The organism is Colwellia sp. MB02u-9, assembly GCF_014077085.1.
GTDB lineage: Bacteria > Pseudomonadota > Gammaproteobacteria > Enterobacterales > Alteromonadaceae > Cognaticolwellia.
Genome location: NZ_JACGVF010000096.1, coordinates 1 through 57,671 on the forward strand (window position 1 = coordinate 1; position 57,671 = coordinate 57,671).

Consider the following 57,671-nt stretch of genomic DNA (forward strand, 5'->3'; position numbering starts at 1 on the left):
GGCCAAAGCGTGCTTCATCTTGAAACCACACATCTACATTTTTAAGGCTGACATTCCACGGGATCGTACGGATCATTTCCATTTCGAATTTTTTTAAAAGCTTCTTGTACTTCATCTGATTGCTTAGGGTGCCTTGACCGACTCGTTATCCATGAGAAGCCTAGCTGATGTAAAAGCCGATAAATATTATCAACTGAATAGTCGACTTTAAATTCTTGAGTAATATAAGCAACAAGTGTTTGTGCTTTGAGCCTTCCGCCTTTGGGTTTAATACTATTATCATGAATGTACTGGCTTAGTTGGGAGAGCTGTTGTTCATTGAGATTACAAGGTCGTCCAGAGCGAGGTTTTTCTTTTAAACCATCAAGACCTTGTTCATAAAACCTTTTAACCCAGTCATTAACAATACGACGGCTAATATGAAGGTTTCTTGCGGTTTGTGAATTATTAGCCCCTCCTTTTATATGAGAAAGCGCCATCAAACGAACCCGCATTCGCCCATTAGTTTCTTTTGCTATAAGGGATTTAAAATCAATGGATTCAAGTGTGATCATAACTACTGATATTAATGTATGAAAAATAAAACTAATTAGATCACAAATTTAATCAAAATGGTATAAGCAGTACGAAGGTTTGGGGTGGTGAGTACCGACTTAAATGTTCAGGTTAGCAAAAGTCAGTACAAGGTTTAAATTCACGGTTTAATTCCTAATAATAATGCAAATGTAGCGGTAAATTGTCGTAATATAGACAAACTGAGTAACGTAACTATATGGAATTAATTTATGGCTGAATCTAGCAGCTCAAGCGCAACAGAGCAGATAAGTAAAACCTTAGACCCCGTCAACTTACTTAAAGATGAAATTGATCAAGTGGGTCGTATTTACAATATCATTGTTGAGTTTTTCACCAATTACAGTTTTCAATTAATTGGTGCGTTTATCATCTTCATTATTGGTTACATTTTTGCAGGTAAAATAGCGACTGTCGTGCTGAAATTATGTGAGCGACATAAGCTTGATATCACCCTGAGTCGCTTTTTAGCGAACACCAGTAAAATGTTAATTGTAGTGATGATAACCATCATTTCTTTAGGGAAATTAGGCATTAGTGTTACGCCATTTATTGCCGCTATAGGTGCTATTTCATTAGGTGCTGGTTTAGCTCTGCAAGGCTTGCTGGCTAACTATGCGGCCGGCTTTAATATTATTATTATTCGCCCTTTTGTGGTGGGTGATACGATTACGGTGCGTGGTGTTACTGGGCTAGTTAAAGAAGTTTTACTGGCATACACGATTTTGTCAGATGAAGACAATGTTGAAATTACCATTCCGAATAAACATATCGTGGGTGAAATATTACATAATTCAAGCCATGACTCTTTGTTAGAGTTAAGTGTTGGCATTGATTATAGTGAAAACCCGTTAGCGGTGGTGGCGTTGCTTGAAGAGGTGATCGGACAGTTAGAAATTGTCAGTAAAGTCCGTAAGCCTTTGATTGGTATTGATGCTTTTGCTGATAGTGCTATTAACATCGCGGTGCGCTTGTGGACCCCAACAGAAAATTTATACAGTGCTAAATATGAAGCGAATAAAGAAATTTATTTAGCGTTAGATAAAGCCAATATTAAAATTCCATTCCCGCAACGCGATGTTCATCTTATTAAGGATGTAGTGTGATTATGATGCCGTTTATACCGGCTTTATTATGGCGTTAAATAAGGCTAGGCTGGATCGATTTTTGGCACAATATTGTCAGGTTAATCGCAAAAGTGTGCGACTAATATTGGCGCAAAATAGAGTATTGATCAATGATGTAGTCGCTCATGATATTGATGAAATTATTGATACCTTTAGCCATATCACCTTGGACGGTAAAGTGATCCAAGCTAATTGTGCCTATTATATTATGCTGAATAAGCCTGAGGGTGTTGTCAGTGCAACCCGCGATACAAAGCATAAAACAGTGCTTGATTTACTTGACTATCCGTTTAAAAATGAACTGCATATTGTCGGCCGACTTGATCTTAATACTTCTGGTTTGCTGCTAATGACCAATGATAGTCGTTGGTCAGAACGCTTAACTTTGCCTGAGAAAAAAATAACTAAACGTTATATAGTAACCTTGCAAAATAAACTTACCGCCGAATATATAGCCGCTTTTGCCGAAGGTATGTATTTTGCGTTTGAGGACATTATGACTCAGCCTGCAAAATTAACTATTATATCCGACTATCGGGCACAAGTTGAGATTATTGAAGGACGTTACCATCAAATTAAGCGCATGTTTGGTCGTTTTCGTAACCCAGTGATGGCTTTGCACCGATGCTCTATTGGCAATTTGCAACTTGATCAGCACTTAGCTGTTGGGCTAAGCAGAAAGCTAACCGCGCTCGAGGTTAATAATATTAATAAATAAAACGCTCTTTAATGCCTAAATATTAAGGCGGAAAATTACTACAACAATCACAACAAACAATGCAAAAAAACCATAAAAATAAAAATAATAATAAGGAATAAGAATGTTTAAGTATATTATGCTAATTATTGTACTGGCCTTAATCGTCAGCTTCTTTGTACGCAATAATGCTAATCGTGAAGTGGCAAAAGTTAATGCTGTGCTAGCGGCAGAGTTTTTAGAAAATAATAAACAAGTCACCGGTGTGATTGAAACAGCTTCTGGCTTGCAGTATCAGGTATTAACCCCAGGCCAAGGTGACATTCATCCCATGGCAAGCACAAAAGTAAAAGTGCATTATCACGGCACTTTACTTGATGGCACAGTTTTCGACAGTTCAGTTGAAAGAAATGAACCGATTAGTTTTGGCTTAAATCAAGTGATTAAAGGCTGGACAGAAGGTTTACAGCTAATGGTAGTGGGTGAGAAAATCCGTTTATTTATACCGGCAGAGCTAGGTTATGGTAATAGTGCGGCAGGTAAAATTCCGCCCGGATCATTATTGATTTTCGATGTTGAATTACTGGCTATTGAGTAAAACACTTAATTCCCGCCTGATTCAATGACTGATATTAAATAACAAAAACAGTTTTAACAGCTTGTTAAGACTGTTGCCAACGCGATACTAAAATAATGGTTATTGGCTTGAGTTAGTCCTTGCTTAACGCTTAACTTGATAGCATATCTACCAACCACTGCTTGTCATGGCGCTTTATTTTACCTCACTCTTGGTTTTGCTTTGGCTTTTGCTTAAGGTTTTATAGCAAACGCCTACATCTAGCTATACAAACTACTTCATATCAGCGAATGCTGTATTCTCAAATGGCTTACTCTATTCTTCCCTAAAGGCCTCTGCTGAAAGATGGTGGCGATTAAGCAATTTGTAAAATTCAGTGCGATTTCTTTGTGCTATTTTTGCTGCTTGTGAAACATTCCCGGCCGTTATTTTTAATAGTTTGGCAAGGTAATCGCGCTCAAATTTATCTCTGGCTTGGACAAACGACGGTAAAATCGTGGTGTTATCGCGCAGCGCATTCTTTACCAACATTTCGCTGATTAATGGTTCAGTAGACAAGGCGAGTGTTTGCTCAACAACATTTTGTAGTTGTCTGATATTGCCTGGCCAAGTTGCGCTGATCAGCACTTCCATAGCTTCTTGCGAAAAACCAGTAATATTGATGTGTGACTGGTCTGCAGACTGACTTAAAAAATATTGTGCAAGTAATGGGATATCTTCTCGACGTTCAGACAAAGGTGGCAACTCTAACTCAACGACATTGAGTCGGTAATACAAGTCTTCACGAAATGTTTTGTCAATAATGGCTTGCTGTAAATTTTTATGGGTTGCTGAAATAATCCTAACATCAACTTTAATCGCTTGTGTGCTACCCACGGGGCGTATTTCTCGTTCTTGCAAGGTACGTAGTAGTTTTACCTGAAAACTCATGGGCATATCACCAATTTCATCCAAAAAGAGTGTACCGCCATCTGCTGCTTGAAATAAGCCAATATGATTTTTTTCCGCGCCGGTAAATGCGCCTTTGATATGACCAAATAATTCAGACTCTAGCAGCTGCTCAGGAATAGCAGCGCAGTTAATAGCGGTAAATGTTTGTTGGTGTCGAGGGCTTGCCAAATGAATCGCTTTTGCCAACAGCTCTTTGCCTGTGCCACTTTGGCTTTGAATAAGTAAACTAAAATCACTTCTTGCCACTTGCTTACTTTGCTGTAAAAGCGACTCCATAATAGTACTGCGACTAATAATTTTATCACGCCATTGGTTATCAGCCTGACTGTGGTTGAGTTCTGCCGGTTGCAGGCGAATGGCCTGTTGTACTATTTCCAGTAGTTCTTTACTTTCAAAAGGCTTGGTGAGAAAACTAAAAACCCCTTGTTTAGTGGCATTGATTGCATCAGGAATAGTGCCGTGGGCAGTCATGATAATGACCGGAATATGGGGGTGCTTAGCTCTTATTTGTTCAAATAGTGCCATGCCGTCCATGCCTTCCATTTTAAGATCGCTGATCACTAATTGTGGATGAAAACTCTCGAGTCGGCCTAGGGCTATTTTGGCATTTTTTGCTGACTCAACTTCATAGCCTGCTGCAGCCAAACGGATAGCAAGTAGTCGCAGCAAGCTAGGATCGTCATCAACGATTAAAATTTTATTGTCTGTTTTAACGGCAGCTGAATTAAGATTGGTCATGGGTTATTCTCGGTGCTTATCTATGGCTAAAATATGTGGCTAAAACATAGTGCTAAAAATAGAACTTAAATTGATCAACAATCGCTAGTGCACTTAATAGTGCCTTTAACTAGCAATTATTGATCTCTTTTATCAATAGCTTGTTCAATATTTTTTAATTGTTTAATGGTCTGCTCTAATAACTTTACTTGTTCGATTAAGGTTTCTTGCTGTTTTATTGCCTGCTGTCGTTGTGCTTGTTGAAGCTCTTGTTGCTGGGCGATCAAGCGACTTCTCATCAGTAAACATTGATTTAATTGATCGCGCAATAAGGAAATAAAAGCCTGATCGCTTGGGTTGATATTAGCGAGTGCGGCATTTTCATCCTCACTGTTCAATTCATTTAACAATACTTTAGCGTTGAAAACATTGTAAATAGGTGACGTAGGTAGGCTATAAAGTAGCAGGAGTTTTATTTGTGCGTCATAGTGCATCTGGCTGTTTTTTTTTGTTGGTTTTTCAAGTGTTTTTTGTTGCTTACTAACCTCATTGGTTAGTTGTTGTTGGTTAAGTTGTTGCAATATTAGGTAATACTCACCATAACTTGTGCTGCTATTATCGTGTTTGGTCATGAGTTGACAACCAGATAACAGCAGTAACCCTATGCTTAGTACTTTCATTGCGGATGAAAATCGCTGTAAATGAGCCATTAAACGGATTCCTCTTGGCGAAAAGCGCGTGGTAAGGTGATTTTTACTTTAGTCCCTTGTTGGTCACTTTTTGCAGCCAAAAATTCAATATCGCCATTAAGGCGCAGTATGAGTTCTTTAACTATGGTGAGGCCGAGACCACTACCTTTGATTAAATTTTGCTCAGGTGGCGGACCTTGATAAAAAGCATCAAATATTTTGTCTTTATTTCCCTCAGCAATCCCCATGCCTTGATCGCTAATAAAGAGCTGCAAGTGGCCATCTACTAGTGCCGACGAAATATCTATCACACCTTCATCCGGTGAGTATTTTATCGCGTTGGACAAAATATTGTCGATAATAACCGCTACTTGTTTACGGTTACTAAAAAGAGCGATATCACTCAGCTTATTATTAAGGATAAGTTTTTTACGTTTTATAGCTAATTTTTGCTCTGCAATCACTTGATAGACTACCTCATTAATTTGTATCAATTTGGAATCTTGTAAACTGGTTGAGTCGAGGACAATATTGAAATCGAGTAAGTCTTCAATATGCTTTTGTAAGCGAAAGACGCTGTCTTTAATAATGTGAGAAATTTCTTGTTGCTCGGCATTGAGTTCACCAACACTATTATCATATAACAGCTCTGTGCCTTCTCTAATGGCTGCTAGGGGGGTTTTTAATTCATGTGATATATGGCGAATAAAGCTCGATTTTTGTAACTCTAATGCTTGTAAACGTGTACGCATGCTTTCCAGGGCTAGTGCTATTTCTTGAATTTCTGGCGAGCCTGTTACTTTGATCTCATGATCAAAATGCCCTTGTTGTAATTGAAAAATACTCTGGGTAAGCACTTTAAGTGGGCTAGTGATTAAGAAAATAAATACAGTCGCAATAAGTAGGCTAATAGGAATAATAACTAAACTCTGGATCATAATATCGCGAACAGCTTGCGCGGCCTGTTTAATATTTGTGATATGCAAGGTGTTAAGTTCACCACTTCGCTGAGTAATTTGCTCATAAGTCATATTTAGGGCACTAAATTTGACCTGTATTGGCTTGATGATTGTGCTGTCAGTAGGCGATTTTTGTACAGCTTCTGGCATGGTCTGTTCAATCAGTGCTGTAACAGTTTGGGCATATTCAGCGACCAATAGTTGTAATTTTTGGTCTTGGCTTGCCGCAATTAATTGTTGAGCTAAGTGTAATATTTGCTTGCACTGCTCATTATAACTGTTTGCTAAAGCTGGATCTCGCAGTACTAAATATTGCGCAGCACTGCGTTCTAGTTTGATTTGACTACTTTTCAGTAATTGTTGCTGATCCAATATCTCCGTTATTCCGGTAATTGCACTGGCACTTTTTTTAGCAAGCGTATTGACTTGCGAGGCACCAAAAATTAAAGCAATGACCAGAGGTAAAGCGACTAAACCAAAGCCTAATAAGGTTAATGACTTTATTGATAAGCTTTTTATCGACAAATTTCTATTATGCGCTTTACTGGCGAGTGTGGTTGAATTGCTCACAATGTGTGCTTGGGCCTTTTTTCCTTATAAACATTTATATAGTGTTAGCTAAAAACGCAAAAAAAACAATGCTGTCTCAATACGGAGACAATAGTACTGACAGTTTTTTATTTTTTTAAACTACTGTTTTGTATGTGTATTTTATAATTTAGCCAGTGCCATTCACTATATATAAATTATGGTGCAGACAAGTTGTTGCTAATTGGAGACATTGAATAGTTAAGCAGGTTATTTAAATTGATAAAAATCAATGACCTATGTTTTGGCATGAGATGTGCTAAGTATCTATTGTAAATGGCACGGGCCATGGTCGGCATATTTCTTGATGTGCTATTAATTAAAAGGATTCAGATATGAATAATATGAGCTTAAAAAAACTGTCTATCACTGTTGTTGTCGCATCACTGGCATCAAACCTTGCTTTTGCTAACAATGATGTTACTAAAACAACGCTTAAAGTGGCAGAGCCTACAGCCACTTTTTCTCAATTAGTCACAGATTATGATGTCGATAAAAGTAATAGCTTAAGTGCAAATGAATTAGCTAAAAATGAGACATTAACAAAAGTTTTTGTTCAGCTCGATATCAATGGTGATACAGAAATTAATGAAGAAGAATTTAACCAATACCTAGCTAAGATGAAAAAGCATTTATTATAAAAAATAATTTTTGTCTGTTAATAGCTTGTTTTTTCGACTGTGAGTGTTTTATTTAACCAAACAGTCGATCATTTTTACTGACTTTAAGGATTTCCCCACATGAAAAATCAGTCTTCTGAAGATAGTTTGTCCCGTTATGTTAAAATTGATAAATGGATTTTTGAAGTGAAATCAGTACGCGCAATACGCGTTGAGGATTTTGGTAAACCTTACACTGCTGTTGCCAATATTGCCTTAAATGGTGACAGCGCATATATTGATGGTCTGCTGACTCGTGAAGATGATGACTTCACACGTGAAGACTATCAAACCTTTGGGAAAATGAGTCAGCAATTAGGACTTGAAACCGTAAGTTTTGACCGTTTTAAGCAACAACGAAAATCTTCAGATACAGTTAAAGTGCCACCAATAAATTGTGTTAAACCCGAGTTAAAATTAGTTATAGTATAGTTATTGGCACTGATTGCGTCTAGCATGGTGCGTTAACATATATTAAAGGCTGTCTAATGAATTCGGTTAAAGTTAATAATACTTATATTACACCATCTAAAATTATTTGTGTTGGTCGAAATTATGCTCTACATATCAGCGAACTAGGTAATGAAGTTCCTGATGATATGGTGTTATTTATGAAACCTAATTCGGCTATTGGTGAGCAACTTTGCTCTTACCATCAAGAAACCTTGCATTATGAAGCTGAGCTTTGTTTTTTGTATCAAAAAGGTAAATTTTCTGCCCTTGCTATAGGTTTAGATTTGACTAAAAGAGCCTTGCAAACTCAGTTAAAAACTAAAGGCTTGCCATGGGAGCGCGCTAAAGCCTTTACAGGTTCTGCACTATTTAGCGATTTTGTGACGATAGATGTTATTGATGAATGCCTATCGTTAGCACTTTTGATCAATGGTGAATGCCGCCAATCTGCTTCAATAGCGATGATGTTACATTCACCGCAAGCCATATTGGATGAAATTCGTTCTTTTATTACCTTAGAAGACGGCGATATTGTGATGACAGGCACACCTGCCGGTGTCGGTGAAGTGGTATCGGGTGATGTTTTTGAAGGGCGAATACTGCATCAAGATAAGGTCTTAGTGACTAAACAATGGCAAGCAACTTAGCTTGCAACTAATAGATAATATCTCACTGTAATGAGTATGTTATGCTCATTTTATGCGATAATTGAGTAAATTAACTGTTTAAAATTCACTTTATGCAACGTATCACGCTTTATACCATGACTAATTGCCCACATTGCCAGACGGCAAAACGCTACCTTGAAGAAAAAAACATTCCTTTTCGTTTGTGCAATGTAAAGACGCCAGCAGGCCAGAAAGAGTTTGCCAAATTAAACTTACGTGGTGTGCCGGTATTAAAAGTCGGCAATCAAGTTCTTAAAGGCTTTAACGTTAAAAGCTTCAATGAGCTCTATCAAGGTAATTAATCCCCAACAGACCCATACTGAAACCACAAAAAGTACCTTTATTATCGTATTCTTAATCGACATTCTTAATCGACATTGAAAATAATCAAAAACATATCATCACTATGGCTCGCCCATTAGTGATGATGTTATCGAGAAGTTTGGAAAATTTTTTTGAGCATTTCTTCGCCAAAGTGATATTTTTGCTAGTATTAGCGTAGCCGTGTCTCTGTGTGCTACCCAGAAAAAATATTGTTGCAAGTACGAGTTTAACGTCAAAAGTCATAGTTAAACAAAATCACAGTTAAACAAGGTCACAGTCAAACATTGTTGAGCAACTTATGGTCAACTCCTCACTCAAAAAATAGATAAATAACATTAATACCAATCTCACTAATTATCTGATCATTTTTACTGGTTAAAACAACCAACTACTGCGTTATTTATTTAATAATTAGAACAACTAGTTATTAAAATAAATGCCTTATATTTGGTCATTTTCCCTGCGTATAAAGTAGACCACCTAATTAATGAAATTGGTATAAGCTATTGTGACTGCTAGTCTCAAGATTGCGACATTTTTTTGTCTTGTCGTCCCAACCTGAAAATACTGCTCAGTTTTACCTCAATACTGGCCAAGCTTTATATCGAGCAAAATACCAGAATAACAATCAAGTTAAAGTTTTTTAATCCTAAATCATCATTACTACGTATAACTAAATTATTAGTCACTTAGCTATAATTTTTCCTATTATCCAAGTATATTCAAAATATCAACGTTCAAGTATTTATCCATTATGAATAGTTTAAATAGGCTCGCAGAAGCCATAATTTCTGGTCTGCAAGAATACATCAATAAACGCGGCTTTCGCGCATTAATACACTTTGAACTGGAAGGGTGTTATCAAAAGCCAAAAGATAAGCATATAGATTATAGGCAGGTGAATAGAAATTTATTAGCACTGGGTATTGATGGTGAAGTGGTTGCTGAGTATTGGAGTAATCAATGGGAGTATGTGTCGATTTTTAATGGTCAAAGTCCATTAAAAGAGGCACAAAACCTTAGTCGCGCTATTGAAATATTGCCGAAACTGTTCGCTGTTCAAGGCGCGACAAAAACACTTATTAAGCCTGTTATTTGGGCGGGTGACCATGGCAAGTTGGCTGCTGGTTGTGAAAGTATTTTTAGTGGCGATAACCGTGCGGTACATATCCCTAATGCGGTACAAATTAATGTTAGCGTACAAGATGTAAGTGGAAGAAACTTGCTGGTTTCTGGTGATTTTGGTGAATGTTTACAGCAACATTTTTTGCGTACAAGTTTAGCCTGCTGCTTAATTTATTTGCCAGAAGAAGAAGCTTTTGAGCGATTAGTATTAAAATCGAAATATGGCTTAGCGGAAGAGCTTTGCTCCCCTGTTGATATTTCTGGCGGGCATCAAGGCAGTATTGCTTTGTACAGAGATATTGGTAAACACAATCAAAAAATGGGTGTTGAGCCACTATTATATGATGATAAAAACAAGGTCATCGTGAGTCAGAATAATTGGCATAAAACCGCCAGGATTGAACACAGGCTAGGTGCATCGAGTGAGCAGTACAATCCCTATTTGAATGTGATTTTTGCTTTGTTAAATGTTATTGAAGCTATTGATGATATGAAAAATGGTTACCCAGTGCAGAGTGAAACGTATGGCCAATTACCAAGTTCGTTACATGATCAAGCCAACAGTGTTGGAGCTATTACCTTATTTGCCAATAATGATTGGTTTAACCAAAGCATAGACAAAGCGCTCAGCGGCACAGGCAGTTATGGCGAAAAAACAACAGAGTTAAGTATGGGGCAATTATTGCAACATGGTTATTTAAAACAATTTCAACCGCCAAGTATCATTATTTAAAGCATAAGCTTTGAAATACTACGTCGGACTACAAACATATTTAGCGAAGAATTAAATGATAAAACAATTAAATACCCCAACACTTGATGGCAACTCGACAGCAGAAAAGCGACAAGAGTTAACGGCATATTTTAAAAATACTTGGTCGACATATGAGTCATTATTCTCACTGATCAATCATGATCATGCCTATTTTTTAAGGCCAGAACGGTTACGCCACCCGTTAATTTTTTATTTTGGACATACCGCAACTTTTTATATCAATAAGCTGATACTGGGCAAATATATTAAGCAGCGAGTCAACAGTCGTTTAGAAGCTATTTGCGCGGTCGGTGTTGATGAAATGAGTTGGGACGATCTTAATAGCGAACACTATGACTGGCCAAGTGTTGATGAAGTTCGAACTTATCGCCAGCAAGTTTACGATTTAGTACTCGATTTGATTGATAATATGGAGTTGAGTTTACCTATTACGCAAGACTCGTTAGCCTGGATGATATTGATGGGCTGCGAGCACGAACGTATTCACCTTGAAACGTCATCAGTGATTATGCGTATGTTGCCATTAAAGTGGTTAACAAGCCAAGAGCAATGGCAGCCGTGTTTACATTCATCAGTGGCACCTGAAAACCAATTAATACCGGTTAAGTCTCAACACTTGTCGTTAGGAAAAAAAGCAGATGACAAAACCTTTGGCTGGGATAATGAATATGGTCATCAAGACGTCGATGTTGAAAACTTCAGTGCCGCTAAATTTTTAGTATCCAATGATGAATTCATGGCCTTTGTTGTCGCCGGTGGCTATCGCTCAGAGCAGTTTTGGTGCGAAGAAGGACAAGCATGGCTGGAATTTACTCAAGCTGAAATGCCGAGGTTTTGGCGTTATAGCAATGGCGAATATGCTCAGCGTAACTTAACAAGTGAAATGCCTTTGCCATTAGACTGGCCGGTAGAAGTTAATTACTTAGAAGCAAAAGCGTTTTGCCAGTGGCGACAAAAAACGACCACAGGTTTTATTCGTTTACCTACGGAAGCCCAGTGGTATTGTCTTCGTGAGCATGTTGCTGGTGACCAACACCAGTGGCCCGAGGTGCCAGGTAATATTGATTTAGCTTATCAAGCCTCATCATGCCCAGTTAACCGACATCAGCAGGGTGAATTTTTTGATGTTATTGGTAATACTTGGCAGTGGACTGAATCAGCCATTGACGGCTTTGCTGGCTTTAATGTTCACCCTTTATACGACGACTTTTCGACACCGACTTTCGACGGCAAGCATAACTTAATTAAAGGCGGGTCTTGGATCTCTACGGGCAATGAAACTTTAGCCTCTTCACGCTATGCCTTTCGTCGACATTTTTATCAGCATGCAGGCTTTCGCTATGTGGTTAGTGAGCATGCAGAAAAACCACCAGCAGCGGTGAATAAATATGAAACAAGTAAAGATATTTGCCAGCAGCTTGAATGTTATTTCGGCGCTAATGTGCTTGGCCATGAAAATTATGGCCAACAAATAGCACAACAGGTAGAGCGTTTTATCGCCGCTGAAAATATTGCGACTGAGCGTTTACTTAACTTAGGCTGTAGTGTTGGGCGGGTAGCCTTTGAACTGAGTCAATCTTTTCAACATATTGATGCGGTAGACTTCTCTGCGCGCACCATTCAATATGGTGTGCAATTACAAACCGGTGCTAGTGTCCGTTATACCCATACGATTGAAGGAGATATCTGCGAGTATAATGAAATTACCCTAGCGGAAAAGGTCAAACAGGCTAATAGTGAACGGATATTGTTCAGTCAGGCAGACGGTTGTAATCTCAAAGATAGCTTTAAGCACTATGATGTTATTTTGATTCAAAATGCTTTGGAGCAGAGTTACGATCCTAAGCGTTTATTGGCTAATGCCGTAAGCCGTTTAAACCCTTCAGGGTTACTGATTATTATTTCGGATTACCATTATCAGTTACAGACAACAGATAAAGCTAAATGGCTAAGTGGCGTGAAAGTTAATGGCGAAAACTTATCAGGTATTGATGCCTTAACCAGCGAACTCAATGATGAGTTTGACCTTGTAGCGACCAAAGAATTGCCGCGCGTTGTCGCAGACTCTGCGCGTAATTTCAATGTCTCTCACTGTCAGCTCAGTGTTTGGCGAGCAAAATAGCTTGCTTATTTATAGCCGTATTTACATAAGCATTTACATAAAGAAGAATAGCTAACCTATGCCAACTTACTCATTGCCTAAACATATTGCTTATAGTCAAAGTCTTGCGGGTTATATAGAGCATAATTTAAGTGATTCAACCGCACAGGCTTTGACGTTAGCTCAGTTGTGTCAGCTTGGCACTGCAGGTTTAGGCGCTAGCAGTTTAGGCACTGATAATCTAAGTATACGCGATATTGAAACAGACCCCATTGGCGCAACACTTTTAAGCTACTCGCCTGTTCAAGGTGACCTGGCTTTGCGGCAAGAAATCGTTAATTTTCACCAAGGTTTAAACTGCCATCGCCGATTAATAACGCCCGATAGCGCGGTGACATTTTGCGGCGCGCAGGAAGCCCTTTCAGCTATTTATCAAGCGGTGTTAAGTGCCGGTGATGAAATAGTTGTCATGACACCCAGTTATCCATCTTTGGTCACTATGGCGAAGTCGATGGGCGTTATCGTTAGAGAAATAGAACATTGCGCTGACAACCATTGGCAAGCCAATATTGACGACTTTAAGCAAGTGGTGAATGACAAAACCCAGCTTATTGTGCTGAATTCACCACATAACCCAACGGGTAGTGTTATTGACAGCGAACTCGCCAAGCAAATACTGCAACTGGCGCAGCATTATCAGTGTTACTTGTTAAGTGATGATGTTTCACAAGCCAGCAATTACCATGATTTAGCGTTAGCTCATGGTTATTTAGACTACCGAAAAAGTATTGTTGTGGGTGTGATGTCTAAAAGCTTAGGATTGGCTGGCGTTCGTATTGGTTGGGCGGTAACACCTAATAAGACATTACTGCAAAGTTTAATGGCAATTAAAGCCGTTCATTCTATTTGTTGCTCGAAAATTGATGAAAAATTAGCGCTGCTGGCATTGCAAAATAGCCAAGAAATTTTAACCCGCAATAATCAGCTTATTGCTGACAATATAGCGTTATTTTCGGCACTTGTTGCCCGACACCCAGAAAAATTACATTGGCATCAGCCTCAGGCAGGTATGCTCGCACTCGTTGAGGTTAAAAATATCGACTCAATAATATCTTGGTCACATAAACTTGCCAAGCAAAGCGGTATATTAGCGCTGCCAAGTGAGCTTTTCGGACTTTCAGGTAATTATTTTCGCTTAGGTCTAGGCCAAAAGAGCTTAGCTAACACACTAGAAATATTTGAAGATTATTTGCTAACAACAAGTATCGATAGCGCTTAACAGTTGACAGCTTATAACTGTCAGCCATTACTTTTTAGTTAGTTAAAGTACGTAAAAAAACATCATAAAAAAGTGACACAAAGCGGCTAAAAATACAAAAAAATGCCAAATAGCATGACTATATTGCTTGTCTTTTCTGACGTAAAAAATAGTACCCAAGCCATAAATAACACCCCCCAAAGCCAGTAAAATGATACCTTCATAGGCAAGTTTAGCATTGAGTTTATGTATAAAAGTTAGGGAAATTAAACCTAAACCTAAATAGGTTGATAGTGATAACTTTTTATATTTGTTACCAAACTTAACTTTAAACGCGATACCCAAAATGGCTAGCCCCCAAATAATAGCCAACATTAGCGGGCCAATGTCATCAGCTAATGTAACTAGCATCAGCGGGGTATATGTGCCGGCAATCAATAAATAAATCGCACAATGATCGAGTAACTTAAAGACTCTTTTTGCCTTTTCATGCAATAGCGCATGATAAAGTGTTGAGGCACTAAACAGTAAAACCAGACTAGCACCATAAATACTAAAACTGATGATTTTAACCATGTCAGTTTGTATCCAGGCTAAAGTGACTAAAAGTGTTAAGCCGGCCACACTAAGCAATGCCGCTAGCCCATGACTAACTGCATTGACAATTTCTTCTGCTAAGCCGTAATCTTGAGTTTGCACGTTATATATTCCCATTTCAGTGTACGCGTGTACGCCGAGCATGATAGCAAGCCACAGATTAGAATACTAGAGGTCTGACCTTTAAGCTTGTGAAGCATGATTCAAAAGTTCACATCGTTTGATCATTGTTGAGAAATAAGGGCGAAGAAAAGTGACTTGAAAAAGGTGGCTAAAAAAAGCGTGTTTGCATAATATTTTTTAGAAAAAAATTGTGGCAATAACATCACAAGCACTATCCATAAACTGGTAGTAGAGGGTGAAAAATTCAGTGTTATATTCTAATAATAAGTTGGAGGTTAAATATATATGATTAAAATTAATAGCTTAAAGGTTAACCGTCAAGGCGCATAAAAATGCGCTTATATAACGAGCGATATACAAGCGCAAATAAGCACTAGAGTGCTAGAGTGCTAGATCGATAACCATTTCACGTAACTCATCTTTGGAAATTGAGTTGTCATGATTTTTATCAAAGCGATTGAATATGGTTTCACACATACGAATGCCTTTATCTTGTAGCAAGCAGTCAATTAATTCGACAAACTCACTTCGATTGATAACGCCGTCTTTATCTTCATCAAACAATTCAAATAATTCATCTACCCACTGATTTAATTCCATCAGTCATCCTCTTATCTGTCGAATAATACTTATAACAGACTTTATCGTTATTTTAGGACTATGTGAATGATTAATTCTGTTATTTCGTGCAATCGTGTGTTTTTGCCACATAAGGCTATTTTTATAGAGCAAAGGGCATTGCTGATATCGCATAGCATGATGCTCGCTCTTTAGCATGATAAGTATCACCGCAACTCATAATATTTTTCAACTCACTATTTTTTACTTTATTTAGCGCTTAGCAACTTGGTTATGTGTTAACTTCTTAGCGGCTCTATCTCGCGGCAGTCGGTCGTGTTAGTCATTTAAAATAGCTTGAATTAAATTTTTAAAAAAAGCGGTAATAAAATAGCCAATGATAAGACTATGCAGTCAAGGTTTTAAAAGGAAGATAAAATGAAAATAAATTGGAAAGGTTTATTGAGTGCAAGTTTACTCATTGCAATAACCCACAGCAGTTGGGCTGAGAATATTGTAACACAGCCATTAACCTTAAAAAGCTGTCATATAGATGGCATTAGACAACAAGTACAGTGCGGCACTTTAGTTACGCCAGAGAACTATGCAAAACCAGATGGCGTAAAAATTGATATAAATTTTGTGGTCTTACCGGCAATAGATAATAGTAAAGAAAAACACCCGCTAATGTTTCTGGCCGGTGGCCCGGGTCAAGCCGCAACTGAGCTAGCTAGCTATATTTTTCGTGGCTTTAACGAGATTAGAAAAACCCGCGACTTAATTCTTATTGATCAACGCGGCACAGGCCAGTCACACCCTCTGCAATGTACAGACTCATTAGAGCTTGATCCCTACACCAGTATACCTGAAGATTTTGCCCTTACTGATATTGAGCAATGTTTAGCGCAGCTTAAGGGAGACTTGAGCCAATATAACTCAGAAAATGCGATTCGAGATTTTGAGGCGGTGCGAGCGGCGTTAGGACATCAACAAGTACATATTTACGGTGGCTCTTATGGCACCCGTGCCGGTTTGGTTTATATGCGTATGTTCCCAAATTCGTTAAAAAGTGTGGTACTTGACAGTGTTGGCCCCATTGAAGTACCTATTGGCTTATTTGGTAAAAGCGCAGAGCAGTCCTTTATCAAGCTCATTGAACACTGTCAGAACGAGATAAGTTGTGCGGCACAATACCCAGAATTGGCAAATGAGTTTGCCGCTATCACCAATAAATTATCGCAAGCACAGGTAACGGTAGAAATTGACCATCCAAGATTAGGCACTAATACCGCCTTTATTATTAGTAAGGATAAATTCATTTCAACCATACAAATGCAACTGTACTCGATGGAAACACGTAGCCTAGTGCCGCTGTTAATTCATCAAGCCTATTTAGGTAACTATAAGCCATTGGCGGGTGTTATTGCTCAAAGTGAAGGTGGCATGGGTATTTATATAGCTTTGCATTTTAATATTGTTTGCAATGAAGACTATCCCAGAATATCTGCCGGTATGAAAGCTGACGATGCCGACAATAGTTTCGCTAAAGGCATGAGTTTAACTATGGTTGGAAAAGTGTGTGCTGTTTGGCCAACGTATCAACCGAGCGACGATTTTTATCAAACCGTTAGTGCTGATATTCCAACCCTGATCATGTCGGGTGCATTAGACCCGGTCACGCCGGCCAGTAATGGCGAAAAATCTGACGCGCATTTACCCAATAGTCATCATATTATTGCTAAAAACAACGCGCATATCGTAGCCTCAACAGCTTGCGGTATTAAAATCGTAAATCAATTTTTAGAGCAACAAATGCCAAAGGAACTTGATGAGTCATGTCTTGAAGAAATTCCTGACGAGTCATTTATGGTGGGTTTAAATGGTGGTGCAGCCCAAGTATCGCCTAGCGCTATGCCAACAAAAGCAAAGGAATAAATCATGATTGAAGTTAATAATTTACATAAAAGTTTTGTCAGCAAGAAAAATACCGTTAAAGCGCTAGATGGTTTGTCGTTTACTGCAAAAGATGGCGAAATTACGGGTATTTTAGGCCCTAACGGAGCGGGTAAAACTACCTGTTTACGTACACTTTATGGTCTGCTTCGTGCTGATGAGGGTTATGCGACTATTGATGGTATTAAAGTAACAGAAGAGCCAATTAAAGCCAGAAAACTATTAGGCATATTTCCTGATAAATTTGGCTTGTATGAGCGCTTAACCGCTTATGAACAAATTGATTATTTTGCCAGTATTCATGGCATGCAAGGCGCAAAAAAACATGCCGCCATTGAGCAAATTCTATCTGATTTAGAAATGAGTGAATTAGCGCATCGTAAAACGGTGGGGTTTTCACAAGGTCAGCGCATGAAAGTGACCTTGGCTCAGGCATTAGTTCATCAACCGAAAAATTTTGTACTTGATGAACCCACCCGTGGTTTAGATGTGATGAGTACGCGCGTGTTGCGTAACCACTTAGCTAAATTCAAAGCCAAAGGTCACTGCATTTTATTCTCCTCACATGTTATGCAAGAAGTTGCTGCCTTATGCGATCGCGTGATCATTGTTTCAAACGGTAAGTTAGCGGCCCAAGGTACACCACAAGAGTTGTGTGATTTAGCCGGAGAAAGCTTATTGGAAGAAGCCTTCGTGAAACTCATAGGCTCTGATGAAGGAGTCGCCGCATGATGCAATTAAAAGCCTTAATGGTAAAAGAATTTAAAGAAGCTTTTCGCGACCGGCGCGCATTAATGGTCGCGATGAGCATGGCTTTATTGATGCCGGTCATGATCATGGTGATGTTAAAAGTCGCGATTAAAGAAGCGGTAGACAACCCGCCAGTTTATGTAAAATATAGTGGCGAGCAGCATGCACCAAAACTGATTAACGCCCTCAAAGACGAGAATATTTTATCTTTTGCTGATGTACCTGCAGATGAAGAGCGTAATTGGAATGAGCGTAATATTGAACTCAGCATTCCTGAGACATTTATTGCGGATATGGCAGCAGGTAAGCCGATTGAATTAACTTTGCGCGCTGATTATAACGAGAAATCGTTAACGTCACCTATTCGCCGAATTAAAGCCGTTATTAACGAACACTCGTTAACTATTGGTTACAAACGGCTATTAGTGCGCGGTATAGACACTAAGTTATTGCAGCCCATTAAATTGCTTGAGCAAGACACCTCACTGCCTAGTGGCAATGCGGTGATGATCTCACTCATTTTAGGGGTTTATTTAATGATGGCGGCGTTCATGTCGGGTTTACCCGTGGCGATTGATTCGAGCGCAGGTGAACGAGAGCGTAATGTTTTAGAAATGCTGCTGTGTCAGCCGGTAAGTACCTTAAAAATAGTGCTGGCGAAGTTGAGTTGTGCCAGCGCTATTTCAATTATCTCCATTATATTAATGCTGGTGTTGACCTCAGTGGCGATGAACTTTGTTGACCTAACTAAAATAGGGGCAACCTTTAGTATTGACGCCAGTACCTTTGCTATATTGTTGTTGTTATTGGTACCTATTTGCTTTCTCGCCGCCGCACTACAGCTATTATTTGCTTTTCAGGCCAAGAGTTTTAAAGAAGCACAATCAACCGTGACCATGTTAATTATGGTGCCTAGTTTTATTCCTTTTGCCTTAATGATGATGGACGATAAGCCTGCTTGGATCGATTGGATGCCAATCTCTGGTCAGTCATTGTTGATGGAAGATGTGTTTAAAGGCTTAGCTATTGATTGGAGTGCCTTGCTATTTACCAGTGCAGCCACTATTGCCTTAACTGTGGTCTTGGTGTTAATTTTGGCGAAACGATTGACCTCTGAAAAAGTGGTGATGTCGTTAAGTTAGTCACAGTAAGTTGGTCAACAATAGAGCCGTTCCATAACAAAATATAGTTCGAAGTGGAACGGCTATGGCTAAGCGGGTATAAAAAGCATCAGGTAAGTGGCATTAGTTAGTAAAAAAAACAGTGTAAAGTGGCTAAAGATCCATTGAGTTATTTATTGAGTTCTTTATTTAGTAAGTAAGCAAAGCATATTGATTCATTGTCTTGGTCGGTTAACCAGCATTTAAGACAGCTACATCCTATAAGCAATAACTTTGAAACCAACTCTGCGATTCAAAACAAGCTGCTTCAATAAATCGTGTTAACTATACGCGCGCATTACTCAGCTTTCGCGCCATCTCAACGGGTAACGCTTTATTGGCCTTAAATGTTTGAGTCATACTTGCGTTTATTACTCGAGTTTGGGCTTAGGTGGATAATAGCGCCTTGCCACCAGGGTAAGCGCAGGTGCGAGTTAACACAACCAAGTGTCATATGTATCGAATAATTCACGGCTTAATTTAATTTATTTGTATTTAATTTGTTTTTAAGCGTTACTTTGTGAATTAAATTTATTGTTTTTGCACTTTTAAAGCAGTATATTAGTTTCAACTATTTGTTGATGTTAGTACTAAAAACTTTTACAGCTAACTGCAAAGTATATTCGATTGCAAAATGAACTAAGAGAGCACGGTTTTATCGTGTACAAGCTCAGCAAGTTCAGGCAAAATATGCCGCAATTAATTTAGAACTAAAGCCAACCCCCAGTATTGCCAATGGCAGACTATTTGAGGATATAACATGTTTACACGTGATATGAATATTGCTGATTTTGATCCAGAACTTTATCAAGCAATGAGTAACGAAGTTGTTCGTCAAGAAGAACACATTGAACTCATCGCTTCGGAAAACTACTGTAGTCCACGTGTACTCGAAGCTCAAGGTTCACAACTGACGAATAAATACGCCGAAGGTTACCCAGGTAAGCGTTATTACGGTGGTTGTGAGTATGTTGATATTGCCGAGCAACTGGCTATTGATCGCGCAAAAGAATTATTTGGCGCAACTTATGCTAACGTGCAGCCACATGCCGGTTCACAAGCAAACGCTGCTGTTTTCCAAGCCTTAGTTTCTCCAGGTGGCAAAGTATTAGGCATGAGTTTAGCGCATGGCGGTCACTTAACGCATGGTTCACACGTAAACTTTTCGGGTAAGTCATATGAAGCTTTTCAATACGGTTTGCACCCTGAAACCGGTGATATTGATTATGTTGAATTAGAACGTTTAGCATTAGAGCATAAACCAGAGATGATCATTGGTGGTTTCTCAGCCTTTTCTGGTGTGGTTGATTGGGCTCGTATGCGTGAAATCGCCGATAAAGTCGGTGCTTACTTTTTCGTTGATATGGCTCACGTTGCCGGTTTAGTTGCTGCGGGTTTATACCCTAACCCAGTGCCACATGCCCATGTTGTAACGACAACAACTCACAAAACATTAGCAGGCCCACGTGGCGGCTTAATTGTTTCGGGTTGTGATGACGAAGCAGTTTATAAAAAATTGAACAGCGCGGTATTTCCTGGTGGTCAAGGTGGACCATTAATGCATGTTATTGCCGCAAAAGCCGTAGCATTTAAAGAAGCATTAGCGCCAGAGTTTAAAGTCTATCAGCAAAACGTGCTAGATAATGCTAAAGCTATGGTGGCGGTATTACAAGAACGTGGTTATAAAGTTGTCTCTAATGGCACAGATAACCATTTATTATTGCTTGATTTAATTGATAAAGATATTACGGGTAAAGATGCTGATGCCGCATTAGGTCGTGCTCATATCACAGTGAATAAAAACTCTGTACCTAATGATCCACGTTCACCTTTTGTGACTTCTGGCCTACGTTTAGGTACACCAGCTATTACTCGTCGTGGTTTTGGCGTTGAAGAAACCAAAACAACTACAGGTTGGATTTGTGATATTTTAGATGATATCAACAACGAAGCCGTGATCGCTAAAGTTCAAGCCGGCGTTAGTGAGCTTTGTGCTCGCTTCCCGGTTTATAAGTAATTATATTTAGCTTTTAACTAATCGTGTTATTTCCTGATTACACTTAAAATGGCCACCTTAGTGGCCATTTTTTTTAACTATTTTTTATTGGGCTAGTACTCGTTTGCCATTAATCGCAAACTATTTGGCTTAATGCAGTGTTTTCAATTAACATACCAAGATTAAATTGCTCATGACTTGCTAACTACGGAACTCATCCATGTATTGCCCCTTTTGTTCAGCCAACGAGACTAAAGTTATCGATTCACGTTTAGTGTCAGATGGTCACCAAGTCCGTCGTCGTCGTGAATGTTTAGCGTGCCATGAAAGATATACCACCTTCGAAAGTGCTGAGTTAGTGATGCCACGCATTATTAAGCGTGATGGTTCTCGCGAACCTTTTAACGAAGATAAAATGCGTAACGGTTTATTACGTGCATTAGAAAAAAGGCCGGTCAGCACCGAACAAATAGAGTTGTCGATTAATAAACTCAAATCACAACTTAGAGCAACAGGCGAGCGCGAAGTGTCAAGTGAAATGCTGGGTACCATTATTATGGAACAGCTAAAAGTTTTAGATAAAGTTGCTTATATTCGCTTTGCTTCAGTGTATCGCTCGTTTGAAGATATTAAAGAGTTTGGTGAAGAAATCGCTCGTTTAGGCGATGAAAAATAATGAATGAATTCGACGGGTAGAAGCTCCATCACAGTTTAATTTTGAGTCCAGTAATGAGCCATTTTTCGTTAAAAGATCATCAATTTATGCAGCGCGCCATTAGCTTGGCAAAGCGTGGCCATTTTACCACCTCGCCTAATCCTCGTGTGGGTTGTGTCATTGTGTTGAAGGGCGAAGTGGTTGGTGAAGGTTTTCATCAAAAAGCAGGGCAAGGGCATGCTGAAGTTTATGCACTAAAACAGGCTGGAAGCAAAGCCAAAGGTGCCACTGCTTATGTCACGCTAGAGCCTTGTAGTCATTTTGGTTTAACACCGCCTTGTGCACAAGCGCTGATTAAAGCACAAGTGAGCCATGTTATTGCCGCTATGGTGGACCCGGATCCAAGAGTTTCGGGTCGTGGCCTTGAGTTGTTAACTGAGGCAGGAATAACCACAGAGTTTGGCTTGCTTGAACAAGATGCTCGGGCATTAAACCCTGGTTTTATTCACTTAATGACCACCAAATCACCTTATGTTCGTTGTAAATTAGCGGCAAGCTTGGACGGAAAAACGGCTATGGCCAGTGGTGAAAGCCAGTGGATAACCTCAAATGAAGCCCGCACTGATGTCCAGCGACTCAGAGCACAAAGTTGTGGCATTATTTGTGGCGCCGACTCTGTTATTTTTGACAATGCTAAAATGAATGTCCGTTGGCATGCATTAGGTGAGCTAAAGCAGCGTTATGCACAAGCAGATATTAGGCAGCCAGTTCGTATTATTATTGATGGTAAAAACCGCTTAACACCTGATCTTGCTGTCTTTAAAACCAGCAGTAAAATAATATTAATTCGACCAACTATTGAAAATAGACATACTTGGCCACATTTTGTAGAACAAGTGATTATTTCTAAAGCGGTCGATAGTGAATATATCGATCTCAGTTTATTGTTAGCTTACTTGGCTCAACAAGGCTTGAATGACATTTTAATTGAGTCGGGCGCTAAGCTAGCAGGCGCTTTTATTAGCGCAAACTTAGTTGATGAACTGGTACTTTACCAAGCACCAAAACTTATCGGTAGTGAGGGTAAAAGCTTACTTAATATGCCAGCAATATTGCAGCTATCAGCGGCTAAAAACCTCGATATAAATGATATTCGCATGGTGGGTAAAGATATTAGGATAACGGCAAAGTTTAGTCGTTAACGTGAAGGCTTTGATTGGCCAAACTAGGCTCTGGCCAAACTAGGCTCTGGCCAAATAGGGTCAGTGGTAATAATAAATAATAAGCTATACAGGCGACGAGACATAATATGTTTACAGGCATTATAGAAGCCGTAGGGCATTTAAAAGCAATTAATAGCTCAGGCGATGGCGCACGCGTCACCATTAATACGGCAAAATTAGACTTATCAGATGTTAAATTAGGCGACTCAATTGCAACCAATGGTATTTGTTTAACCGTTGTTGCCTTAGATAGCACCAGCTTTAGCGCTGATGTATCTAGCGAAACCTTAACACGTACTGGTTTCGCACATTATAAAATGGGTGCTAGCGTTAATCTTGAAAAAGCTATGTTACCTACCACACGATTCGGTGGCCACATGGTGTCGGGTCACGTTGATGCGGTGAGTGAAATTAGCGCCATTGAACATAAGGGCAATAGCATAGATTATTGGTTAACTATGCCGGCAGAACTATCAGCCTATATTGCAGAAAAAGGCTCAGTGACTATTGATGGTACTAGCTTGACGGTCAATAGTTTAAGCGCCGATCAATTTCGCTTAACGATTGTTCCACATACCACAGGTCAAACAATTATCAGTACATACCAAGTGGGCACTAAAGTTAATCTAGAAGTTGATTTAATTGCCCGCTACCTAGAAAGATTACTTACCAAGCAAACAACTGGCAAGCAAGAGCCGTCAGGTGTTACGCATGCGTTATTAGCGCGTAATGGTTTTATTAAATAAAGAGGTTGTCATGAATTTACATACGCCACAAGAGATTATCGACGATATAGCTCAAGGTAAAATGGTCATCTTAATGGATGATGAAGATCGCGAAAATGAAGGTGACTTCATTATGGCGGCAGAAAAAGTAACGCCTGAAGCGATAAACTTTATGGCAACACATGGTCGTGGTCTTATTTGTATGCCAATGTCGGCAGCGCGTTGCGAGTTGTTAAAATTACCGTTAATGGTCGATAAAAACGACGCCCAGTTCACCACTAATTTCACTGTCTCTATTGAAGCGGCTGAAGGCGTAACTACCGGTATTTCTGCCGCTGATCGTGCCACAACCGTTTTAGCGGCGGTTGGTAAAGACGCTGATCATAACTCGATTGTGCAGCCCGGCCATATTTTCCCACTGATTGCCAAAGATGGTGGCGTGTTAAACCGTGCGGGTCATACCGAAGCCGGTGTTGATTTAGCGCGTTTAGCTGGCTTTGAAGCTGCAGCGGTTATTGTTGAGATATTAAATGAAGATGGCACCATGGCGCGTCGTCCAGACCTAGAAATTATTGCTGAAAAACATGGCATAAAAATGGGGACTATTGCCGATTTAATTGAATATCGTAATGCCAATGAAACTACGATTGAACGGATCTCAAAGTGTAAATTACCGACCGAATTTGGTGATTTTGATTTAACCGTATTTAAAGACACTATTGACGGTCAAGCACACTTTGCCTTAACCAAAGGTGAAATTAAGCCTGAAGAGCCAACATTAGTGCGTGTGCACTTAGAAAATACCTTTAAAGACTTATTATTGAGTCAACGTGAAAGTGTCGCTAAATGGCCGATGTCGAGTGCGCTGGAAAAAATTGGCAAAGAAGGTGGTGTATTAGTCTTATTAGGCAAGCACGAGTCACCTATGGAGCTTATTGCCCAAGTACAGAAATACGCTAAGCTTGACGCGGGTGAAACTGTGAAAGAAGTGCAACGTCATGTCGGTTCACGTAACGTTGGTGTTGGATCGCAAATTTTAGCTAATCTAGGTGTCAGTAAAATGCGCTTATTAAGTTCACAAACGAAATATCACTCGCTTTCAGGCTTTGGCTTAGAAGTCGTGGAATATATTGCTGAGTAAACAATTTTGTAGTGAATCGTGTTACTACTTCACTGCCAAGTGAGTGCGATGTCGCTAATGTGCGACAAGTAAAAAAGCGATTTGAAGTCATTCAAATCGCTTTTTTGATGCCATATGAAACTCAGGTCAACAATATTTAAAGCTCTGGCGATCTTCTATGTAACGTTGATTGCTCATAATCATAGGCAACTTCAATCAATTTACCTTCTTGTAATTTACCTGAAAACATTGATAAACCAACAGGTAAGCCATGAACATAGCCCATAGGCACTGTAATATGGGGATAACCAGAAATGGCAGCAGCAGAAGACGCTGCGCCTAAATAATGGTCACCGTTTATCCAATCAGTTTTCCAAGCCGGCCCTGTTGTTGGTGCAATTATCAGATCAAGCTGGTGTTCAGCCAAGAGGGCATCAATACCTTCATCTTGCGTTGATTTTTTTGCGAGCCGTAAGGCTGCACGGTAACGCTCATCAGTTAATGGTCCTTTAGCTTGTGCCATCTCAAATATTTCTTGTTTAAAATAAAGCATTTCTTTATCTTCGTGTGCAAGATTAAAGGCAATTAAGGCTGCAAGTGACTTAGGGATATTATCACCTGTGTCTGCAAGATAAGCATTTAAACCATGCTTAAACTCGTACAGCAGCACTTCAAACTCTGCGTCACCCCAAGCATCAGTATTGGTGAAATTAGTTGCATCAACAATAATTCCGCCTTGAGCTTGTAAGTCGGCAATAGCTTGTTCAAAGACCGCATCAAGTTGGCCATGATAACCCATAAGGTTTCGGGCTACACCGATGCGTTTGCCTTTAATGCCACCTATTTTTAAATGACTAATATAATCAGTGGTAGTCGATAGTGCACCATGGTCACTGTTGTCGACCGCAGTTAATGCGGCCAGCAGCAGCACAGCGTCAGTTACTGTGCGCGCCATTGGGCCAGCAGTATCTTGGCTATGGGCGATAGGGATAATGCCATCTCGACTTATGGTACCTAAAGTAGGCTTGATACCGACAATACCGTTTATTGCCGATGGACAGGTTACAGAGCCGTCTGTTTCTGTGCCTACAGCCAATAATGCAAGATCTGCTGCAATGGCTACACCAGAGCCTGCACTCGACCCACATGGGCTTGTAGTTAAGTCGTATGGGTTTTTACTTTGCCCCCATAGGCCACTCCAACCACTTGACGACGAGGTTGAACGAAAGTTTGCCCACTCACTTAAATTTGTTTTTCCTAAAATAATCGCACCAGCATTTTTAAGTTGCTGAACCAAAAAAGCATCATTTTTAGGGTAGTGGTTTTTTAACGCCCAAGAGCCTGCAGTATTGGCCATACCGTCAATAGTATCGATATTATCTTTTAATAAAACAGGAATGCCGTGTAATGGTCCTACTTTGCCTGATTTTTTATAAATCGCATCAAGCTCTTGCGCTCTTGTAAGCGCGTTTTTATTGAGCTGAACTACAGCGTTTAGTTGTGGCCCTTGGTCATCAATTTTTGTTATTCGGTCTAAGTAGTAGTTGACCAATTCTTCACTTGTTAGCTGTTTATTTTCCATCATGCGGTGAACTTTAGTCACAGTTAATTCGTGATGATTTATGTTTGTTTTTGAACAAGCTGATAAAGTGCAGAGCATGAGCGCGGCTATAATGCTAATAAAACTTCGCATAGTACTTCCTTTTATTATTTGTACGCTTATATAACGTTAAAAAAAGCCACTTGTCTAGCCTTTAAGGTAAGGGTGATTAAACGTGATAGTGAAGTTTAGCATGAGAGGTAAAGATGTTTTGACGAAGTGTGTTTGTACTGTATTTGTACTGTGTTTAGTGTCGAATAAGGAAGTACGCCATTTGCTTTGTCAAATGGCGTGTTTGTTACTAGCGGTGAATTAAGACTTTTATAGTTGCATAAATTGTCTGATCTTCTCGATTATCCCTTGGCTATCTAAGCCTAATTCTTGATGAATTTCAGCTTGTGTACCGTGCTTAATAAAACTATCGGGTAAGCCTATATTGAGAATTTTTTTCGCAATACCTTGGCTTAAAATAAATTCGTTAACACCAGAGCCGGCGCCACCAGCAATGGCATTGTCTTCGACGGTGACAATACAGTCGTGACTGGCACATAGTGTTTTGATTAGCGCTTGATCTAAGGGTTTAACAAAACGCATATCAACTAAAGTGGCGTTAAGGGTTTCTGCCGCTATTTTCGCTTGCGTTAATAGAGTACCGAAGTTAAGCACAGCCACTTTACTTGGCACTTGGATGTTATCGTCTATCGCACGAATAATATCGGCTTTGCCGATCTCAAGTGTTTCTGATATTGCCGGTAGTGTTGCACCATTGCCACTGCCACGAGGGTAGCGCACGGCGGCAGGGGTATTTAACTGATAACCGGTATTGAGCATTAGCTGACATTCGCGTTCATCAGAGGGTGTCATGATAGTGAGGTTTGGAATGCAACGCATAAAACTTAAATCAAATGCACCTTGATGCGTCGCACCATCAGCGCCGACAATACCGGCTCTGTCAATGGCAAATAATACTGGTAAATTTTGAATCGCTACATCATGAATAAATTGATCATAACCACGTTGTAAAAAGCTCGAATAAATAGCCACCACAGGCTTTTGTCCGCCAATAGCTAGGCCGGCAGCAAAAGTGACCGCATGTTGTTCAGCAATAGCCACATCATAATACTGCTTGGGAAAACGTTGGCTAAACTCCACCATACCTGAGCCTTCACGCATGGCTGGCGTAATGGCGGCAAGCTGACTATCTTGCTCAGCCACTTTACATAACCAATCACCAAATATGGCTGAATAAGTGGGCAAGCTTGGTGCGCTTTTAGGTAGGCTTGTTTCTGTGTGATCAAATTTAGGTACGGCATGATACTTGATTGGATCTTGTTCAGCCTGTTGATACCCCTTACCTTTTTTAGTGGCAATATGCAGTAATTGTGGGCCTTTGAGGTTACGCATATTAGAAATAGTCGCCACTAAGCCATTAACGTCATGACCATCAATCGGACCAATGTAGTTAAAACCCAGCTCTTCAAATAAGGAGCTTGGTACAACCATACCTTTTAAATGCTCTTCAGCACGACTGGCTAATTCTTTAATCGGCGGAATGTTTTCAAGTATGCGTTTACTCCCTTCACGGATACCGGTATATATGCTGCCAGAAAGTAATTTTGCTAGATGATTATTTAACGCACCGACATTTTCCGATATCGACATTTCGTTATCGTTTAAGATAACTAACATGTTTTTATTGATATCACCGGCATGATTTAAAGCTTCAAAAGCCATACCTGCTGTCATGGCGCCGTCACCTATAACCGAAACCACCTTACGATTTTTTGCTTCTTGCTCAGCCGCAACGGCTAAGCCTAATGCCGCAGAGATTGAGGTGCTTGAGTGACCGACACTAAGTACGTCATATTCACTTTCTTCACGCCATGGAAAGGGGTGCAAGCCGTCTTTTTGTCGAATAGTGTGGAGTTGATCACGTCGGCCAGTGAGTATTTTGTGTGGGTATGCTTGGTGTCCAACATCCCAAAGTAAATGGTCAAATGGCGTGTTATAAACATAATGTAAGGCAACGGTTAATTCAATGGTACCTAAGCCCGAGGCAAAGTGACCGCTACTTTTACTGACAGAATTTAAAAGATAACGTCTTAGCTCTTCACTGACTTTTGTTAATTGCTTTTGCTCTAATTTTCGCAAATCAGCCGGGAAATTGATCTTGGCCAATAAAGGATATTCAGTTAAGTTTATAGTCATATGATTCTATTAAATTTAAAAATTAATGTTTGCGGCTGACAATGAAAGTCGCAAAGTCGGACAAGCTCTGGGTATTGTAGGGCAAAGTGGCTAAAGCTTGAAGCGCTTGTTGATATAAGTTTTCGGCCTTTTCTTGTGCGCCCTGTAAACCTAACAATGCGGGATAGGTACTTTTATTGGCGGCAAGGTCAGAACCCATGGGTTTGCCCAGCTCTTCTTCTGTTGATGTTATATCGATAATGTCATCACGTACTTGGTAAGCCAAGCCAACAAGCTTAGCATAAAGGGCTAATTGTTCTTTGTCATACAGGGTGGCTTTATTGCTGCATTCTGCGGCCATTTTTACCGAAGCTTCAAGTAAAGCGCCGGTTTTTAACGAGTGTAAATTTTCTAATGCGGCCAGTGAAATGGCTTTATCAGTGGCCGCTAAATCTAATGCTTGGCCACCACACATGCCTTGATAACCCGCGGCATTAACAAGGTGGCGTAATAAATTAATGCGCTTAGTGTCTACAGCCTCAGAAAATTCATGGTTGGCAATAATATCAAACGCTAGCGTTTGCAAGCTATCACCAGCGAGAATAGCGGTCGCTTCATCAAAAGCTTTATGACAAGTGGGTTGGCCGCGACGCAAATCATCGTCGTCCATTGCCGGTAAGTCATCATGCAACAGTGAATAAGCATGAATGCACTCTATGGCAGCGGCTACACCGTCAATATCACTTTGCGTGGCGTCTAATGTTGCCCCGGTAATATAAGCTAAATATGGCCGCATACGCTTACCCCCAATGAGTAAGCCGTAGCGCATAGCTGCTAATAACTTTTCATCGTTAAGGGTTAAGCTTGCAAGCTTTTTACTGAGATAATCATTAATGCGCGTTTGCACATCATCAATATGGGCGAGTTTAGTCACGGATGTTAGTCTCGTCGGTATTAAATTTTTCTAATGGCGCTTGGCCGTTTTTTTCCAGCAAAATATTAATTTGCTGTTCGGCACCTTTAAGTTTTTCTTGATTATGTTGGCTCAGGTGTAGGCCACGTTCAAATAAGGCCATTGAGTCTTCAAGGTTAAGATCACCTTGCTCTAAATTTTTCACAATGGTTTCTAATTCAACTAATGATTCTTCAAAGCTTAAGTTTTCAATTTTTTTTCTGGCCATGGATTTTTTTTTGCGTGATATGAACTCTAGGCGCAAACTTACCTTAGCTAGGGCGCGGGGTCAATTAATGATGAATTGATGTTGATAGCAATAATATTGACATTAGCTTGTTAAGTTATTGACAATATGGACGATAACAAAGGTATAACGAAAAATATAAGTATTCGCGTCAGACCTATTCATCAGGTATTATCAGCCTAATGAGTATATATAAGAAAATTTATCGGAGGCATTTGTGGATTTAGCAACATTAATAGGCATAGTCGGTGCAATAGGCTTACTGATTATGGCGATGCTACTCGCTGGCGACATTAGCATGTTTTTAGATACTCAGTCGGTGATTATTGTCTTTGGTGGTTCGATTTTTGTTGTGTTAGCCAATTATAATTTAGGCCAGTTTTTTGGTATCGGAAAAATTATTGGTAAATCCTTCATGTTTAAATTGGAGACACCTGAAGAGTTAATTGAAAAATCAGTAGAAATGGCTGATGCAGCTCGTAAAGGCGGTTTTTTAGCCCTAGAGGAAGCTGAGATTTCTAATGCTTTTATGCAAAAAGGTGTCGATATGTTGGTTGATGGTCATGATGCTGACGTTGTACGAACTACGATGCAAAAAGATATTGACCTCACGACCGAACGTCATGAAACTGGCTCAAACATGATGATGGCCCTAGCCGATATTGCACCCGCTATGGGCATGATAGGCACCTTGATTGGTTTGGTTGCTATGTTATCTAATATGGACGACCCAAAGGCGATTGGTCCGGCCATGGCGGTAGCATTGCTAACAACCTTATACGGTGCATTTTTGGCGAATGTTATTGCCATACCTATCGCGTCTAAATTAAAATTACGTTTAGCAGAAGAGAAAATGAATCAAGAACTCGTGCTTGATGCCGTTTTAGGTATTCAAGATGGTCAAAATCCACGTGTTATTGAAGGCCTGCTAAAGAGCTACCTTGCTGAAAGTAAGCGAGCTGTTGATACAACTGAAGAGTAGGGGAGTTAATTATGGCAGATAAATGTAAATGCCCACCCCCAGGATTACCACCATGGATGGGCACATTTGCCGACTTAATGGCGCTATTGATGTGTTTTTTCGTCTTACTTTTATCATTTTCTGAAATGGACGTATTAAAGTTTAAGCAAATTGCGGGCTCAATGAAGTTTGCCTTTGGCGTACAAAATAAAATAGAAGTCAAAGACATCCCTAAAGGCACCAGTATTATTGCTCAGGAATTTCGCCCCGGTAAACCTGAGCCAACCCCGATTGAAGTTATTCAACAACAAACCATGGAAATGACCCAACAAATGTTGGAATTTCAAGCCGGAGATGAAACCTCCGCGGGTGGTCGACAAGAGCAACGTGGCACCCAACGCGGTGGTCAATCACAAAGCACTGCAGATACCGTCTCAACAGCGGCACCACAAAAAGCTAGAGATGAGCTAGAACAAGCGTCACAAGATCAAGTTAATGACCTAGTGAAAAAAATAGCCCAGCAATTAGAACAACAAATTCAAGACGGCGCTATTGAGTTAGAGTCATTGGGGCAGCAAGTTATTATTCGTATTCGTGAAAACGGCTCATTTCCATCAGGCTCAGCATTCTTACAACCTCAATTTAAACCTATAATGCGAGAAATTGGTTTGTTATTAAATACTGTGCCCGGTGAGATCATGATCTCTGGCAACACAGATAACCAAGGCATAAGTTCTGAATTGTTTACCTCTAATTGGGACTTATCAAGTAAACGCGCTGTGGCTATTGCGCATGAAATTATTAAAGTGCCTGATTTTGACCAATCTCGTTTACTGGTTGTTGGCCATGCCGACACACGGCCATTAGTGCCGAATACTAATCGCTTAAATCGTCGTCGAAATCGTCGGGTTGAAATTGCTATTAACCAAGGTAAAGCGAAAGAAACAGCGCCAATCTCCATTCAGTGATGATAAAAATTTATCTCACTTAAAGGCAAGTTATATGAGGAGTACAAATCAGGTACTCCTTTTTTTATGGCTGAGCTTAAAGCTAGTCTATCGCCTCTGCTTTTAAATAGGCAGATTTTTGCACGTTAAGCACATGCCATTACCTTGATTATTTTGTTGTGCACACAGATATACGCCAACTATTGTGCAATAACAGGTTTTGAAGATAAATAACTTTCCTAATTTAACCGCGCTTTATACCTAAAACGCTTTGGTATTATTTCACTGTTAATGTTTATAACCTAGCAGATAAGCCGTTATCAGTTTACCTTAGGGTACTTAGCGCTGAAATTGCATATTAGAGTAGAACAGGTATATAATGCGCGCCATTCTAAATAAGGGCATTATTGTTGATGAGATTTATTGTTAAGTTACAGGCTGAAATAACCATTAAAAGCCGTCCAGTGCGTAAGCGTTTTACTAAGATTTTAGAATCAAGTATAAAAAATGTGCTGCGTCGTGTTGATGAACAAGTGACAACACAAATGCACTGGGACAACATTGAAGTTAATACGTCCAATAATAGCCCCGAAAACCGTTTAAAATTAATAGAGACCTTAAAATCCACGCCAGGCATTCCGACGTTTCTCGAAGTGCAACAAGCCAGCTTTACTGACCTTAATGATATTTGTGAAAAAACCTTAGCGGTTCATGCTAAGAATATCGAAAACAAAACATTTTCTGTCAGAGTAAAGCGTTCAGGTAAGCACGACTTTAATTCCATGGACGTCGAAAAATATGTTGGCAGTGGACTAAACTTGCACGTTGAATCTGCTAGCGTTAAATTGACAAAACCTGATGTTACTGTGTATTTAGAAATTAAAAATACACATTTATATATTGTTACCCAGCGCCACAAAGGTATGGGAGGTTTTCCCATTGCCACACAAGAAGATGTGCTATCGCTAATGTCGGGTGGTTTTGATTCAGGTGTTGCTAGTTATCAAATGATTAAAAAAGGGGCACGAACGCATTATTGTTTTTTTAATTTAGGCGGTGCGGCGCACGAAGTCGGTGTTAAGCAAGTCAGTTACTATTTATGGAATAAATACGGCGCGTCACATCGAGTGAAGTTTTTCGCAGTAGATTTTGAACCTGTAGTTGCAGAAATACTAGAAAACATTGAAAACGGTCTAATGGGTGTCGTGCTTAAGCGTATGATGATGCGAGCGGCAACCACAATAGCCGACAAAATGGGTATTCAAGCTTTAGTTACCGGTGAAGCAATAGGCCAGGTATCTAGTCAAACCTTAACTAACTTAAACGTTATTAATCGGGTGACAGACACCTTGATTTTACGACCATTAGCCACCTACGATAAACAAGATATTATTGATATTGCGCGTAAAATTGGTACAGAAGATTTTGCTAAAACCATTCCTGAATATTGTGGTGTTATTTCTAAAAAGCCAACAGTAAAAGCGGTATTGTCTAAAGTTGAGGCAGAAGAAGCAAACTTTGATTTTTCAATTCTTGATAAGGTCGTTGATGAAACGCGCATATTTGATATTCGTGATATTGGCAAAGAAAGTGAAGCAGAAATTCATGCGGTTGATACCTTAGATAACATTCCTGCCAATGCAGTCGTGCTCGACATTCGTAGTCCAGACGAAGAAGATGACAATCCATTAGCGTTAGAAGGTGTAGAGGTTATACATTTACCTTTCTACAAGCTAACCAGTCAATTTGGCGACTTAGATAAGTCTAAAGATTACTTACTTTATTGTGACCAAGGTGTGATGAGTAAATTGCAGGCGCTGTATTTATTAGGCGCAGGTTTTACCAATGTGAAAGTGTATCGACCATAAGTAACCACTCTGTTTCAGCACAATGTTGCTCGCTGATGGAGTCTAGCCTAAATGGAGCCTAGGGGATAATAGCGTGTTGGGCCATTTTTTCTAGGTCGAATTTAAGTCCGGCAAGCGTTAAATAGGCAATTAACCTGATGGGCCAAATATGCATAGCCTATTTATGCATAGGCTATTTATACATAGCCTAGTTACGCATAGCCCAGTTGATTTTATGTCAGACGACAAAAATCAACGACAACTACAGCTAAATAACGCTATAGGTTCAACGGCTATAGTTAACATTAAAAAACCCTCAAATAAGTCATTGTTTGAGGGTTTTTTAATGTTAGGCATGACAGAGTACTAAACTTCTAACGCTCTAACTTGCTGTATTATTTTTTCATTTTGGGGGACACCAAGACCTGCCTTTCTAGCCAGATTAACAATGTAGCCATTGATATAATCAATCTCAGTTTTTCGTTGCTGTAGAATATCGCTGCGCATTGAAGAGCAATTTTTAGCGGTGTTTGTTGCGACCTGCAGTATGCTTGCTTTCAGCTCGTTAAAGTCAAAGTTAATGTTTTCATAAGCCGCTACAGCGATGATTTCATCAATTAATTTAGTGATGAGTGACTTGAATTTATCATCAAGTAGCTGACCATTATCGATGTTTTCTATCGCGGTTATCGGGTTAATAACACAATTTATCGCTAATTTAAGCCACTGCTTGTCCTTAATAGCCTCTGTAAAGCTCAATGTTGGCAAAGCTTGGGCTAATGTGGCGGTGAGTTCATCACGTATTGTTGGGCTAATATCGCCAGCGATCAGGCCTAAGTCATGGTGACCTAAACCCGTGTGCTGAGCATGAAAAGGGCGGGTTATTTTACAGCCATGGGTGGTTAATAACGCTAAACAAGGTTGCGGAAGCTTGGCTAAGTCCTGGTATGCGCCCATGCCGTTATGACAAAAAACAATGATGGCTTGAGTTGATATTTTATTGGTTAAAGCTGCTATGGCGGCTTTAACCTGATAAGACTTTACGCAGAGCAATATCAAGTCTGCATTGGCCAAGGTCGTGTTATTGGCGAGCGTTAATAAGCCCTGTTCGCTGTGGTTGTTAAGGTCAGTAAAGTGGTAATGTTTAGGCACAGAGCTTGCGCTTGCTGAGCAGGATAAACTGACTGAGTTTTTCTGCGCTTTAGTTAAATGATGATACCAGAGCAGTCCGATAGCGCCTTGGCCAATAACCACAATATTCATGATATTGACTTATTACTCGAGCGATTACGGTAGATCAAAATTGCCCATCTAATAAGGCCAAATAATGCTATGCCGATTAAATCAGAAATAAAATCGCTTACTTGCGCACTGCGAAAGCCTAAATAATACTGTCCTAACTCGGTGAGTATGCCGTAAAAAGCGACGGTTAACATGGTATTCAATAACGGCAATTTTAATATGCTGTGTAGTACCCAAGCTAAGCAAAAAAAACTGATAATATGGCCAATAGAGTCGATTTCTGTGCTACGAAAAACCATGCGCCTCAAGTCTTCAGAACTAAAATAAAAGCAAAAAAATAGCATAACAATAATGGCGAGAATAGATAAGTGATAGCGACTTTTCATTGCGGTGTAGGTCATTGTGCTTAATAAAATCAGATGTTATTAATCATATCAGTGCTAAGCAACGAAAACTATCATTGTTGTTTTGAACTAAAGGCTTTATTGCCATTAACATAAATAATCGATCGCTTCGTTAATTCAACGGGTATTATTCCTAGTCAAAGGCATAATTTGTTATCTTGTGCATTGGTATTAATTTCATATATTGATAATATATGCCTAATTATTGTTAGATAGAGAATCATCATGCCTTCAATGGATATTGTTTCCGAAATTAATTTGGAAGAAGTTAGAAACGCAACTGAAAATGCTAACCGTGAGTTATCGACTCGATTCGACTTTCGAGGTGCAGACGCAAGCTTTACTTGGAAAACGCCAACAGTAACGATGAAAGGTGATGCTGACTTTCAACTTAAGCAAATGGCGGATGTACTAAGAAGCCAATTAGTCAAACGCAATATTGACGCCAAAGCGCTGACACTGAGTAACACTGAGCACACAGGGAAAAACTTTAGCCAAGAGGCGACTTTTAAAGAAGGCATCGAACAATTGGTGGCCAAGAAAGTGGTTAAATTGATCAAAGACAGCAAGTTAAAAGTGCAGGCTTCAATTCAAGGTGAACAAGTGCGCGTTACCGGTAAAAAGCGTGACGATTTACAAGCGGTAATGCAATTACTCAGAGAAAATGAGTTTGAACAATCATTTCAATATAATAACTTTAGAGATTAATGCGCTAATCATAGCGTTATTTTCTAATCGTTAATGTCGAATTTTTAAAAGAGGCTTTGGCCTCTTTTTTTGCTTTAATCTTTTTCAAAGCTATAGGTAGCAATAAAAATACTATTGACTGTAATTTAGCCAGTAATGAAATGTTTACGCGAAAAACAGCGATGAAAAGCACTTTCATGACCTTTTTTACCAATAAACGCTGTTTTTTTCTTAATATTTTAAGTAAATTAACTTATTCAAATAATAATAATGATGGTTTTAAATGGCTGCTTCTAGAGGTGCGTTCAGTTCTCGTTTTGGTTTTATCATGGCGGCGGCGGGTTCTGCGGTAGGGTTAGGTAATATATGGGGTTTTCCAACCCAAACGGCAAGTAATGGCGGCGCTGCATTTGTGCTAGTTTATTTAGTGCTTGCCTTTTGTTTAGCGTATCCCGCTTTTATGGCGGAGTTACTGATAGGGCGATATGGCCAAGCCAATGCGGTGACGTCATTACAAAAAATATCACGCAATATTTTTCACAAACGTTTTGCTTTTGTCGTTGGCTTTGGCGGTATTGTTTGTGCGGCATTAATTTTAAGCTTTTATGGCATTTTAGCGGGTTGGATGATGTCATTCGCGATTGAGCCGATGACGACTTTGTTGGGCTTTAATGAAGCGTCAAACTGGCTAACCTCACAATCTTTAGCGCGTAATTTAATTTTTTCTGCGTTATTTATGATGCTGACTATCGCGATTATTCGCCGAGGTGTTGAGCAGGGTATTGAAAAATGGTCTAAGCGCTTAATGCCTATGCTAATAGGTTTGTTGATTTTATTGATCTTCTATGTCTTTACGTTAGAAGGGGCAAAAGAAGGCTTCGCGGCGTATTTAAATCCTGATATTTCTCGTCTATTTGAGCCCGACTTACTGATCAGCGCATTGGGGCAAGCTTTCTTTTCTTTGTCACTAGGGACTAGTGTGATGGTGATTTACGGTTCATATATATCTAAAAGTGAAAACTTAGTATCGCTTGGTGCGCAAGTGACCTTAATTGATGTCTCGATTGCCTTCTTGGCCGGTTTGCTTATTATTCCATCCATGTATGTTGCTCAGGCACAAGGTGTCGCCATCTTTAGTGCAGATGGTAGTTTAATTTCTGGTCCTAATTTGGTTTTTGATGTCTTACCGACGTTATTCGACGGTATGGGGGCTATTGGTTTATTTGTTGGCTTTGGTTTTTTTGTTTTAATGTCAATTGCCGCGTTAACATCGAGTATTTCAATGTTAGAAGGGCCGGTTTCTTTTGTGGTAGAACGCCATAATATTGAACGGAAAAAAGCTACTACCTTTATCGGTCTAGGTATCTTTATGTTAAGTACCTTAATCGTCTTTAATTTTGATGTGCTTTTTGGTTTAGTTATTTCGATGTCTACCGTTTATGGTCAGCCACTGATTGCGATGTTGTGCTGTGTGTTTGTCGGTTGGATTTGGTTTCGTAACGATATTTTAAATGAACTTAAGCAAGGTAATGATATGGTTGAACATTCGTTATTTTGGAAGATTTGGCCTTGGTACACTAAGTTTGTTTGTCCCACCGCAATTGGTATTGTTTTCTGGCATTCATTGTAATAAAACCGCTTTAAAATTTAGTGATTAAAAAGGGAGCTATTTTAGCTCCCTTTTCTTATGCTATTTTGTGCCAGAATGGTTGTTAGGTATAGATTATAATGCCGGCCATGATTGTTGCCATGGTGGTGTCAGTTGCTTTATAACCGCAAGCGTTGAAGTGTTGTTGAAAACAGCCCCCGTGCTTGGCGGCAGGCAGTACTGATATTGTTTATTGTGCAAACTAAAGCTTAAGGCAAAGGCGTGTAGATAACCTCGGTCAGTATTGAGTTCACTGTTGTAGAGCGGATCACCGAGTATGGGTACGCCTATGCTATTTAGCGCCACTCTAATTTGATGCGTTTTACCCGAATGAGGCTTGATTAAATAGAGCCGTTGTTTGGCGGCGATAGTGAAAGACAAGAATTGGCTGATGGCGGGATTATCCATAGTGCGGAGCAATTTCCACATACCTCTGCGGCTTTTTTCCATATCACCTTTAATTAAGCCTTGTTTTTTTTTCGGTTTACCCTCCGCTATTGCCAAGTAATATTTTTGCACTTGGTGTTGCTCAAATTGTTGTTGAAACGCTCTTGCGGTGGCACTATTTTTAGCCACTATAATCAGCCCCGAGGTCATCTTATCTAATCGATGAACCGGATAAAGCTCAGTGAGGGCAAACTGGGTTTTTAGCTGCGCTTTTATTTGGGAAAATAAACCGCTGCCCAGGGTATCTTCATCATGAAAACTCAGCCCTTGGGGTTTATCAATGACGACAAAGTCAGCTTGGTGATCAATCACAGTGAATGTGTGCTCAGTCATTAAAAGCTCAGCCCTATGATGATATAAATAATCAGTGTGAGTACCGCGCCCACTAAGGCATAAGGTAATTGGGTTTTAACGTGCTCAAAGTGATCACAGCCACTGGCAATTGAGGCGACAATAGTGGTGTCGGAAATAGGTGATGCATGATCGCCAAATATACCGCCACCGAGCACAGCAGCCACCAAAAATTCAATAGGCAAGCCGCTTTGTTGCGCGATAGGTACAGCAATGGGGATCAGTATTGCAAAGGTGCCCCATGATGTGCCGGTTGCAAAGGCCATTATAGCGGCGGCAATAAATAAAATGGGAGCCATTAAAAATAACGGCACTTCAACATTAATTAATTGGCTGACATAAACCCCGGTACCAAGCGCTTTAATAGCGTCGCCAAAAGCAAACGACAAGACTAAAATGGCGACAACAGGTGACATATATTTAATACCGGTAACAATGGTTTTAACGATAGTCGACCATGACATGAGCTTGTGGCTGATAATTAAGAGCACTAAGAATACTAGCGCAGCAACCACAGACCAAAACACAGAGAAAGCACCAGAGCCTCGACGTATATCACCGTCACCGGTAAACCAAAGCAGTATAAAAGTGCCCATTAATAGCGTTAGCATCGGGAACCACATAATATAGGCGGGGGCAACATCATCAACCGTGGTTTTTTGTTGTGCTTGAACTACTGATTCAGCACGTTTTAATGGTCCAAAAACTCGGCCACTAAATGCTGTGTAATAAGCTAAAGCAACCGCAATAATGGCGTAAAAATTATAGCCAATGGTAGCAATTAAAATACCGACCGGATCCTTAAATGAATAACCATCAAGTAAGCCTAAAACATAAGCTCCCCAGCCATTAATCAAAAATAAAATACTGATGGGCGCACAGGTTGAATCAACCAAGTAAGCAAGCCTAGCTCGGCTAAGCTTGTGCTGATCGAATAGCTTTTGACTCGCCATGCCGGCAGTAAACATGCTGAGATTAGTATCAGTAAAAATGGTGGTACCGATCACTGTGGGTAACATGCTAGCTTGTCGGCTGTTTTTCACTAAGTTTAATGAGGCGAGGTGGTTAATAAAGCCGTTTACCGCGCCCGATTGATTCATCAAGGTGACTAACGCGCCAATTAATAAGCTGAAACTGACAATATATACGTTACCTAAAGAATAAAATACTTGCGCAATACCAAGTGTAGTGCCAGTTAAACCGTCAATAGGATTGCCATTTGCTATCATGACATAACAAAGCATTACACCACATAAAAGTGCAAAAAGTGCTTTTTTTCGCCATATGGCAATGATGATAGCAACAAGCGGGGGAAGTAAGCTAAAAACACTGTCTTGCATAGTAAACCTTTATTATTATTTTATGTTGGGGGGAACTTGTCGCTATAACTTAAAAATTTACAGCAGCTAACTTTACCGTAAGCTCATGCAATAAGAAACTGTATGCTTGCAGACCTGAGGATAAAAATTTTTAAAAAAAGAAACATACTTTCACTGAATTGCTGCAATATCTGAGTTAGATAAAGATAAGTGCAGCAATATAGCGTATATTTTACCAGAGTAAGGTGGTGAGTTTAAAGTTAGAGAGCAATTTTTTACCGTTTTGTTGGTACTTTATTTACTTGACCTACTCATATTTAAAGAATAATAAATCATTGTAGCCATTGAAAAATTCACATTTCACCCTTAAATAACAGTCACTCACTGGCGTAACGCATCAGGAACTATTTTGACACTATCATTAAACGAATATATCACGGCTTTTACTCAAGAAAAGCATCAAACTTCTTTGAGCCAATTTGGTCGAGGTATAGAACGTGAAGCACTTCGGGTGCTACCACAAGGCGGGTTGTCTGAACGCCCGCACAGTGAACGATTAGGCTCGGCGTTAACCCATCCTAATATTACCACCGACTACTCAGAAACCTTGATGGAATTTATCACCCCGGTGAGTTATAAACCTGAAACGGTTATTGCCCAACTTGAAGATGTGCAAAAGTTTACCTTAAGCCAACTTGATGGTGAGCTATTATGGCCAATGAGTATGCCGTGCTTTGTTGATGATGACGATAAAATACCCTTAGCTCAGTTTGGTAAATCTAATATAGGTAGAATGAAAACTGTTTATCGCCAAGGCTTAAAAAATCGCTATGGCAGCATGATGCAGGTTATCTCTGGCATACACTTTAACTTTTCCTTTCCAAAAAGTTTTTTTCAATCGCTGCAAACCATCGAAAAAAATACTGATGACATTGATGATTATACTTCTGATAAATATTTTGCACTGTTAAGAAACTACAAACGTTTTTGCTGGCTGATCCCATATTTATATGGCAGTTCACCGGCTATTTGTGGCTCCTTTTTAAAAAATAAACCGACTGATTTACCGTTTAAAAAAACCGAAAAAGGTTATTTGTATCTTGAGTATGCTACGTCGTTACGTATGAGCGATTTAGGTTATACCAACAGTGAACAGTCATCACTGCAAATTTGCTATAACAACTTGTCAGGCTACTTAGACGGGGTGAAAAACGCGATTAACTTACCGTCGAAAAAATTTGAGAAAATTGGTATTAAAGTGGATGGTAAGTACCAACAGCTCAATAGCAATGTTTTGCAAATAGAAAATGAATTATACGCGCCAGTGCGACCAAAGTGTGTTGCTAAAGCCGGCGAAAAGCCATCAGAAGCTTTAAACAATAGAGGCGTTGAATATATTGAAGTTAGAGCACTTGATGTTAACCCCTTTTCTGCCACGGGCATTACGGTTGAACAAGTGCGATTTTTAGACATTTTCCTGACTTTTTGTATGCTGGAAACGAGTCCAATACTTGACTGCAAAGCACAGGCAACCAGTGAAGAAAATATGGATGCTGTGGTAGTAAGAGGTCGTGATCCAAGCTTATTATTACGAGATATTACAACAGGTAGTGCAGAAGAAAACAGCGCAGAAGAAAAGTCTGTACAGCAATGGGGTGGCGAAATTTTCGCTCAAATGGCCGGTGTCGCCACGTTATTAGATCAAGCTAATGACAGTAAGCTATACAGCCAAGTACTGGCGGCGGAAGCGGCTAAAATTAACGACGCGAGTTTAACGCCGTCAGCACAAATTTTAGCGGCAGTGGTGGATGAAAATCAATCATTAACGAAAATGGCACTTACTAAGGCTGTTGATTATCGCCAACAGCTTTTAGCTAATGATTATCAAGAGTTTAACGAAGAATATTTTATTGAAAGCGTCACCGATTCATTGCGAAAAAATGCCGCTATTGAAGCAAGTGATAAAGTAGATTTTGATTCGTTTTTACAGGATTACTTTTCCTGAGTAACCCTAAGCTAAATTGTTAGCAAAGCTTTCAGCAAAAAAAAGCGCGTTAAGGTAACGCGCTGTAAATAATAAGAAAGCAGTCCAGGAAGGTTTTACTTTCATGTATTATGACTGGCTATTGTTTTGGTGGTTCATTTTTTATACGATTTATTTGTCCTTTCCTTCCTTAATGAGCACTCAGCAGAAGCTTGCTTGCATGACATTGACTTTTTTCCCTATTTTATAATCAGCATGATTCACCAATAAGGCTATCAAAGTCAGATTAATAGTTAAAATAAAATAAGTTTAAGGTAAAAAAGCCCCCTAATAATTTAGCTTCAAACAATGAATGTGCTGCGAAATATATAAAGTTACTGACTAATACGCGCTTATTTGCGCAGCATAACAAACATTCCTAAAAAGATAATAAGTGCCTAAACCTAGGTAAATTTTATCTAGTATCTAGCGCCTATTTGAATATGAGGTTATTACGGTGTTTTTATTTTATGCGTCAGAATAGAGCTTTCCAAGCGAGCACTAGAAAAAAGTGTCATATATGGCGACTTTAATCTGAAAATTCGACAATATTCTGGCATGATATTATCACTCAAAACTAAGTAACTGCATTCATGGCCTTTTTTAAAACACTTATTATTTCTGCGTTAGCTTGCTTAACGTTATCAAGTTGCGCGACTAGCCCACCCAAAAATCCTGAAAATTTATGCGAAATATTCCGTGAACATAGAGATTGGTACTTTATTGCAAAAGAAGTGCGCGAACGTTGGGGCGTACCTATTCATGTGCCGATGAGTATGATGTATCAAGAAAGCTCATTTAAAGCCGGTGCATTGCCTCCTAGGGACTACCTGCTAGGGTTCATTCCTTGGGGTAGAGTTAGCAGCGCTTATGGCTATTCACAAGCAAAAACTATGACTTGGGCAGACTACGTGAGAGAAACTGACAATTCGGGTGCTGATCGTGATGACTTTGAAGATGCTATCGATTTTATGGGGTGGTTTATTTTTAAAACTCAAAAAATTAATAGGGTCTCTAAATGGGATGGCTACAACCAGTATTTAAATTATCATGAAGGTTGGGGCGGCTTTAAACATAAAAGTTATAAGAAAAAACCTTGGTTAAGTAAGGTGGCCCGAAAAGTCGATCGTCGTGGTAAGCGTTATTCAAGTCAGCTTAAAAGCTGTGAAGAAGAACTTAATCATGGTTGGTTATGGCGTTTATTTTTTGGTGATTAATTCATTTATTATGACAGAGGTTAACAAGGTTTTAGCCTCTCGTTATTTTTGTCGCTTTATTACTAGCAACATTACTAGCAATATTACTGGCAATAGTACTAGCCATTATTAAACCAAGGGCAAGCTTTTACCCCTCTTAAAATTACCCGTGTCTTACACTGTTTTACTGCACCGTTTTATTCGTTAGTTCCATAGCATAGTTCTTGCCAAAGTTGATAAAAATAGTATTATTTTTTAACAACTCAGTGTGAATCAGGGCTAGAAAATAAACGCAGTGATTTTTAAAAAAAACTTCATTTTATTTCGAAAAATCGATTGCAAAATTCAAAGGCTATTTGTTAGAGGGCTCGCATTTGTTATCCACAGAAATTGTGGAAAAATCGTCTTCAGATCTAGAGCTGTGCATAACCTTGTTAGTAAGTCTCGGTGGCGAACGTTCTATCCACAAAAATATCTAAAAATGAGCCAGGAATATTTTGGGGTCAATGTCATTCACTGATCGGCATCATAAGATGAAATGAATAACTGAGGACGGTAGTTGGCTACTAAAGCTAACTTATTAAAGCTTAGCTGTCGAAGAGGTCATAAGAAAAAGGCACCGTTGACTTAGGTTCAACGGTGCCTTTGCGCGAAAAGCTAGTTTAGCCTTTACAGCGCTAAGATTTAATACCATCATAAAAATCAGGTAAAATTCTAACTGTTTTGATCATATTGTCTTTTACTTCGATAATTTCCAGCGGGTAGCCTGATATTCTAACGCTTAAGTTTGCTTCTGGAATATCTTCAAGGTATTCCAAAATTAAGCCATTGATCGTTTTTGGGCCATCAGTAGGGAAATTCCAGGCCATTTCTTTATTCACGTCACGTACAGTGGCACTGCCATCGACTAAATAGCTACCGTCGGGTTGAATATTAACTTCATCGCTAGTGGTTGGCGTCATCGTTGTAGTGAAATCACCGACAATTTCTTCAAGAATATCTTCTAAGGTGACTAAACCTTGAATATCACCATATTCATCGACCACTAAGCCTATGCGCTCTTTTGCATGTTGAAACTTTAACAGTTGCACATTGAGGGGAGTACCTTCAGGAATAAAGTAAATTTCTCGCACAGCACGTAACAAGGTTGCTTTGGTGAATTGTTCTTTTGAGACTAATCGCAAGGCATCACGCATGTGAACATAACCTACTACATCGTCAATATTGTCACGATATAATAATACCCGGGTATGGTTTGACTGGGTAAGTTGTTTTTGGATGCGTTTCCACTCGTTATTGATATCGATGCCAACCAGTTCATTACGCGGGATCATAATATCTTCAACGGTGACATTTTCTAAATCGAGAATACCCACCAGCATGTCTTGATCTTGAGATTTCAATAAGGCACCTGATTCATTTACCACGGTGCGTAATTCTTCAGAGCTTAGGCTGTGTTGTTCACGTTGTTCTGAACTAATGCCTAATATGGCTAATATACCATTGGTGATCCAATTGACCGCAATAACGAAAGGGTAGAGTAGCTTTAAAAGTAAAACTAGGATTAATGAACTCGGAAACGCGACTTTTTCTGGGTACAATGCGGCTAAGGTTTTTGGCGTTATTTCAGCAAAAATCAAAATAACTAAGGTCAGCAATAAACCGGAATAAAACACGCCTGCATCGCCGTACAGTCTTTGCGCTATGATGCCGGTAATTAGGGTGGCAAAAATATTAACTAAGTTATTGCCAATCAGGATCAGGCCAATTAATTTATCTGGTTTTGCCAGTAATTTACTCACCCTTTTTGCGCCACTATGATTTTGTTTTTCTAGGTGTTTTAACCGATATCGGTTAATCGACATCATGCCCGTTTCAGAACCAGAGAAATAGGCTGATATAAATATGAGAATGCCAAGTACGACAAACAGCATATCGGTAGAGATGTTATCCAAAAGGGATCCTATTGATGCGTTATTTATAAGCAGTATTACCAGACCAAAGTGGAAAAGTAATACAAAGTTAACTTATACCCTAAAAATTATAATAAGAGAAATTCTTTCACAAATCGGCTACCAAAATAAGCTAAAGTCAGTATGAAGGTGGCAATTACGGTTAATATGAGTACCCGTTGGCCACGCCAACCTTGTTTAAAATGTCCCCATAGCGTTAAGAAATAAATGCTGCAGGCGATCAACGATAAAATAGTTTTATGCGCATTTACTTTTGAGATCATGCCGTCAAGAAACAAAAAGCCTAATGCTTGGCTGAGTAATAGGCAGATGCTACCTAACAGTAAAATAATATATAACTGACGTTCAACTTGCATTAAAGGCGGTAAGTGATGCACGGCTTGTATATTTTTACTTTTTAATTTTTTATTGATATAGGCAACTTGGAAGGCATACAAAGTGGCGATAACTAAAATACAATAGGCAATAAGGGCTAAAGTAATGTGGCTTAACATGGCAAGCTTATCGCTAACAATTTCCATATTACCTATCGGTGAAATAAAAATCATACTGAGTTGCCAAAGGCCAGCAAAACCATAAATCACGGGTAATAATAAATTCACCTTGAAGCGTAAAGCGACCGTAGAAATAACTAAGGTAATAATTAAACTGACCAGCGAAACCACATTAGGTAGCGAGAAATTAAGGTGGTTATGGGTAAATAAAAATTGTGAGCTACTTAATACATGAAAAACAATCGCCAAACAGGCAAAAATCAAGGTAATGATTAAGTTTGGTCCTTTCGGATGAAATAAACGCGATAAAATTGATACCGTCGCCACGCTGTAGCATACAAACGCAGTAAATGAACTGATACTTGAAAATTCCACAAAGAGCTCCAAAAAAATTAAAAATTGTCCACAAGGTAAATAATACTGCTAGTTAATATTTACTATAGCGATTCTAGCAGAACCGCTAGCAGACTCCATACTATTGTTTATTTTATATCAAGAGTTTACGCAAAGGTTTAATGGCTAAGAATGTTAATACGCCAAGACAAGTTAAGCCAAACCAAAAAGGTATTAACTGATGACTGTGTTGCATTTGCTGACTAATATCAATGTTAAAATAAACTAGTCCCCAGTCCAATAATAAACCAAAACTAATGGCAGAAATGCTAATGCCTAAAAGGTACTTTATTAATACGCTACTACCCATTTCATTTTTGATCACGCCCAAGGTTGAAATGTTAGTGGCTGGCCCTGCCATCATAAAGACTAATGCAGTACCGGGAGAAATGCCTGCCATAATAAAGCCAGCGGCAATAGGTGTTGAGGCAGTCGCGCATATATACATAGGAATCGACAGTGCAATCATTACCAACATAGCGCCTAAGCCACTGCCATAGCTTAATAAAAATGATGTAGGTACAAATGTTCTTACCGCAGAGGCAAACAATAAGCCTAACAATAGCCAGCGCACTAAGTCATCAATTAATTGTGTTGCGCTATAGCGAATGCCGGCCAATGTTTTCGCTATTACTGAATGGCTAAGTACCGAATGGCTAGGCTTTGTTGGCTTGCTTGCACAGCACGAATTGGATGGCTTGCTTGCACAGCACGAATTGGATGGCTCGGCTGCTTCAGCTTTAACAGCGGTTGTTATTTTTGCACAACAAGTTGTTAATTCACTATGCGTGTTGTGGCTTTTTACTCGGGTAAAGCTCTCTTTGGATGTCGCAACTATCATACCGGTAAAAATTGCCGATAATATTGCCGTTACGGGGCGATAAATGGCGAGAACAGGCCCTAACAAAGCATAGGAAACCGACACCGAATCTACGCCGGTTTCAGGTGTTGCGACTAAAAACGCTGCAGTGGCAGGAGCTGAAGCGCCTGAGCGTCGTAGTTCAGTCGCCACAGGGATCACGCCACATGAACATAACGGTAATGGTGCACCAATAAATGCCGCTTTAATAATGGCTTTATTACCATGACCTAAATGCTGGCTTAAAATTTTGGTGGGTACCCAAGCTTTCATTAGGCCGGCAATAAGTAAACCGAGCAATAGCCATGGGCTAGCTTCTAGGCTGAGCTGTAATAAATTGTCAAAAAATAAAATAAAGGTATTCACACTTGGTCCAAAAGTGAGGTAATTAATGAGAGTTTATCATAAATTTTTTCACTGTTATTGATCTATAACTAGGCTTTTTTGTCTACATATCGTGAGATTAAATCTCATCATTAGCTTAAAAACATAACTTCTACTTTCGCTAATTAATTGTACGGGTATAATAGAGGTAATTTTTTGCGCAAAGTTAATATTTGAGTCATTTATGTTTGAAAATCTTTCCGATCGTTTAACGAAAACACTAAAAAATATCAGTGGCCGTGGTCGCTTAACAGAAGACAATATAAAAGAAACTTTACGTGAAGTACGGATGGCCTTATTAGAAGCTGATGTCGCTTTACCGGTTATTCGCGATTTTATTGCCAAAGTAAAAGAAAGTGCTGTTGGGCAAGATGTTTCTAAAAGCTTAACGCCAGGTCAGGTTTTTGTAAAAATTGTTCGCACTGAACTTGAAATGGCCATGGGTGAAGTTAATGAAGCCCTTAACCTAAAAACAGCGCCGCCAGCTGTTGTGTTAATGGCCGGCTTACAAGGTGCAGGTAAAACGACCTCTGTTGCTAAGTTAGCTAAATTTTTAACTGAACGTGAAAAGAAAAAAGTGCTTGTGGTGAGTGCTGATGTTTATCGCCCCGCAGCGATTAAGCAACTGGAAATGTTAGCCACTGAAATTAATGTTGGCTTTTTCCCAAGTGACATTAACCAAAAGCCTATTGATATTGCCAACGGTGCGATTGACCACGCGAAGAAAAACTTTTTTGATGTCGTTATTGTGGATACCGCCGGGCGTTTGCATATCGACGGCGAAATGATGGCTGAGATCCAACAGTTACACGCCGCCATTAACCCCATTGAAACCTTGTTCACGGTTGACGCCATGACAGGTCAAGATGCGGCTAATACCGCTAAAGCCTTTAATGATGCTTTACCATTAACCGGTATTATCTTAACCAAAACTGACGGTGATGCCCGTGGTGGTGCGGCGTTATCTATTCGCCATATTACCGGTAAACCCATCAAGTTTATGGGGGTTGGCGAAAAAATTGAAGCCTTAGAGCCTTTTCATCCAGACAGAATTGCTTCTCGTATACTGGGTATGGGCGATGTACTTTCTTTAATTGAAGAGGTCGAGCAAAAGGTTGATCGCAAACAAGCCGAAAAATTAGCGAAAAAAGTAAAAAGTGGTAAAGGTTTTGATTTAGAAGACTTTCGTGACCAACTTGTGCAAATGAAAAGCATGGGCGGCATGATGGGCATGATGGATAAATTACCCGGTATGGGCAATATGTCGGAACAAGTTAAAGGCCAAATGGATGATAAAGTGACCATTCGCATGGAGGCTATGATTAACTCGATGACCAAAGCCGAACGACAACGCCCTGACGTGATTAAAGGTTCACGCAAGCGTCGTATTGCTGCCGGTTCGGGTACGCAAATACAAGACGTTAATAAATTGCTCAAACAATTTACTCAAATGCAAAAAATGATGAAAAAAATGTCGGGTAAAGGCGGCATGCAAAAAATGATGCGCTCAATGAAAGGCATGATGCCTCCAGGTGGTGGCATGGGCGGCGGTATGCCGGGTCGCTAACCTGTTAAGCTAAATCATATTTTGAAACCAAAAAAGGTAGCATATTGCTACCTTTTTTGGTTTCTACACTTTTCTATTCTATTCTAGAATTGCATGACAGGAATTTGTTATAAACCACTGCTCTAATCTATGATTTTTCTTTACTCAATGTGGGTCATAGCGGCTAAATCAAGCGCTTTTATTTTTAAATCTTAAGTACGCTTTAACCGCATTGATATTTTTTCTATTAAGTATTCTATTACCGAGGGCCGTTAGCATTGAGCCTAACACCACAATGCTGGCTCCGATATAAGCGAGTGCATTCAACTGTTGTGCTTGGAATGCTGTTGGCCAAATTTGCTCAGCGATAGTGGCAAACAACACGGTAAGTAAGGGTGTTATCGCCAAGGTTGCACTCACTTTGGCGGTTGACAAATATTCTAATGACTTGGCAAAAGTGCCATAGGCAATGAGGGTGTTAGCGCAGCAAAAAAGTAACAAAAGTAATGCGCTATCATCTAAAGACTTTATTTTTTCCGGGCTTGCCAAGGGTAAGAAAAACAGGGCACTTAATAAGTAAATACACCACATTATTTGGTTTGAGCTGTAATAACGTAACATTTGTTTTTGCATGATCGCATAGGCCGCCCAAGTTATTGCCGCCCCAAACATAATGATAAAGCCAAGTAAAAAATCATGGCTATCAATGCCACTGCTATTAATAAATTGTTGATTAAAAAACAATAACAAACCTGAGATAAGTACCAAAGAGCCGACCATTTGACCACGACTAAAGTGTTCCTTCATTACAACAACACTGCCAACTAACATGAAAAAGGGCGCCATTTGAATAAGCATTTGTGCAGTTTCTACTGGTATATAGTGCAATGAAACCAGATACAGTATGTAGTTAAAACTCAACAGAATAGCAGCAAGCAATAGTCGTTTCATGACGCTAGTTTGCTGCAGTGCTGAGTTAGGTATTTTTCTGGTTGCTGATAAAAATAGGGTCACAAAAAATGCAGCGAACACGAAGCGATACCAAGTAATAGTATAAGCGTCCATTAATACTAAAACTGATTTTAGCGCTAATGGCAGTAATCCCCACATAATAGCCGTGGTCATCGCTAGCATTAATCCTTTTATACTGGTGTTTGCGAGCTGAGTCATAGTTTTCGCCGGCTAGAAAGAGTGAATTAAAGCGCGGGTATATGGCGCTTGGTTTTGCAGACGTGGATTATATCGTTATATTGCTAACACAGGTAACTAATTTACGAAATAATTCATCCAAGGCTAGCTTTAGGTTGCTTTGTCAACAGAAAAGCGTAATATACGCGAGCTTTTCTGTTGCTTAGTCGACGGAAATGTCTGGGAAATTCGTTTTAACACTTAAATTATATAGAGGACGATATGGTTACCATTCGTTTAGCTCGTGCCGGCGCAAAGAAGCGTCCATTCTATCAGGTTGTTGTTGCAGATAGCCGTAACTCTCGCGATGGTCGTTTCATCGAGAAAGTTGGTTTTTTCAACCCTACAGCGCAAGGTCAAGCGGAAAAATTACGTTTAGACTTAGACCGTGTCAACCATTGGGTTGGTCAAGGTGCAACTGTATCTGATCGTGTGGCCAAATTAATTAAAGATGCTAACAAAGCAGCTTAATTTAATTGGTAGGTTTTAGGAGTTTGTTGTGGAAGTTATTGGTAAAGATGTCACTTTAGGTAAAGTAGGCGCAGTCTACGGTATCAAGGGTTGGTTGAAAATTCATTCATTCACAGATGACCAAGAAGCCATTCTAGACTATTTCCCTTGGTCTTTAAAATTAGGGGATAAGATTCAATCAGTAGATATTACCGATTGGCGCAAACATAACAATGGTCTTGTGGTTAAAGTTGCAGGTATTGATGATCGCGATGTAGCACAAAAGCTCGTGGGTTCAGAGATATTTGTCAGCGAAGAGGCGTTATCAGACTTACCTGAAGGTGAGTTTTATTGGCGTGATCTAATCGGCATGGCGGTAGTTACTGACAAAGGTTACGACCTAGGTCGGGTTTCCGACATAATGGAAACGGGCGCTAACGACGTACTGGTTGTTAAAGCTAATCTGAAAGATGGCTATGGTAAAAAAGAAAGGTTAATACCTTACTTAATGGACCAAGTTATACTTTCGATAAGCGCTGAAGATAAACAAATTTGTGTTGACTGGGACCCAGGTTTCTAACTTGAGTAAGAGTGTATTAACAAACATGCTTAGTGATAAGAAAATGTGGATTGGGGTGATAAGCCTTTTTCCCGAAATGTTTGACGCAATTACTGAGTATGGGGTGACAGGCCGAGCGATACGTAATGGTCTAATTGAGTTTCATAAGTGGAACCCAAGAGATTTTACTCATGATAAACATCGCACTGTGGACGACCGACCTTACGGTGGCGGCCCAGGGATGCTTATGATGGTTCAACCATTACGTGATGCTATACAAGCTGCAAGAAAAGCTGCAGATGAAGATAGCAGCCCTGATCTTATTAAAGAAAAGGGTAGAGCGAAGGTTATTTATTTGTCGCCGCAAGGACGGAAATTGGACCAAGCTGGTGTACGTGAATTAGCACAACATGACCGACTGATATTTATAGCAGGACGTTATGAAGGTATAGACGAGCGACTAATAGAGTCTGAAATTGACGAAGAATGGTCGGTCGGCGATTATGTATTAAGTGGTGGGGAATTACCTGCTATGAACATAATCGATGCCGTAGCACGCTTTGTGCCTGGAGTATTAGGACATCAACAATCAGCTGAGCAGGATTCATTTTCTGACGGTTTATTGGATTGTCCACATTACACTCGGCCAGAGGTTATGGACGTTTCGGTAAACGAAGCAAAGTCTGTTCCTAAAGTGCTATTAAGTGGTAATCACGAGCATATAAGGCAATGGCGCCAATATCAGTCGTTAGAAAGAACTTGGACTAGAAGACCGGAACTTTTAACTAACCTAGCTCTGACAGCAGAGCAGCAAAAAATGTTAATTGCCATTAAGGCTGATAATAAAAATGCTGCTGATGACTGTGAAACCTAGGAAGAAGGTATTATGAGTAATATTATTAAGCAGCTCGAAGCCGAGCAAATGAGAACAGATGCACCAGACTACCGCCCAGGCGATACAGTTGTGGTACAAGTAAAAGTTACAGAAGGTGAAAAATCACGTCTTCAAGCATTTGAAGGTGTTGTAATTGCTATTAAAAACCGCGGCATCAATTCTGCATTTACTGTTCGTAAAACTTCGAACGGTGTTGGTGTAGAGCGTGTATTCCAGACACATAGCCCAATCGTTGACTCAATTGCAGTCAAACGTCGCGGCGATGTACGTCAAGCTAAGCTATACTACTTACGCGAGCTATCTGGTCGTAAAGCACGTATTAAAGAGAAATTGGGAAAAAGATAATTCCCCTTTAATACGCGTATTGTTAGTTAGTTTGAGAAAAGCCTGTTTGGGAAACCAAATAGGCTTTTTTGTGTGTTTTTTTTACTTATCGAGCAGCTGTAACGTTAGCAAAAGCTACAATAAAAGCAGGGAATACCTACCCATAGCCGTGCATGAGCCAGCGACTCTAGGTTTATTTTCGTTGTTATTGTGTTTTATGTGCTTAGGCAAGTACAGAAAACAGTCAACACTTGTTTTATTTTAACGCCTCAACACTTTCTAGGCTTTATTCTATCTTCTTGATTTAAATGTCTTGTTTATTTTTAAAACGTTATTATGCCGTATTTTAAACCTTCCTATTAGACTTATTCCATCTCAAACTTATATAAATAATTCATGAATATTCGACTTAAGTGGTGTGTCCCATCGCGAAAAGTTAGGCTATTATGTTGGTAAGTTAAAAAGTTGATCGATAGTTGAATGAGGTTTTGCTTCGACGTCTCAACAAGCCATTAAATAACAAGATTTCAAGGATTAAGCATGCAAAAACTAAAAAGCCATTTTCCCGTATTAGCGCAAGCAAAAGCCCACACCTATATTGATGCAGCGAAATACGACGCAATGTACAAGCAGTCGATTGAACAACCTGATGTTTTCTGGGCTGAGCAAGCTGAACAGTTCCTTGATTGGTATAAGCCTTGGGACAGTGTTTCAGATGTTGACCTTAAATCTGCTGATATCAAATGGTTTTCTGGTGGTAAATTAAATGTTAGTTACAACTGTATTGATCGTCATCTAGTCAGCAAAGCTGATGATATCGCTATTATTTGGGAAGGTGATGACCCTAGCGAAGATAAAAAAATAACCTATCAAGAGCTGCATGATCATGTCTGTCGTTTTGCTAACTTACTAAAAGCACGTGGCGTGAAAAAAGGCGATCGTGTCTGTATTTATATGCCAATGATTCCAGAAATTGGCTATGCCATGTTAGCTTGTGCCCGCATAGGTGCCGTGCATTCAGTGGTATTCGGTGGTTTCTCTACTGAAGCTATTCGTTCACGTATCGCTGATGCTGACTGTAAAGTCGTTGTGACCTCGGATGAAAGTCTTCGAGGTGGTCGCGTCATTCCATTGAAAGTCAATGTTGATGCAGCCGTTGCTGAATGTCCAAATGTTCACTCAGTTATTGTTGTGCAACGCACAGGTGGTGATGTGGCGTGGAATGATAAAATTGATGTGAATTACCAAGAAGAAGTCGCTAAACTTCCTGCAGTTTGTGATCCGGAAGTGATGGACGCCGAAGATCCACTCTTTATTTTATATACCTCTGGTTCAACAGGCACACCTAAAGGTGTGTTACATACTTGTGGTGGCTATTTACTTTACGCCGCTATGACCCATAAATATGTTTTTGATTACAAAGACGGTGAAATTTATTGGTGTACGGCAGACGCAGGCTGGATCACTGGCCATTCGTATATCTTTTACGGACCGTTAGCCAATGGCGCAACCACACTGGTTTTTGAAGGTGTGCCGACTTATCCTGATGCGAGTCGTTTTTGGCAGGTGTGCGATAAGCACCAAGTCAATATTTTTTATACCGCACCAACCGCTATTCGCGCCTTGATGAGTGTTGGTGATAGCTTTGTTGAAAAAGCGGATTTATCATCGTTACGCCTTTTAGGTACGGTAGGTGAACCGATTAACCCAGAAGCATGGCATTGGTATTATGAGGTTGTGGGTAAAAGTAATTGTCCTATTGTTGATACATGGTGGCAAACAGAAACGGGTGGCATTTTAATTACCTCTTTGCCAGGAGCGGTTGATATGAAACCAGGGGCAGCAGGTAAACCGTTTTTTGGTGTTAAACCCGCACTTTTTGACAAAGACGGAAATACCCTTGAAGGCGCAAACCAAGGCTTATTAATGATGACAGGCAGTTGGCCTGGTCAATTACGCAGTGTTTATGGCGATCATGATCGCTTCTATCAAACCTACTTTAGCCAATATCCAGGTAATTACTTTACCGGTGATGGCGCTAAGCGTGATGAAGACGGTTTTTATTGGATCACCGGTCGTGTTGATGATGTGTTGAATGTTTCTGGTCATCGACTAGGTACGGCTGAAATTGAGAGTGCTTTGGTATTGCACCCCGCCGTTGCTGAAGCAGCTGTTGTTGGTTATCCGCATGAAATTAAAGGCCAAGGTGTTTATGCTTATGTCACCTTAATGAGTAATGCGACAGAGTCAGATGAGTTATTACGTGAGTTAACTGAGTTTGTGGCGAAAGAATTAGGCCGTTTTGCGAAACCTGACTACATTCAATACGCGCCAGGACTGCCTAAAACCCGTTCAGGTAAAATTATGCGTCGTATTTTACGCAAAATTGCTGAGAATGATGTAGATACCTTAGGTGATACCTCTACCTTGGCTGATCCCGCGGTTGTCGAGAACCTAGTTAAAAATCGTATTGTGCATAAATAAAATTGTTTATATAAAAAATTAAGAAAAAAGCGCCATTTGGCGCTTTTTTTATGTCATATATTTGATAATAGGGCTGTACGTGAGTAAATTATAGTGTAATATAAATGATACAAAACAAGTAAACTTTATTTTACAGCAAGAGGGGCGTAAAGAATGTACAATCTGCAGTATCGATATTATTACCTCCCATACTTTAACTAGTTGCTCTTCTCGTCGCATTACTATTGGTAGAAATAGTGGTTAGCCAAAATACTTTACTTAACACTCACAATTATTGTTCCATATTTAGGAAAGAATCATGTCAAAAAATACCTTAACGGCCTCAGACGCCAACCAAATACCTAAAAGCAGGTTGAACGATATTCACGTCAATGCGGAAGATGTCTTAATTACCCCTAATGCTTTACGAGAAGAGTTACCGCTGCCAGAAGCAGGCCGTGTTTTTGTTAAAAATGCTCGCCAAATTATTGCTAATATTATTCACAAAAAAGATCATCGCTTATTAGTCATTGCCGGCCCTTGTTCTGTACATGATCTTGAAGGTGCTAAAGCTTATGCAAGACAACTGAAAGAATTACACGATAAATATCAAGACAGTTTATACATTGTTATGCGAGTTTACTTTGAAAAGCCGCGCACTACGGTTGGTTGGAAAGGTCTGATTAATGATCCGCATATGGATGGCTCATTTGATGTGGAAACTGGCCTTCGCAAGGCCCGTGCATTATTGATTTACTTAACCGAGTTAGGTTTGCCGTTGGCGACTGAAGCACTAGATCCAATCAGCCCACAATATTTAGCTGAGCTATTTAGTTGGTCGGCTATTGGTGCACGCACTACAGAGTCACAAACGCATCGTGAAATGGCCAGTGGCTTGTCGATGCCGATTGGCTTTAAAAATGGTACCAGTGGTGGTCTTGGTGTTGCTATTAATGCTTTGCAGTCAGCAGCCTCTTCACATCGTTTCATGGGTATCAATCGCTTAGGGCAAGTGGCACTGATTAAAACTTCTGGCAATCCTGACGGTCATGTCATTTTGCGTGGCGGCAAAAAGCCTAACTACGATGCGGTTAATGTCGCTTTATGTGAAGAAGAACTGGCCAAACAAAATTTAGAGCCGGGTATCGTGATCGATTGTTCGCACGGTAATTCTAATAAAGACTACCGTCGTCAACCTTTAGTGGCTGATAATGTTTTTGATCAAATCTGTGCCGGCAATAAGACTATTATTGGTATTATGTTAGAGAGTAATATAAATGCGGGTAATCAAAGTTCAGAGTTACCCATTGACCAGCTGAAATATGGCGTTTCTGTGACAGATGCTTGTATCGATTTTGAAACTACAGAGCAGCTTATTTCAGCGGCGAGTGCTAAACTTGAAGTGGTTTTAAAACAGCGGATTAATTCAACCGTTAGTGAATAGGAATAAGCAGCTACAATGAACAACGAACTTACATTTGAGCAAAGTTTAGGTGTGTTACGCGATGAAATTGACGATATTGACGGTCAATTAGTGGCATTATTGGCAAAGCGTCGCCTTGTTACCACCAAAGTGGGTTTATTAAAAAGCGCCGCGGGTATGCCAATTTTTGCCCCTGAGCGTGAAGCAAGCTTATTAAAGGTGCGTCGACAGCAAGCAATAGATGCCGGTTTGTCGCCAGAATTAATTGAAGATATTCTGCGGCGCTTGATGCAAGACTCATATGTCAGCCAAGATGCTAGTGGCTATCGTTGTGTTAATCCTGATTGCAAAAAAGTCATTGTCATTGGTGGTAAGGGGCAATTGGGTCGCATATTTGTTGACTTATTTACTCGTTCTGGCTATCAAGTACAGGCTTTAGAGCAAGCTGACTGGCCAAATAGTGCTGATATTTTAGCCGAGGCGAGTTTGGTCATTGTTGCTGTGCCGATTCGATTAACCACTTTGGTTATCCAAAAATTAGGCTCCTTGCCTGAAAACTGTATTTTGGCAGACGTTACCAGTATTAAAGAAGCGCCAATATATGAAATGATGAAAGTACATGCTGGCCCCGTGGTTGGATTACATCCGATGTTTGGTCCTGATGTTACCGGTTTAGTTAAGCAAACTATTATTGCTTGCGAAGGTCGCTTTCCACAACAGTATCATTGGCTACTAGAGCAATTTAATGTTTGGGGGGCAAAAATCCATCCGGTTGAAGCACACACACATGATCAAGCCATGTCTATGGTGCAAGTTATGCGACATTTCTCAACCATAGCTTATGGTTACCACTTAATGACTGAAGGCGCTGATATAGCGCAATTGGTGGAGATGAGTTCACCTATTTATCGTTTGGAGTTGATCATGGTCGGGCGTTTGTTTGCTCAAAACCCTGAACTTTATACTGATATTATTTTCGCTAATCAAGACAATATTGCTATGATGAAGCGCTTTGCCTATCGATTTTTAGCATTACTTGAAGATGTGCAATCAAATGATAAAGCCGCTTTTACTGAGACGTTTTCACAGGTCGCTGATTACTTTGGTGATTATGCTGATATTTTTATGCAGGAAAGTAAAGTGATGTTGGCAAAAGCAGACCAACTAAAAAAATACTAATCAAGGAATGAGATGAGAAAATTTGCGGTAACGCTATCCAGTATTATGCTTGTTGTTGTTTCTGGCTGCGCCAATAGTCAGGCAGAAAAAGCGCCGATGACCCTTGGTGAAATTAGCCAACAGCAACTGATGGCGAATCATAAATTTTTCCAGCAAGGTTATCAGGCATCGCAACTGTCTGCGCTTGAAATTACTGAAATTAACCGTTGGCCAAAAAATTTACACGTAGACGTTTACTTTGGCTCTTGGTGCCATGACAGCGTGCGTGAAGTGCCTAGGTTTTTAAAAATAGTGGCTCAAAGCCCAACGCTTTCAAATCGCTTAATTGCCCTCGATTATGCAAAGTCAGAGCCAAGCGGCTCAGCTAAAAACCAGGATATAA

52 protein-coding genes (1 of these 52 running past the window's edge) are annotated in these 57,671 nt (G+C 39.8%); 34 read left to right on the forward strand and 18 right to left on the reverse strand.

The window, feature by feature from the left end:
- Window positions 1-41 precede the first annotated feature (41 nt).
- On the reverse strand, window positions 42-554 hold the full coding sequence (locus tag H4J65_RS12400; RefSeq protein ID WP_182198394.1) for an IS630 family transposase: 513 nt from the start codon (window positions 552-554) through the stop codon (window positions 42-44).
- 231 nt (window positions 555-785) lie between these two features.
- On the opposite strand from H4J65_RS12400, the gene H4J65_RS12405 reads away from it, so the two are divergent.
- The 3 genes from H4J65_RS12405 (at window position 786) to H4J65_RS12415 (ending at window position 2,995) form a co-directional block, all read left to right on the forward strand.
- A complete protein-coding gene (locus H4J65_RS12405; RefSeq protein WP_182198395.1) occupies window positions 786-1,679 on the forward strand; it encodes a mechanosensitive ion channel family protein in 894 nt (297 codons plus the stop codon).
- A 28-nt stretch (window positions 1,680-1,707) separates the two neighbouring features.
- The gene (locus tag H4J65_RS12410) at window positions 1,708-2,418 is read left to right on the forward strand and encodes a pseudouridine synthase (RefSeq protein WP_182198396.1); all 711 of its coding nucleotides are present in this window, start codon (window positions 1,708-1,710) and stop codon (window positions 2,416-2,418) included.
- Window positions 2,419-2,521: 103 nt separating this feature from the next.
- On the forward strand, window positions 2,522-2,995 hold the full coding sequence (locus H4J65_RS12415) for an FKBP-type peptidyl-prolyl cis-trans isomerase (protein WP_182198397.1): 474 nt from the start codon (window positions 2,522-2,524) through the stop codon (window positions 2,993-2,995).
- A 294-nt stretch (window positions 2,996-3,289) separates the two neighbouring features.
- Here the strand turns inward: H4J65_RS12415 and H4J65_RS12420 are convergent, their stop codons facing one another.
- The 3 genes from H4J65_RS12420 to H4J65_RS18200 all read right to left on the reverse strand — a co-directional run bounded on the left by H4J65_RS12420 (window position 3,290) and on the right by H4J65_RS18200 (window position 6,860).
- Window positions 3,290-4,663, reverse strand: coding sequence for a sigma 54-interacting transcriptional regulator (locus H4J65_RS12420; protein ID WP_182198398.1), 1,374 nt, complete (start codon window positions 4,661-4,663; stop codon window positions 3,290-3,292).
- 116 nt (window positions 4,664-4,779) lie between these two features.
- On the reverse strand, window positions 4,780-5,352 hold the full coding sequence (locus tag H4J65_RS12425; RefSeq protein ID WP_182198399.1) for a hypothetical protein: 573 nt from the start codon (window positions 5,350-5,352) through the stop codon (window positions 4,780-4,782).
- Window positions 5,352-6,860, reverse strand: a complete 1,509-nt coding sequence (locus tag H4J65_RS18200; RefSeq protein WP_182198400.1) for a HAMP domain-containing sensor histidine kinase — start codon at window positions 6,858-6,860, stop codon at window positions 5,352-5,354. The genes H4J65_RS12425 and H4J65_RS18200 overlap by 1 nt, the downstream gene beginning before the upstream one ends.
- Window positions 6,861-7,213: 353 nt before the next feature.
- Between H4J65_RS18200 and H4J65_RS12435 the strand changes: the two genes are divergently transcribed.
- The 7 genes from H4J65_RS12435 to H4J65_RS12465 all read left to right on the forward strand — a co-directional run bounded on the left by H4J65_RS12435 (window position 7,214) and on the right by H4J65_RS12465 (window position 14,262).
- Complete coding sequence (locus tag H4J65_RS12435; RefSeq protein WP_182185324.1) at window positions 7,214-7,519, forward strand: hypothetical protein; 306 nt, start codon at window positions 7,214-7,216, stop codon at window positions 7,517-7,519.
- A gap of 99 nt (window positions 7,520-7,618) precedes the next feature.
- On the forward strand, window positions 7,619-7,969 hold the full coding sequence (locus H4J65_RS12440; RefSeq protein WP_182136066.1) for a hypothetical protein: 351 nt from the start codon (window positions 7,619-7,621) through the stop codon (window positions 7,967-7,969).
- 56 nt (window positions 7,970-8,025) lie between these two features.
- Window positions 8,026-8,637, forward strand: coding sequence for a fumarylacetoacetate hydrolase family protein (locus tag H4J65_RS12445; RefSeq protein WP_182198401.1), 612 nt, complete (start codon window positions 8,026-8,028; stop codon window positions 8,635-8,637).
- A gap of 92 nt (window positions 8,638-8,729) precedes the next feature.
- Window positions 8,730-8,960, forward strand: coding sequence for a glutaredoxin family protein (locus H4J65_RS12450; RefSeq protein WP_182198402.1), 231 nt, complete (start codon window positions 8,730-8,732; stop codon window positions 8,958-8,960).
- Window positions 8,961-9,736: 776 nt separating this feature from the next.
- A complete protein-coding gene (locus H4J65_RS12455; RefSeq protein ID WP_182198403.1) occupies window positions 9,737-10,840 on the forward strand; it encodes a hypothetical protein in 1,104 nt (367 codons plus the stop codon).
- A 55-nt stretch (window positions 10,841-10,895) separates the two neighbouring features.
- A complete protein-coding gene (gene ovoA, locus H4J65_RS12460; protein WP_182198404.1) occupies window positions 10,896-13,004 on the forward strand; it encodes a 5-histidylcysteine sulfoxide synthase in 2,109 nt (702 codons plus the stop codon).
- A gap of 58 nt (window positions 13,005-13,062) precedes the next feature.
- Window positions 13,063-14,262: a pyridoxal phosphate-dependent aminotransferase gene (locus H4J65_RS12465; protein ID WP_182198405.1), complete on the forward strand. Its 1,200-nt coding sequence runs from the start codon at window positions 13,063-13,065 to the stop codon at window positions 14,260-14,262.
- A gap of 42 nt (window positions 14,263-14,304) precedes the next feature.
- Here H4J65_RS12465 and H4J65_RS12470 read toward each other — a convergent pair whose 3' ends face one another.
- Both H4J65_RS12470 and H4J65_RS12475 read right to left on the reverse strand, forming a co-directional pair.
- On the reverse strand, window positions 14,305-14,940 hold the full coding sequence (locus H4J65_RS12470) for a hemolysin III family protein (protein WP_310649937.1): 636 nt from the start codon (window positions 14,938-14,940) through the stop codon (window positions 14,305-14,307).
- Between the two features lie 402 nt (window positions 14,941-15,342).
- Complete coding sequence (locus H4J65_RS12475; protein WP_182136059.1) at window positions 15,343-15,561, reverse strand: EF-hand domain-containing protein; 219 nt, start codon at window positions 15,559-15,561, stop codon at window positions 15,343-15,345.
- Between the two features lie 396 nt (window positions 15,562-15,957).
- On the opposite strand from H4J65_RS12475, the gene H4J65_RS12480 reads away from it, so the two are divergent.
- The 8 genes from H4J65_RS12480 to ribBA all read left to right on the forward strand — a co-directional run bounded on the left by H4J65_RS12480 (window position 15,958) and on the right by ribBA (window position 25,122).
- Window positions 15,958-17,454 carry an alpha/beta fold hydrolase gene (locus H4J65_RS12480; protein ID WP_182198406.1) on the forward strand — a complete coding sequence of 499 codons (1,497 nt, stop codon included), beginning with the start codon at window positions 15,958-15,960 and terminating at the stop codon, window positions 17,452-17,454.
- 3 nt (window positions 17,455-17,457) lie between these two features.
- Entirely contained in the window at window positions 17,458-18,204 is a 747-nt protein-coding gene (locus tag H4J65_RS12485) for an ATP-binding cassette domain-containing protein (protein ID WP_182185333.1), read from the forward strand.
- On the forward strand, window positions 18,201-19,364 hold the full coding sequence (locus H4J65_RS12490; protein ID WP_182185334.1) for an ABC transporter permease: 1,164 nt from the start codon (window positions 18,201-18,203) through the stop codon (window positions 19,362-19,364). Before H4J65_RS12485 ends, H4J65_RS12490 begins: the two co-directional genes overlap by 4 nt.
- Before the next feature lie 778 nt (window positions 19,365-20,142).
- The gene (gene glyA, locus H4J65_RS12495) at window positions 20,143-21,399 is read left to right on the forward strand and encodes a serine hydroxymethyltransferase (RefSeq protein WP_182136052.1); all 1,257 of its coding nucleotides are present in this window, start codon (window positions 20,143-20,145) and stop codon (window positions 21,397-21,399) included.
- 199 nt (window positions 21,400-21,598) lie between these two features.
- Window positions 21,599-22,054 carry a transcriptional regulator NrdR gene (gene nrdR / locus H4J65_RS12500; protein WP_182198407.1) on the forward strand — a complete coding sequence of 152 codons (456 nt, stop codon included), beginning with the start codon at window positions 21,599-21,601 and terminating at the stop codon, window positions 22,052-22,054.
- Between the two features lie 53 nt (window positions 22,055-22,107).
- The gene (gene ribD / locus H4J65_RS12505; RefSeq protein WP_259367611.1) at window positions 22,108-23,235 is read left to right on the forward strand and encodes a bifunctional diaminohydroxyphosphoribosylaminopyrimidine deaminase/5-amino-6-(5-phosphoribosylamino)uracil reductase RibD; all 1,128 of its coding nucleotides are present in this window, start codon (window positions 22,108-22,110) and stop codon (window positions 23,233-23,235) included.
- A gap of 107 nt (window positions 23,236-23,342) precedes the next feature.
- The gene (locus H4J65_RS12510; protein WP_182198408.1) at window positions 23,343-24,002 is read left to right on the forward strand and encodes a riboflavin synthase; all 660 of its coding nucleotides are present in this window, start codon (window positions 23,343-23,345) and stop codon (window positions 24,000-24,002) included.
- Window positions 24,003-24,012: 10 nt separating this feature from the next.
- A complete protein-coding gene (ribBA, locus tag H4J65_RS12515; protein WP_182136049.1) occupies window positions 24,013-25,122 on the forward strand; it encodes a bifunctional 3,4-dihydroxy-2-butanone-4-phosphate synthase/GTP cyclohydrolase II in 1,110 nt (369 codons plus the stop codon).
- Between the two features lie 136 nt (window positions 25,123-25,258).
- Here ribBA and H4J65_RS12520 read toward each other — a convergent pair whose 3' ends face one another.
- The 4 genes from H4J65_RS12520 to xseB form a co-directional block, all read right to left on the reverse strand.
- A complete protein-coding gene (locus H4J65_RS12520; protein ID WP_220465143.1) occupies window positions 25,259-26,794 on the reverse strand; it encodes an amidase in 1,536 nt (511 codons plus the stop codon).
- Between the two features lie 228 nt (window positions 26,795-27,022).
- Window positions 27,023-28,909, reverse strand: coding sequence for a 1-deoxy-D-xylulose-5-phosphate synthase (gene dxs / locus H4J65_RS12525; protein ID WP_182198409.1), 1,887 nt, complete (start codon window positions 28,907-28,909; stop codon window positions 27,023-27,025).
- Between the two features lie 22 nt (window positions 28,910-28,931).
- Window positions 28,932-29,822, reverse strand: a complete 891-nt coding sequence (ispA, locus tag H4J65_RS12530; protein WP_182198410.1) for a (2E,6E)-farnesyl diphosphate synthase — start codon at window positions 29,820-29,822, stop codon at window positions 28,932-28,934.
- Window positions 29,815-30,069 (reverse strand): exodeoxyribonuclease VII small subunit, encoded by a 255-nt coding sequence (gene xseB / locus H4J65_RS12535; protein ID WP_182198411.1) that lies wholly within the window; start codon window positions 30,067-30,069, stop codon window positions 29,815-29,817. The genes ispA and xseB overlap by 8 nt, the downstream gene beginning before the upstream one ends.
- Before the next feature lie 235 nt (window positions 30,070-30,304).
- On the opposite strand from xseB, the gene pomA reads away from it, so the two are divergent.
- The 3 genes from pomA (at window position 30,305) to thiI (ending at window position 33,863) form a co-directional block, all read left to right on the forward strand.
- Window positions 30,305-31,069: a flagellar motor protein PomA gene (pomA, locus tag H4J65_RS12540; protein WP_182136045.1), complete on the forward strand. Its 765-nt coding sequence runs from the start codon at window positions 30,305-30,307 to the stop codon at window positions 31,067-31,069.
- Window positions 31,070-31,080: 11 nt separating this feature from the next.
- Window positions 31,081-32,016, forward strand: coding sequence for a flagellar motor protein MotB (locus tag H4J65_RS12545; RefSeq protein ID WP_182136044.1), 936 nt, complete (start codon window positions 31,081-31,083; stop codon window positions 32,014-32,016).
- 392 nt (window positions 32,017-32,408) lie between these two features.
- The gene (thiI, locus tag H4J65_RS12550; RefSeq protein ID WP_182185340.1) at window positions 32,409-33,863 is read left to right on the forward strand and encodes a tRNA uracil 4-sulfurtransferase ThiI; all 1,455 of its coding nucleotides are present in this window, start codon (window positions 32,409-32,411) and stop codon (window positions 33,861-33,863) included.
- Between the two features lie 345 nt (window positions 33,864-34,208).
- Here the strand turns inward: thiI and H4J65_RS12555 are convergent, their stop codons facing one another.
- On the reverse strand, window positions 34,209-35,105 hold the full coding sequence (locus H4J65_RS12555) for a ketopantoate reductase family protein (protein WP_182198412.1): 897 nt from the start codon (window positions 35,103-35,105) through the stop codon (window positions 34,209-34,211).
- Complete coding sequence (locus tag H4J65_RS12560; protein ID WP_182198413.1) at window positions 35,102-35,470, reverse strand: VanZ family protein; 369 nt, start codon at window positions 35,468-35,470, stop codon at window positions 35,102-35,104. The genes H4J65_RS12555 and H4J65_RS12560 overlap by 4 nt, the downstream gene beginning before the upstream one ends.
- A 243-nt stretch (window positions 35,471-35,713) precedes the next feature.
- Between H4J65_RS12560 and H4J65_RS12565 the strand changes: the two genes are divergently transcribed.
- Both H4J65_RS12565 and H4J65_RS12570 read left to right on the forward strand, forming a co-directional pair.
- Window positions 35,714-36,196 (forward strand): YajQ family cyclic di-GMP-binding protein, encoded by a 483-nt coding sequence (locus H4J65_RS12565; protein WP_182136040.1) that lies wholly within the window; start codon window positions 35,714-35,716, stop codon window positions 36,194-36,196.
- A 262-nt stretch (window positions 36,197-36,458) separates the two neighbouring features.
- Entirely contained in the window at window positions 36,459-37,805 is a 1,347-nt protein-coding gene (locus H4J65_RS12570; protein ID WP_182198414.1) for a sodium-dependent transporter, read from the forward strand.
- A 93-nt stretch (window positions 37,806-37,898) separates the two neighbouring features.
- Here the strand turns inward: H4J65_RS12570 and H4J65_RS12575 are convergent, their stop codons facing one another.
- Together H4J65_RS12575 and H4J65_RS12580 are read right to left on the reverse strand one after the other, a co-directional pair.
- A complete protein-coding gene (locus H4J65_RS12575) occupies window positions 37,899-38,603 on the reverse strand; it encodes a TIGR01621 family pseudouridine synthase (RefSeq protein WP_182198415.1) in 705 nt (234 codons plus the stop codon).
- Window positions 38,603-39,961, reverse strand: coding sequence for a Na+/H+ antiporter NhaC family protein (locus H4J65_RS12580; protein ID WP_182185345.1), 1,359 nt, complete (start codon window positions 39,959-39,961; stop codon window positions 38,603-38,605). The genes H4J65_RS12575 and H4J65_RS12580 overlap by 1 nt, the downstream gene beginning before the upstream one ends.
- 388 nt (window positions 39,962-40,349) lie before the next feature.
- On the opposite strand from H4J65_RS12580, the gene gshA reads away from it, so the two are divergent.
- Both gshA and H4J65_RS12590 read left to right on the forward strand, forming a co-directional pair.
- Window positions 40,350-41,945 (forward strand): glutamate--cysteine ligase, encoded by a 1,596-nt coding sequence (gene gshA, locus H4J65_RS12585; protein ID WP_182198416.1) that lies wholly within the window; start codon window positions 40,350-40,352, stop codon window positions 41,943-41,945.
- A gap of 611 nt (window positions 41,946-42,556) precedes the next feature.
- Entirely contained in the window at window positions 42,557-43,180 is a 624-nt protein-coding gene (locus H4J65_RS12590) for a hypothetical protein (RefSeq protein ID WP_182136035.1), read from the forward strand.
- A gap of 656 nt (window positions 43,181-43,836) precedes the next feature.
- On the opposite strand, the gene H4J65_RS12595 is transcribed toward H4J65_RS12590, so the two are convergent.
- From H4J65_RS12595 to H4J65_RS12605, 3 genes are all read right to left on the reverse strand, one after another.
- Window positions 43,837-45,114, reverse strand: a complete 1,278-nt coding sequence (locus tag H4J65_RS12595) for an HlyC/CorC family transporter (RefSeq protein WP_182136034.1) — start codon at window positions 45,112-45,114, stop codon at window positions 43,837-43,839.
- 86 nt (window positions 45,115-45,200) lie between these two features.
- Complete coding sequence (locus tag H4J65_RS12600) at window positions 45,201-46,001, reverse strand: cytochrome c biogenesis protein CcsA (RefSeq protein ID WP_182136033.1); 801 nt, start codon at window positions 45,999-46,001, stop codon at window positions 45,201-45,203.
- Between the two features lie 112 nt (window positions 46,002-46,113).
- Complete coding sequence (locus tag H4J65_RS12605; RefSeq protein WP_310649938.1) at window positions 46,114-47,244, reverse strand: SO_0444 family Cu/Zn efflux transporter; 1,131 nt, start codon at window positions 47,242-47,244, stop codon at window positions 46,114-46,116.
- 202 nt (window positions 47,245-47,446) lie between these two features.
- Here H4J65_RS12605 and ffh point away from each other — a divergent pair, with 202 nt between their 5' ends.
- Window positions 47,447-48,829: a signal recognition particle protein gene (gene ffh / locus H4J65_RS12610; RefSeq protein WP_182185347.1), complete on the forward strand. Its 1,383-nt coding sequence runs from the start codon at window positions 47,447-47,449 to the stop codon at window positions 48,827-48,829.
- 168 nt (window positions 48,830-48,997) lie between these two features.
- Here the strand turns inward: ffh and H4J65_RS12615 are convergent, their stop codons facing one another.
- Window positions 48,998-49,978 (reverse strand): DMT family transporter, encoded by a 981-nt coding sequence (locus tag H4J65_RS12615; protein ID WP_182198417.1) that lies wholly within the window; start codon window positions 49,976-49,978, stop codon window positions 48,998-49,000.
- A 240-nt stretch (window positions 49,979-50,218) separates the two neighbouring features.
- Between H4J65_RS12615 and rpsP the strand changes: the two genes are divergently transcribed.
- The 8 genes from rpsP to H4J65_RS12655 form a co-directional block, all read left to right on the forward strand.
- Entirely contained in the window at window positions 50,219-50,467 is a 249-nt protein-coding gene (rpsP, locus tag H4J65_RS12620) for a 30S ribosomal protein S16 (protein WP_146879194.1), read from the forward strand.
- 28 nt (window positions 50,468-50,495) lie between these two features.
- Window positions 50,496-51,026: a ribosome maturation factor RimM gene (gene rimM / locus H4J65_RS12625; RefSeq protein WP_404851952.1), complete on the forward strand. Its 531-nt coding sequence runs from the start codon at window positions 50,496-50,498 to the stop codon at window positions 51,024-51,026.
- A gap of 43 nt (window positions 51,027-51,069) precedes the next feature.
- Window positions 51,070-51,879 (forward strand): tRNA (guanosine(37)-N1)-methyltransferase TrmD, encoded by an 810-nt coding sequence (gene trmD, locus H4J65_RS12630; protein WP_182136079.1) that lies wholly within the window; start codon window positions 51,070-51,072, stop codon window positions 51,877-51,879.
- Between the two features lie 12 nt (window positions 51,880-51,891).
- Window positions 51,892-52,245 (forward strand): 50S ribosomal protein L19, encoded by a 354-nt coding sequence (gene rplS / locus H4J65_RS12635; protein WP_182136030.1) that lies wholly within the window; start codon window positions 51,892-51,894, stop codon window positions 52,243-52,245.
- Window positions 52,246-52,764: 519 nt separating this feature from the next.
- Window positions 52,765-54,708, forward strand: coding sequence for an acetate--CoA ligase (gene acs / locus H4J65_RS12640; protein ID WP_182136028.1), 1,944 nt, complete (start codon window positions 52,765-52,767; stop codon window positions 54,706-54,708).
- Window positions 54,709-55,006: 298 nt separating this feature from the next.
- Window positions 55,007-56,131: a 3-deoxy-7-phosphoheptulonate synthase gene (locus H4J65_RS12645; protein ID WP_220460948.1), complete on the forward strand. Its 1,125-nt coding sequence runs from the start codon at window positions 55,007-55,009 to the stop codon at window positions 56,129-56,131.
- A gap of 15 nt (window positions 56,132-56,146) precedes the next feature.
- Window positions 56,147-57,289 (forward strand): bifunctional chorismate mutase/prephenate dehydrogenase, encoded by a 1,143-nt coding sequence (gene tyrA, locus H4J65_RS12650; RefSeq protein WP_182185349.1) that lies wholly within the window; start codon window positions 56,147-56,149, stop codon window positions 57,287-57,289.
- A 12-nt stretch (window positions 57,290-57,301) separates the two neighbouring features.
- A protein-coding gene (locus H4J65_RS12655) for a thioredoxin family protein (protein ID WP_182198418.1) crosses the window boundary here: on the forward strand, window positions 57,302-57,671 show its 5' portion. The gene runs 104 nt beyond the window's last position; 370 of the gene's 474 nt are visible here — the first part of the coding sequence; the start codon lies at window positions 57,302-57,304; the stop codon falls past the right edge of the window.

Excerpts from the sequence above, each read along its gene's own strand:
- H4J65_RS12400 (WP_182198394.1), bottom strand. The coding sequence starts at position 554 with ATGATCACACTTGAATCCATTGATTTTAAATCCCTTATAGCAAAAGAA.
- H4J65_RS12405 (WP_182198395.1), top strand. The coding sequence starts at position 786 with ATGGCTGAATCTAGCAGCTCAAGCGCAACAGAGCAGATAAGTAAAACC.
- H4J65_RS12410 (WP_182198396.1), top strand. The coding sequence starts at position 1,708 with ATGGCGTTAAATAAGGCTAGGCTGGATCGATTTTTGGCACAATATTGT.
- H4J65_RS12415 (WP_182198397.1), top strand. The coding sequence starts at position 2,522 with ATGTTTAAGTATATTATGCTAATTATTGTACTGGCCTTAATCGTCAGC.
- H4J65_RS12420 (WP_182198398.1), bottom strand. The coding sequence starts at position 4,663 with ATGACCAATCTTAATTCAGCTGCCGTTAAAACAGACAATAAAATTTTA.
- H4J65_RS12425 (WP_182198399.1), bottom strand. The coding sequence starts at position 5,352 with ATGGCTCATTTACAGCGATTTTCATCCGCAATGAAAGTACTAAGCATA.
- H4J65_RS12435 (WP_182185324.1), top strand. The coding sequence starts at position 7,214 with ATGAATAATATGAGCTTAAAAAAACTGTCTATCACTGTTGTTGTCGCA.
- H4J65_RS12440 (WP_182136066.1), top strand. The coding sequence starts at position 7,619 with ATGAAAAATCAGTCTTCTGAAGATAGTTTGTCCCGTTATGTTAAAATT.
- H4J65_RS12445 (WP_182198401.1), top strand. The coding sequence starts at position 8,026 with ATGAATTCGGTTAAAGTTAATAATACTTATATTACACCATCTAAAATT.
- H4J65_RS12450 (WP_182198402.1), top strand. The coding sequence starts at position 8,730 with ATGCAACGTATCACGCTTTATACCATGACTAATTGCCCACATTGCCAG.
- H4J65_RS12455 (WP_182198403.1), top strand. The coding sequence starts at position 9,737 with ATGAATAGTTTAAATAGGCTCGCAGAAGCCATAATTTCTGGTCTGCAA.
- ovoA (WP_182198404.1), top strand. The coding sequence starts at position 10,896 with ATGATAAAACAATTAAATACCCCAACACTTGATGGCAACTCGACAGCA.
- H4J65_RS12465 (WP_182198405.1), top strand. The coding sequence starts at position 13,063 with ATGCCAACTTACTCATTGCCTAAACATATTGCTTATAGTCAAAGTCTT.
- H4J65_RS12475 (WP_182136059.1), bottom strand. The coding sequence starts at position 15,561 with ATGGAATTAAATCAGTGGGTAGATGAATTATTTGAATTGTTTGATGAA.
- H4J65_RS12480 (WP_182198406.1), top strand. The coding sequence starts at position 15,958 with ATGAAAATAAATTGGAAAGGTTTATTGAGTGCAAGTTTACTCATTGCA.
- H4J65_RS12485 (WP_182185333.1), top strand. The coding sequence starts at position 17,458 with ATGATTGAAGTTAATAATTTACATAAAAGTTTTGTCAGCAAGAAAAAT.
- H4J65_RS12490 (WP_182185334.1), top strand. The coding sequence starts at position 18,201 with ATGATGCAATTAAAAGCCTTAATGGTAAAAGAATTTAAAGAAGCTTTT.
- glyA (WP_182136052.1), top strand. The coding sequence starts at position 20,143 with ATGTTTACACGTGATATGAATATTGCTGATTTTGATCCAGAACTTTAT.
- nrdR (WP_182198407.1), top strand. The coding sequence starts at position 21,599 with ATGTATTGCCCCTTTTGTTCAGCCAACGAGACTAAAGTTATCGATTCA.
- ribD (WP_259367611.1), top strand. The coding sequence starts at position 22,108 with ATGAGCCATTTTTCGTTAAAAGATCATCAATTTATGCAGCGCGCCATT.
- H4J65_RS12510 (WP_182198408.1), top strand. The coding sequence starts at position 23,343 with ATGTTTACAGGCATTATAGAAGCCGTAGGGCATTTAAAAGCAATTAAT.
- ribBA (WP_182136049.1), top strand. The coding sequence starts at position 24,013 with ATGAATTTACATACGCCACAAGAGATTATCGACGATATAGCTCAAGGT.
- H4J65_RS12520 (WP_220465143.1), bottom strand. The coding sequence starts at position 26,794 with ATGCGAAGTTTTATTAGCATTATAGCCGCGCTCATGCTCTGCACTTTA.
- dxs (WP_182198409.1), bottom strand. The coding sequence starts at position 28,909 with ATGACTATAAACTTAACTGAATATCCTTTATTGGCCAAGATCAATTTC.
- xseB (WP_182198411.1), bottom strand. The coding sequence starts at position 30,069 with ATGGCCAGAAAAAAAATTGAAAACTTAAGCTTTGAAGAATCATTAGTT.
- H4J65_RS12545 (WP_182136044.1), top strand. The coding sequence starts at position 31,081 with ATGGCAGATAAATGTAAATGCCCACCCCCAGGATTACCACCATGGATG.
- thiI (WP_182185340.1), top strand. The coding sequence starts at position 32,409 with ATGAGATTTATTGTTAAGTTACAGGCTGAAATAACCATTAAAAGCCGT.
- H4J65_RS12555 (WP_182198412.1), bottom strand. The coding sequence starts at position 35,105 with ATGAATATTGTGGTTATTGGCCAAGGCGCTATCGGACTGCTCTGGTAT.
- H4J65_RS12560 (WP_182198413.1), bottom strand. The coding sequence starts at position 35,470 with ATGAAAAGTCGCTATCACTTATCTATTCTCGCCATTATTGTTATGCTA.
- H4J65_RS12565 (WP_182136040.1), top strand. The coding sequence starts at position 35,714 with ATGCCTTCAATGGATATTGTTTCCGAAATTAATTTGGAAGAAGTTAGA.
- H4J65_RS12570 (WP_182198414.1), top strand. The coding sequence starts at position 36,459 with ATGGCTGCTTCTAGAGGTGCGTTCAGTTCTCGTTTTGGTTTTATCATG.
- H4J65_RS12575 (WP_182198415.1), bottom strand. The coding sequence starts at position 38,603 with ATGACTGAGCACACATTCACTGTGATTGATCACCAAGCTGACTTTGTC.
- H4J65_RS12580 (WP_182185345.1), bottom strand. The coding sequence starts at position 39,961 with ATGCAAGACAGTGTTTTTAGCTTACTTCCCCCGCTTGTTGCTATCATC.
- H4J65_RS12590 (WP_182136035.1), top strand. The coding sequence starts at position 42,557 with ATGGCCTTTTTTAAAACACTTATTATTTCTGCGTTAGCTTGCTTAACG.
- ffh (WP_182185347.1), top strand. The coding sequence starts at position 47,447 with ATGTTTGAAAATCTTTCCGATCGTTTAACGAAAACACTAAAAAATATC.
- H4J65_RS12615 (WP_182198417.1), bottom strand. The coding sequence starts at position 49,978 with ATGACTCAGCTCGCAAACACCAGTATAAAAGGATTAATGCTAGCGATG.
- rpsP (WP_146879194.1), top strand. The coding sequence starts at position 50,219 with ATGGTTACCATTCGTTTAGCTCGTGCCGGCGCAAAGAAGCGTCCATTC.
- trmD (WP_182136079.1), top strand. The coding sequence starts at position 51,070 with ATGTGGATTGGGGTGATAAGCCTTTTTCCCGAAATGTTTGACGCAATT.
- rplS (WP_182136030.1), top strand. The coding sequence starts at position 51,892 with ATGAGTAATATTATTAAGCAGCTCGAAGCCGAGCAAATGAGAACAGAT.
- acs (WP_182136028.1), top strand. The coding sequence starts at position 52,765 with ATGCAAAAACTAAAAAGCCATTTTCCCGTATTAGCGCAAGCAAAAGCC.
- H4J65_RS12645 (WP_220460948.1), top strand. The coding sequence starts at position 55,007 with ATGTCAAAAAATACCTTAACGGCCTCAGACGCCAACCAAATACCTAAA.
- tyrA (WP_182185349.1), top strand. The coding sequence starts at position 56,147 with ATGAACAACGAACTTACATTTGAGCAAAGTTTAGGTGTGTTACGCGAT.